The organism is Pseudomonas brassicacearum, assembly GCF_000585995.1.
GTDB classification, from domain to species: Bacteria; Pseudomonadota; Gammaproteobacteria; order Pseudomonadales; family Pseudomonadaceae; genus Aquipseudomonas; species Aquipseudomonas brassicacearum_A.
On sequence record NZ_CP007410.1, the window covers coordinates 2623375 to 2681045 of the forward strand.

Below are 57671 nucleotides of genomic sequence, written 5' to 3' on the forward strand. Positions count from 1 at the left end.
TGCCGCGTCTGGCGCGTACTTTCCGCTGAGGACCCCTCGGGCGAGGGGGCTGAAGGGCACCACGCCGAGGCCATAGTTCTGCGCAGCGGTGATCTGCTCGGTTTCGGCCTGGCGGTTGACGATGTTGTACAGCGGCTGGCTGATCACCGGTCGGTCGATGCCCAGGCTGTCGGCGATCCGAATCACCTCGGCGATGCGCCAGCCACGGTAGTTCGACAGGCCCCAGTAACGGATCTTGCCTTGGCGAATCAAATCGCCAATGGCCGACACCGTGACATGCAGCGGCGTGTTGTGGTCTTCGCGGTGCAGGTAATAAATGTCCAGGTAATCGGTGCCCAGGCGCGTCAGGCTGGCCTCGATGCCGTTGAACAGGTGCTTGCGGCTCAGGCCGCTGCGGTTGGGCACGCCGTCCGCCGGGCCGAAACCGACCTTGGTGGCCAGCACCCATTCCTGGCGGCGACTGGCAATCGCTTCGCCGACGATCTCTTCGGAGCGACCGTTGGTATAGACGTCCGCCGTGTCGATGAAGTTGATGCCCTGGTCCCAGGCCTTGTCGATGATCCGCAGCGAGTCCTCGGTGCTGGTCTGTTCGCCGAACATCATGGTGCCCAGGGTCAAGGTCGAGACTTGCAACCCGGATTGGCCTAGCGTGCGGTAGCTCATGACAAGATCCTTTCATCCATGGGAAAGGCCCAATCAAACCCCAGAACCACCGCACGGATCAAACAGAATTCTCAAACACCCCCAAATCCTCTGTGGGAGCGAGCTTGCTCGCGATAGCGGTGGGTCAGTCAATATCAATGTTGGCTGATTTGACGCTATCGCGAGCAAGCTCGCTCCCACAGGGAAAAAAGAGCGTCAGGCGCGCAGGGTGCGGGTCATGCGCAACGCCAACAGGCTGCCGCAGACAATCACGCCGGCTAGCAGGTACAACGCCGCGTCGGTCGAGCCGGTGGCGTCCTTGACCCAGCCCACCAGGTACGGACTCAGGAAGCCGGCCATCTGGCCCATGGAGTTGATCAATGCGAGCCCACCGGCGGCCGCGCCGGCGCTGAGCAGGGCGGTGGGCACCGGCCAGAACATCGGCAGGCCGGTGAGGGCGCCCATGGTGGCGATGGACAAGCCAATGATGGCAATGGCCGGGGTGGTCGCGAAGTTGACGGCGATCAGCAGCCCGGCCGCGCCCATCAGCATGGGCACCACCAGATGCCAGCGACGCTCCTTGTGCAGGTCCGCCGAGCGGCCTACCAGCAACATGAACACCGCCGCCAGCAGATAGGGAATCGCACTCAACCAACCGATGACCAGGTTATCGCTGAAACCCAGGCTCTTGATGATCGACGGCAACCAGAAATTGATCGCGTACACGCCGCTCTGGATACAGAAGTACACCAGGCCAAAGGCCCAGATCGCCGGGTTCTTGAACACCGCCAGCAGCGAATCGGTGGTGGTCTGCGGTTTGTTCGCCAGGTCTTCGGCGTGGTCGGCGCTGAGCACGGCGCGTTCCTGGTCGGTCAGCCACGTGGCGTTGGCGAAGGTGTCGCTGAGCAGGAAAAACGCCAGTGCCCCGAGGATCACCGTCGGGATGCCTTGCAGCAAGAACATCCACTGCCAACCCGCCAGGCCGCCCTGGCCCGCGGCGAAGTGGTTGAGGATCCAGCCGGAGAACGGGCTGCCCAAAAGACCGGACACCGGAATGGCGGACATGAACAACGCCATGATCCGGCCACGTCGGAACGTCGGGAACCATTGCGAAAGGTACAGCACCACGCCAGGGAAGAACCCGGCTTCAGCCGCGCCGGTGAACAGCCGTAAGGTGTAGAACTCGGTGGGGGTGGTGACGAACAGCAGGCAGGTCGACAGCGTGCCCCAGGTGATCATCATCAGCGCGATCCAGCGTCGCGGGCCGAATTTGCTCAGGGCCAGGTTGCTGGGTACGCCGCACAGCACGTAGCCGATGAAAAAGATCCCGGCGCCGAGGCCGTACACGGTTTCGCTGAACTTCAACGCGTCGAGCATCTGCAACTTGGCGAAGCCAACGTTGACCCGGTCGAGGTAGTTGAACAGGTAGCAGATGAAGATGAACGGAATCAAACGCAGGGTAATGCGTTTGTAGACGGTACTTTTTTCGTCGGGGGTAGCCAGGATTGCAGCTGCGCTCTGGGACATGGCGGGTCTCTCTTTATTATGATTTTTTGCGGGCCAAGGGGTAACGTTGACCGCCCCTTGAGTCTCGGCCAGCCTAAGGGGTCGTGTCTTTGTGCTCGAGCACAGGGTTTGATCGCAGGTGCTGTGCGCCTGACCAATCGCGCTGACGTTTACACTCAAGACAATTCACCCACGCCGCTTGCAAGGAACACCGCCCATGTTCGAACTCGATCACGACTTGGCCCAGGACATCGTCGACCGGGCGATGGCGATCCTGCCGTATAACGTCAACGTCATGGACAACCAGGGCCTGATCCTCGGCAGCGGCGAACGCGAGCGGGTCAATACGCGTCACGAGGGGGCGCAGTTGGTCTTGGCCAATGGCCGGGTGGTGGAAATCGACGAGCGCACGGCGCTGCATCTCAAAGGCGTGCAGCCGGGGATCAACCTGCCGCTGATGCTCGACCAGCGATTGATTGGCGTACTGGGCATCACCGGTGAGCCAGAACAGTTGCGCACCTACGCCGAACTGGTGCGCATGACCGCCGAAATGCTGGTGGGCCAGCGTAACCAGCAGGCCGAGCAACAATGGCGCCGTCAGCGTTGCGATGACTTGCTGGCGTTGCTGCTGGGGGACGCCGGGGATTCGCCGCGTTTATTGGACGAAGCGCGACAGATGGGCCTCAAGCCGCAATTATCGCGGGTGCCCTATCTGTTCGAACTGGGCCTGGAGCACGGCCCCGGGCAGACCGTCGAGGCGCTGAGTGCCTGGCTGATGTCCCGTTACCCGGACAGCTGGTGCCTGACCTCGTCCAAATCTTCCTTGCTCTGGTGCCGACCGGCCACGGCCTCGGTGGAGAACGAGCGGCTATTGGCCAAGCTCGACGGGCTGGGCTGGAACATTTTGCGCGTGGCGGTGGGCGGCCAGGCCGAAGGGCTGACAGGCCTGCGTCGCTGCTACCGGCGGGTGGCGGACCTGCTGGCCTACGGACGCGAGGTGTTGCCGCAATCGCGGCTGCTGGACCTCAGCCGCTATCGCCTGCCGGTACTGCTCTGGCGCCACCGCAGCGACGATGGCCTGGACGAGTTGCTGACACCGTTGCGCAAGGTCATCGCCAAGGACAGCAACGGCCAGTTGCTCGCGACCCTGCGCAGCTGGTGTGAACACGATGGCCAGAACCAGGCCTGTGCCGAGGCCCTGGGCATCCACCGCAACAGCCTGCGCTACCGAATGGAGCGCATTGCCGAACTGAGCGGCGTGGACCCGTTGCGCCTGGACGGGATGCTGGCGTTGTACCTGGGGGTTCAGTTGTTGCCGCAGACCGAGAGCACACCGATATAAAACTGTGGGAGCGGGCTTGCTCGCGAAGGCGTCGTGTCAGTCACCATTGATGTCGATTGATGCATCGTCTTCGCGAGCAAGCCCGCTCCCACAGTTGATCTCTGTTGTACGCAGCTCTTGAGTTCATAACAGGCCCCTGTGGGAGCGAGCTTGCTCGCGATGAGGCCATATCATTCAACAACTATCACCCCGCCAAACCGGTGTTTGTGAAATTGAACAATAATGCCCGGTGTCTTTTGTGCGGCTGACCGGCGTCATGGCGCCGGTCAGCTGGCAGCATGCAGTGCATCGGAACCGGAGAATAATATGAAAATAGTCATCGCCCCCGACTCGTTCAAGGACAGCCTCAGCGCCCAGGGCGTTGCCGATGCCATTGCCCAAGGGCTATCCCAGGTCTGGCCGGATGCCCAGTTGATCAAGTGCCCGATGGCCGATGGCGGGGAAGGGACGGTGGAGTCGGTGCTGGCCGCCTGCAACGGTGAGTGGCGCTGCATTCGGGTCCGCGGCCCTCTGGGCGCGCCCGTCGAGGCGCGCTGGGGTTGGTTGGCCGACAGCCGCACCGCGATCATCGAGATGGCCGAAGCCAGCGGTCTGCAATTGGTGCCTCCCGGGCAACGCGATGCCTGTTCCAGCAGCACCTATGGCACCGGCGAGTTGATTCGCGCCGCCCTCGATGAAGGCGCCGGGCGGGTGATCCTGGCGATCGGCGGCAGTGCCACCAACGATGCCGGTGCCGGTGCGATGCAGGCCCTGGGCGTGGTCTTGCTGGATGAGCACGGCCAACCCCTCCCACCCGGCGGCCTGGCCCTGGCGAACCTGTCGCGCATTGACTTGGCCGACCTGGATCCGCGCCTGGCCCAGGTCAGTTTCGAGATCGCCGCCGATGTCGATAACCCGCTGTGCGGGCCCCATGGCGCGTCGGCGGTTTTCGGTCCGCAGAAGGGCGCCTCGGCCCAGCAGGTGCAGGCACTGGACCGGGCCCTGGGGCACTTCGCCGAACACTGCGCCCAAGCCTTGAACAAGGATGTCCGCGACGAGCCAGGCAGTGGCGCCGCCGGTGGCCTGGGGTTCGCGGCCAAGGCATTTCTGGGGGCACAGTTTCGTACCGGTGTGGACGTCGTCGCCCAATTGACCGGGCTGGCCGATGCGGTTCGTGGCGCCGACCTGGTGATCACCGGCGAAGGCCGTTTCGATGCCCAGACCCTGCGCGGCAAAACCCCCTTTGGCGTGGCCCGCATCGCCCGCGAGCGAGGCGTACCGGTGGTGGTCATCGCCGGCACGTTGGGGGAGGGCTACCAGGCGCTGTATGAACACGGCATCGACGCCGCCTTTGCCCTGGCCAGCGGGCCGATGACCTTGCAAGAGGCCTGTACCGATGCCCCGCGCCTGCTGAGCGAGCGAGCCCAGGACATTGCGCGGCTTTGGCGGGCGGCGCACCCTCGCCATGGGGAAGTGACAGGCGCGGCTAGGACGCAGTGATCGTTCCCACGCTGGGAACGATCAAGCAATGGCCAGCGCCGCCGGTGTGGCGCTGGAGCAAAGCGGCCCACGAACTGTCGCGCCTGGCGGTGGGGTTGAATGCGATGGTGGCATGTAGCAATGCGCTTTCAGATACGCCTTGGTAACCCCTGCGCCATAGGTCAATTCCTCATCGATCACGGCTTTGACCGGTGTCTGGCTATGGCTGCTCAGGGCATGAAAGACCTTCAACGGCGATAACCTCCCGACATCCGCTGCGCGATTCGTCATTGGTGGTGTGCGGATAGTTGCCTCTCGATTAAATGTCCGGTTGCGAGCCAGCGCTACTGTCAGACCTGACAGGTCATACCGATGTGTGGGTGCGACTGGCATAAGTGATCGATTGATATAAGGTTGAGTCAGCCATATACCTGACAGGAGAACGGGATGCGCTTTTCAGCCTTGACCCAAAGGATTACCGGCGACGGTGCCGCTGCCTGGCAGATTCACGACCGGGCGCTGGCCCTGCGCGAGCAGGGCATGGATGTACTGCTGTTGTCAGTGGGCGATCCGGACTTCGACACGCCGCGCTCCATCGTTGACGCCGCCGTCGCCAGCCTGCGGGCCGGCGAGACTCATTATTCAGACGTCCGTGGCTTGTACACCTTGCGTGCCAGCATCGCCCGGCGTCATCGCCAGCGCTGCGGCCAGTCGGTGGGTGCCGAGCATGTGACCGTGCTGCCGGGGGCGCAGTGCGCGGTGTATGCGGTCGCGCAATGCCTGCTCAATCCCGGGGATGAAGTCATCATCGCCGAGCCGATGTATGTCACCTATGAAGCGGTGTTCGGCGCCTGCGGGGCGACAGTGGTGCCAGTGGCGGTGCGCCCGGAAAACGCTTTTCGGGTCGAACCGGCCGATGTGGCTCGACTGATTACCCCGCGGACCCGTGCGATGCTACTCAACAGCCCGAACAACCCGTCTGGCGCGAGCCTGCCGATGTCGACCTGGCAAGGCTTGGCGCGGCTGTGCATTGAACATGACTTGTGGCTGATCAGTGACGAGGTCTACAGCGATCTGCTGTACGAAGGCGAGCACATCAGCCCAGCCAGCCTGCCGGGCATGGCCGAGCGCACAGCGACGATCAACAGCTTGTCCAAGTCCCACGCCATGACCGGTTGGCGCATTGGTTGGGCCATCGGGCCTGAACCCTTGGCCGAACATCTGGCGAACCTGTCGTTGTGCATGCTGTTCGGCCTGCCGGACTTCGTGCAGCGCGCCGCCCAGGTGGCGCTGGAGCAGGATTTGCCTGAGGTGGCGCAGATGCACGAGGAATATCGCCAGCGCCGGGACCTGGTCTGCGCCATGCTCGATGACTGCCCGGGCCTCAAGCCGGTGCGGCCCGACGGTGGCATGTTCGTGATGGTCGACGTGCGCCAGACCGGCCTCGACGCCCAGGGGTTTGCCGAGCGACTGCTGGTCGGCTACGGCGTGTCGGTGCTGGCCGGCGAGGCATTCGGGCCCAGTGCGGCGGGGCATATCCGGATTGGATTGGTGGTCGATCAGGTGAAGCTGGCGGATGCATGCAGGCGGATTGCCTCGTGTGCCGCTGAGTCCTTACAACGGCGCTGAAGTTTTACAAATTCAATACACGCTCTTGTAGCGTATTCAAAAAGAGCCCCCATCCAGCAAGGGCGATGTCCGCATGCAAAGTGCGTTCATTTACAAGAGCTGAGATATTGCCGTTCGGTGCCTACTAAGGCGACGAACGGTATCCGCACCTGTCAACTCTGACAGTATTCAATCGGCCGGATAAAGAGTCGAATAGATTTTACTTGGGTTCTGCCATGTAGACCCGAGATGAACTACGCATCCTCAGTGCGGCGCCGATAATCTCATTCATCGCGAGTTGGAGTGGCAGGTGAGCGAATCGAAAGAGAGCAAAGACTCGGGTGAAAGAGAAAGGCCTCTGATGCGCAAAAGAAGCCCGATATTGGCTGACCTGAAGAAATTATCGATTCCCTTGATTATTGACGACAGTGATCCAGAAGGGCTCCTTCCCACAGGATCGCAGAATCAATCGTTACCTGTCGACGTGCCCGAGCGATGGCCAGAATTTGCGATTGCCGGTGAAGAAGACATTATCGAACTGTACTGGGAACGTCCCAATAATAGGACTGGCGTGCCCGTGCATACAGTTACACTTCCAGGTCCCATTACAGAGGATATGTTTCCCTATCCTCTGGAAGTACCGAAAAACAATCTTCAACCCGATGGTCGCTTCGAGATCTGGTACGAAGTTGTCATTACTGGTGGTGGCCCGGGGGCGCCTTCCGAACATCGATTCGTGACGGTGGATAGCCAACCGCCCAGTTACGATAAACAACTTGAGGCATTACTGTTCCCCAGTAATCTGCCGGGGAACGTTATCACCGCCGAGTATCTTCAGAACAATAATGACAAGGTCGAGTTTCGCCTTCCTTTGCCCATCTACACCGGCGCGGCGGATCGTGATGTGATTGAGTTGTACTGGTCGCCAACGAACCCACCCACAGAGAGTTTTGTCACCACGAAGACGGTTCTTCAGGCAGAGATCGATGCCGGAGACATTCGTGTGGATTTAGAGGGCGACGACATTCGTGCGCCGAACCAGAATGGCACCTTCCATGCCTTTTACAAAGTTCGGGATCGTGCCGGAAACGAAACGCTGACCTATTCGAAGCCTGCCACTGGGACCGTGTCCCTCATACCTTGGCCTAGCCGGCTCCCGCCGCCCACCGTGCCTCTGCACGACGATGATAACCTCGTGCACCGGGCCGATGCGCGGGCGCAGGTGCAGGCGGTCGTTGATAATATTCCCCCTCCGTTGCAACCCGATGATCAGATCGAACTGCTATGGGACGGGGTTGCGCTGCCCCGGCGCGACGCTGTTCTTCCGTTGCACATACCGGTGCCCTGGAGTGTATTGATCGCTAATGGGCCAGGGCCTTCGGTGGTCAAGGTGGGGTACAACTTCATTCGTAATGGTGGTTCGCGTCCCTCGGAAGAAGCCGATATCAACATCAATTTCACGGTTGCGGGTCAGGACCATCCCAATGCACCGGCGTTGCTTAACTCCCTTTTACCGCTCATCGATATAGTGGGCGGTTCGGGCGTGCCCAATGTGCTGTTGCCCACTGACCGGGCTTCTCCGGTGATCCCGAAGCTGAAACTTTATCAGGCGCCGAATCCAGGGGAGCTGCTTGAACTCTACTGGGGCCAATACAATGGAGCCGTCGCCACTTATACCGTGCAGGCAGGGGATGTCGAAGGCGCGGAAGTTTCGTTCTCCGCCGTATCCTGGGACGTAATCGACACAGAACCCAATAACACGAGATTGCCGGTTTACTACACCACCAGTAACGGGGTGAATGAACAGCAATCCGAAAATACTTATGTGCGAGTTCAAGTCACCACCATCGATGATTTGCCTGCACCGATTTTTGAAGATGCCGATGGTTTTGGTTATATCGGTTGCGAAGATAAACCGTGGGAAGGGATTCGGGTTCGCATCAAATTCGACAGCGGTCATTTTGCAACAGGCGACCAGATCCTGGTGTTCTGGCAAGGCTATCGAGCATTCAATTCCACCGATCCAATTGCGGAAACCTACGGCGAGTTTCCGCAAGAGATAAGGCCTGAGCATATTCGTGACGGTTTTGTCGACGTCTGGATCCGGCCCTTCGATCCTTACATAAAACTGGTGTCGCGAGGATCGTGGGGCGCCTATTACACACTGACCAAAACGGATGGACAGTTTGGCACTTCTCCGGCACCCGAAAATTTAAAGATCGTTGAAACCGTTACGGAAGAACTGTGTGCCGCTTCTAGACATGAGGATTGAAAATCTACGAGCTTCTTGATGTCGGGCTCGTTGGAAAGGCAATGGGTAGTCAGTATTTTAGCTATTCATGGATATATCTGATTGATATCTACCGGAGCTGAAAAAATGAATGACCAGACCAAAAGCAAGTTGACTGCTGCGCAGGCTCGCCAGGCCTACAATACGTGGTATTTGCATGAACGATCCAAGCAACTAGCAGATAAGTTGGATCCGATAATTATTCCGGACTATTTTCCTGGATTCCCCGAATACACAGGGTATGTACCTCGGAGGCTGCAGGAAAAAGATCTTGAATTGCAGGTCGAGGAATGGCCAGAGCCAGCCGGAAATAACGAGACAGATGTACTCAGGATTTACGTCAGGCCCAAAGGGAGCGAAGAGTGGGGAGAGCCTACGGATACGCATGACGCTGTCGGGCCATTTCTTCCTGGCGACTTTCCCTATGATACCACCGTCGATGCTTCCGCTTTTGCAGAGGAAGGGACTTACGAGCTGATGTACACCGTATCGATCGAGTCGGGAGACACTTCGGAATCTGATATAGCGGAGCTCCATATCGATAAGACTCCGCCCAATGACAATCAATCAGCTGTTGCTTTGGAGTTCCGAGATCAGGAGGCTAAAGACAGCGGGTTGACCAGGGCCTACCTGGACAGTGTCCGTACGACAGGCGTGCCTATGATCGTACCTGGTTATACAGGCCGACGTAATCAGGATCAGATCGAAGTTTACATTAAGGTAGAAGAGGACATTGTTCCGAAACTGATATTTGATGAGGTGATTCCTAATAATCGGATAATTTGGATCCCGGTTATAGTCTTCATGGGTAAAGAAGATGGACTGCTGGCTATAAGGTTCAAGCTGAAAGATATCGTGGGTAATGTCGGTCCGGAATCGGTGCCTCTCGAAACTCATCTGCTGCTGCTTGATCCTCCTGTTGGGCCGTTCCGTCCCTTGAGAGTGCCGCTAGCGGAAGACGCCAAGACATTGATTGATCTGGCCGACGTTCGAGCGGGCGTCCGGGCCTTGGTGCCGCTCTATACAAACCACGGAAAGAACGATCGTATTTACCTGACGTGGGGCACGCATACGGCCCGTTTTCCCCACAGGGTAGGAATTAGTCCATCAGACCCAATCATTATTGACGTAAGCGATACTGAACTGATCGAACCGGATTACGGTGCCGCGACTGGCGAAAAACCGACGGCCGTTACCTATCAGATAGTACGGGGCTACGACACGTACGATGCTGACAGCGCGCGGAACATCAACGTCGATTTATCTCAGGTCATCGACCCTAGCATTCTGCCAATGGTGGTTGTCCAGGGAGGTGGCCCAGCGCCAGAAGATAATAAGTTGTTGGTGTCCGACATCGGATTTAATGCAACGGCGACTTTCACAGTGCCTGCGGGTCTGGTCGGCGTTGACTGGGCGAGGCTGTACTGGGGCGATCTACCCAATTACGTAGCTGAAGTAACACCCGTGCCGGCTGTAGGCGCTGATGTCATATTCGATGTGCCTTGGACCGAGATCGAGAAGGTACCGGGTATTGAGATTGGCGTGTGGTATGAGGTAGGTGTGACCGATGATAACAACCCTGCCTCTTCTCCCAAGACGCCAGTGAATGTAGAGGCGGCAGTGCCCATCAGGCTGGAAAATCCGGAGTTTCCTGATGCTCGATTCGTAAACAACCTTTGGTGGATCAATTGCTCGTCCTGGCTCGGTCCGGACGCTAACTTGCGGTTGCATATTCCACCGAATCCAAGGTTGACGGCAGGTCTGCAAATGGACATTACCGTACAGGGTTATTCCGATTTTCCACCTGTCACCCCAGTGGGAACGCCTTGGACAATGTCGATTCCTTCACTGAGCCAATCACAAGTGGAGGATGGCTTTGTAGAAACGGTTGGGCCCAGGACCACTTATTTTGACGATCTGCTAGGGCGCAGGGGGGCGTTGAAGGTCGACTATACGGTGGTGGTCGGCACGTCGACCTTGTCAGGCACGCTTTCGATACGTGCCGCTTCGAAGGATGCGGCAGGTCTGTGTCCAATAAACCCTGATATTCCTTAGGTCCTGAAAAAGTTAGGAAGCGGAAAGAAAAAACGCGGATTTTTTCTTTCCGTTGTTATTTCTCCAAAGGGTCGAGAAGTTCCGTTGATGAATTTGGGATTTTTCTTGGTTGTATTTGGGATTTTTCCTACACGCCGTGGGTAGTTGTTTAAGTATCCTGCCGCCGCCTTGCACTTTGATTGCCGCTGAGTCGTGAGGAAGTGCACGTTTACTCTTACTTCAGGTCCATCACTATGTATTCCTCGAATTCCACACGATTGCTTTTGTCCGGTATAGCGCCGGTGTCTTGTTCCCTTGTTTTATCGATGTTGGTCAACACATCGGCGCAGGCCGACTTGGTAGGAAATGGCGAAGTCAGGGATGTTGCCCCAGGTACCCCGAGTGATCGCTACGAAGTTATCACCGGTTCCACGCTCAATGTGAATGGCGCCAATATCATGGATGTCATTTCAAGAAGCTCCACAATCAATGTCCGCCCGGGTAGTACGACCCAGCAGATATGGGCAAGTGAAGGTTCGCGAGTGAATCTTGATGGTGCCACGGTGACGGCCACGGGTACCGGAGGCATCGCTGGGGTGCGACTGGAAGCCAGTGAAGCAACGATCAACAACAGCACCGTGACCAATGCCAACGGGATTGGCCTCCACTTGTTGCAAAGCCTCGGAGTGGGATCGTCGGCGACGGTATCCAACAGCGTTATCAAAGGATCGGAAGGCGGCGCCTTCGCTTCGGCGTTGAGCACCTTGGATATCCGCAACTCGCATATCGAAGGTACGGGCGCCAATAGCTACGGCGTCAGGTTGTTCAGTGCCGACGCGACATTCACCGACAGCACGATTATCGGCGGCCTGAATGGACTCGATCTGCGGGGCAATCGGCCACTTCCCCGCGAAGGCAACGTGTTGCTCGATGGCACGACCGTCGAAGGAAAAACCGGTGCCGCCATCCGTGTCGTGCCTGCCGGCGCCGCCTCCACGGTATTCAATATCAATCTGACCAATGGCTCGAATCTCATCGCAGGCAATGGCAATTTGCTTGAAGTTGTCGGCGGCGCCACGGCGAACATGGATGTGAGCAACAGTGGCGGTGTCGTGCTGAAAGGCAATATTGATGTCTCCGAAAACAGCACTGTCAATCTGAGTTTCGATCAGGGCCGTATGGAAGGTGATTTCATTGTCGAGTCCGGAAGTACCGGCACCCTGAGGCTCGCCAACGGTTCGTTCTTCAAAGGTAATCTGACCAACGTTTCCGGCGTGACGATCAACAGCGCTTCCGACTGGGAAATGGCTGGCGACAATACGGTTGGCGCCTTGGCCATGGACGGGGGAAGGGTGGTCTTCGGCGGTGCTGGTGAGTTCTATCAGTTGAATGTGGGCACCCTGACGGGCGATGGAACCTTCAAGATGGATGTCGACTGGGCCACCAATGAACACGATGTGCTCAATGTCACCGGCGTTGCCAGCGGGGCTCACGAGTTGCAGGTGAACGGTTCCGGCGTCGATCCGGCGTCTCCACAAGCGCTGACCCTGGTGCACACGGCGGCGGGCGACGCTACCTTTGGCCTGGTCGGTGATCAAGTGGATGTCGGGACCTACTCGTATAAATTGGTTTCCGCCGCGAATGGTTCAGGGGGAACTGATTGGTTCCTCGACCCTGAGACGGCGACGATCAGTCCCGGTACCCGTACGGTCATGGCCCTGTTCAATACCGCTCCAACAGTCTGGCTGGGTGAGCTGACCAGCCTGCGCAGCCGCATGGGTGAGTTGCGTTTCAACGCAGGCAAAACGGGTGCGTGGGGCCGTACCTATGGCAACAAGTACAATGTGGATGCGGCTTCCGGTACCGGCTACAAGCAGACTCAGCAAGGCTTCTCCCTCGGTGCCGACGCGCCGCTGCCCGTGGGCGATGGACAATGGCTCATTGGCGCGATGGCGGGTCACAGCAACTCTGACCTGGATTTGAGCCGCGGCAGTTCAGGCACCGTGAAAAGTTACTATGTGGGGGCTTATACGACGTGGTTGGACGCGGACACGGGCTACTACTTCGACGGTGTGCTCAAGCTGAACCGTTTTCATAATGAGGCGAAAGTCTCAATGAGTGACAGCCGCCGTGCCAAGGGTTCCTACAACACCACGGGCCTGGGCGGCTCGGCGGAGTTCGGACGGCATATCAAGCTGGACAACAACTACTTCATTGAACCCTATACCCAGTTCTCCACGGTGGTGATCCAGGGTCAGGATTATGGTTTGGATAATGGTATGCAGGCCGAAGGCGACCGCACCTATTCTTTCCTCGGCAAGGTCGGCATGACCGGCGGGCGTAATTTTACGCTGGACGACGGCACGGTGCTGCAGCCTTATGTCCGGCTGGCGATGGCCCATGAGTTCGCCAAAAACAACGAGGTGAAAGTCAATAACAACGTATTCAATAACGACCTTTCGGGTTCGCGCGGTGAACTCGGAGCGGGTATAGCCGCGCAGCTCAGCGAGCGTTTGCAACTGCATGCCGATTTCGACTATGCCAATGGCAAGAATATCGAAATGCCGTTCGGCGCGAACGTGGGGCTACGCTACAGCTGGTAAACGCTGGAACTGACTGGAAATAACCCAAAGAACCCTGCCGCAGTGCAGGGTTCTTTGCGTTTGAAGTGCTCATCTTACCTCCCGATGCCCAGGCCCGTGCCGCTCGGGTTAAGGTCCCATAACCCCCATGTAGCGCCATTGGACATGGTCAGCGCATACATATACACCGGTGGTAATGGATACTTGACGCTGCTGGACCATGTGTAGGCGCCCCCCCAAGGCCAGCGGCCCCGGTAGGCGGCGCTGATTGCATTCAGCGTACCGAGATCCGGAACGCTCAAGCCACGTGAAGCGGCTACGTTGCGAATCGTCTGGTAATGCCCGCCTCCGAGGTTATGACATAGCCAGACACCAGTCACCGTAACGGTGTAGCTTTTCGACTGCGTTGGAGTGGCCGAGTCGGTCACGGTGATGGTCGTGCCGCCATTGCGGCGCACGGTCACCAGCCCGGATTGATCAATCTCGGCGGCTGCCGGGTTGCTGGAACTGTACCAATAGGGGGGTATGCCGCCGGTGGCGGTGTGGCGTACCGACGTGCCGCCGCCGAAATTGGGCAGCGCGGCGCTGCCGACGAGCATGTAGGCCGCTCCACTCAATGTGACGGGGCTTTGATTGAAGTTCAACGGTGGCGTTGGCGCGCGTACGCTAAAAGTCCGCGGCTGTGAAATGGGTACGTTGTCGCCATACAAGGCTTTGGCGGTCAGGCTGTAGTCTGCCGGGGTCACCGCCAGCTGTGGCAGGTGCCAGATACCCCCGGCATCCGCTGTGATTTCGGGGGCTGTCGTCGTGGTGCCAAGGATCTGCACGACCTGATAGGCACTGGCATTACCGCTCAAGGCCACTCGATTGTCGGTCGTGGTGGCACCGTTATTGAGTTCGCCGCGGGAGTCTCGAACGCTGCTGATACTCGGATTGACAACGCCCGTCACCGTGAATGACCGCGGTGCGGACGGCGGAACGCCTTGGCCATACAGCGCCTCGACCACAACGTTGTAACGCTGAAGGGCCAAGGCGCTGAAGGTGGTACTCCAGACACCGTCGCCATCAGTCGGCTCTTCTGGAGCCGGCGTTGTAATCCCCGTGATTCTTACGTTCTGCCTGGCATTGGCTTGGCCTGTCACCGTGACTTGCCGATTGGCGGTGTAGCCTTCATGGATAATCTCACGCCAGACATCCCTGATACTGGTGATGGAAGGGGCGTTGGCGGCTTCTACGGAAAAAGTCCGTGGCGATGAAACAAAGCCGCTGCCGTCCAGGGCATGGGCGGTGAGCCGGTAAGATTTCACGCTCAGCGGGGACATGATATGAAACCAGGATCCATCGATGTCTACCGGTACGGTCGCTCCTGGCGAGCTGCCGTCGTAGAGCTGGATACTGGAGTCCGGCGTTGCCGTGCCACTCAATCTCACACTGGTGTCGAGGGTGTTTTCGCCTTCACCCACTTCGCCCCAGGAGTCCCTGACACTGGTGATCTCTGGAACGACCCAGTCATGATGGGTCTTGAAGGTGTAGCGGGTGAGGGGAAAGGTAAGCCCATAGATTTCTTCTGTTTCAGCGCCGAAGCCCACCTTGCACACCACGGTTAACGGTGTGTTGTGGCCGAGTCGTTCCAGCTCGGTTCGCAACGCCACTTCACTCAGGCCATTGGCGACCTGGCTGTCGTTCAGTTCATGGCTGTCCAGCAATGCAATGGTGTAGCGCGTTCCAGTCTCAGTGTTGCCCTCAAGTCGAAACCAGATGCGCTGCTTGGCGGCAATGAACGGCCATTTTCCAAGGGTGACGTTGGCATTTGCGGTAAAGGTTGCCAGGTTCAACACCATCGTCGTGTCGTTTGCCTGGGTAATCCGTGGTTTGGGCAACTGGTGTTCCGGATCCTGGAAGGCCAATACTTTCAGCGCCAGGGTTTTGGAAGGAAAGATGAAGCCTTTGTACGTCACCTCATAGCCGAGCATCACGTTACGGTTGATATTGGCGCCGACCACCGAGGCCGGGACGTTGAAACGAACGCTGCCGGTGGTACTGCCGGGCAATTCCAAATCATCGGAGGTACCCGCTCCGGGGGTACCCAGCCAATTCAAATGAACCCCGTGTGGCTCATCCATGCTTGCGTATCGCACCTCTACCGTGGCGCCGGCGAGTGCATTCATCGGATCCAGCTCATCGGCGGGCGAGGCTTCGATCACCTCCGGCACGGGCAATTCGCCCAGCAGGTCACCGATGACCAGCTCAAGCAAGCCCGAATAGCGATACCGGCCGGTGAGTTTTTCAAGGACAACATAACGAATCCGGACGATGTCGTTGATGTTCGGTTCGATGTACTTGCGCAGGATAGTAAAGTCCAGTGCCTTGCCGGCGCTGACCTGGGATATCGATACCCAATCGCTGGTGCTGCCATCTCCAGGATTGCCATGCCAGTAGTAGGTGAGAATGTCGCCTTGGGCGGTGCCGAGGTAGCCGATACGCAGTGTCACGCTGCCGGTATGAATGTACGGGTCGAGTTTATTATCCGGCGCTTCAACGACCCGGGGCGCAGGGATGTCGGCACGGATGACCTGGACCAGGGCGTCGAGGACGTCGGACTCCCTGACGTCATACACGACGGCGTTGTCGTTGGAGACCCAGTAGTTCAGTTTCAGGCTGCCTCCCCGCAGGACCTCGATGTGTTCACCGGGGACGAACATCACAATGTCCGTGCCGACTTCATTGTTGCTGACAATGTGCTCGTCTTCATGCAGGTATGGGCCTGCGTTGTTGGCCTTTTCACCCAACCAGACCAGTTTGAGATGGTCGCCATCCTGCATTCCCGGATAAGCGTGGATGATCACTGTGGCGAAGGGCTGGTCCGGTTCGAGTGTGTCCCCAATCAGTTCTATAAGGGTCGGCGCGGGTAGGACGGACACCTGCCCCTGGACGTTTGCAAAGGCGTGTTTGGATGACAGCGGAGGATCACCGTTGGCTTTTTCCAGGATATAGAATGCGTCGCCAGACCCGCCCGCCAGGGCACGGATTTCAGCGTTGGGAATCTCGAACTCATAGACGTAGGGCAGGTTGTCGATGACTTTGGATTGGCGGTTTTCCAAGGGCAGGCCGACCACTGGAGTACCGATCCAGGTCATGTTCAACGTGTCGTTCAGGGCAAAGTCGGGTGCGAGCGCGAAAATCTGGATCGTTACGGGCCGTTTGCCCAGCGTCGGCAAATCGATAACACCATTGGAAGCGCCCTTGATGATGGGTGCGGACAGTCGCGCGGCGCCGGCATCTACTTGCACATAAGTGCGCGAAGAATATTTTTCGGCATAATTCCAAACCAGATCGAACACCATGTAGTGCACTAGCAGTCGAGCACTGTCTCCGCCGGCCAGGATGGTCTGCTGGTCGATCCTGATGAAGATCGAATCGGTAGTCGCCGCCTCTTGCGCGGTTATTTCGCGGTATACAAAGGCGCTACCCCAGGCCAACTGAATGGTGTCGTGGGCCGCACGACCGGGGTAATGCATGATCTCAAGGTCGAACCCGTCCTTTGCGGAGCCGGCGTCCACCCCGTTATCGATCACATCCTGAGGGGGCAGCGGAGCCTTCAGTTCCGAATGACCGGGGTTATGAGGTTCTCTATCCTTGCCGCCTGGTCGATCCAGCTTGATACGCAAACGCCAGGGTGTCGACCCGTCGCTGGGCGCGGTTTCGCCTACGCGGGTCAACTTGAAGTGGAAGTTCTCGCCCCAGGTGGGGGCGATTTTTTCGTGTGGCAGTGGCAAAAACAGGCGCTTGCTAAGCCCTCCGCGCGGAACAGTCTCCTGGGCGACGATTTCATCGTTCAGGTAGACATCGACATGGTCGCCTTCTTTCTGTTCGTTCCAAGGATCGATAACGCAAAGTGCGTCCTTGGGAGGGTCTTCGGTCTGGGGCGGGATGGCGAGGTCGAAGACAATGCTGCGGTTGATTCCGAAGTCAGCATCGATTACCGGACTGGTCCAACCTGCAATGAACAGCCCCCGGAGTTCCAACGGTGCTTGGGAAGGGTCCAGTGGAGGAAGCAGCCAGGGCATGAACCGGGTCATGGGGAACGTCCATTGGTAGGGGGCTGAACCCTAATCTGCTAGTCGGGTGAGGATTTGCCAACTGTCAGGATTGACAGGTTGAGTCGCCGTTGGTCGGTTATGGCCTGGTTTGCGTATATCCGGTCAGCGGCCACGCTCCCTACGACTTACTGTCAACTCTGACAGTAGGCACATCTCCCTTTCAGGCATTGAATAAACCCAGACCTCATCCGACTGGGAGCCTGCCATGGACACTGCCGACAACACCCCTCTGGATTACGAACCTCTGGATATTCCCGACGGCGGTCCGGCGCATCTGCCGGCTCCAGTCGACAGCGTCGGCATCAACATCGCCGCCGCCAAGCTCGTCTTTCCCCACCAGGGGTTGCGCCTGCTTCTACCGCCCTGGGGCGACCGCATGGGCCGGGGCGATTCCTACAGGATCAAGTTGGGCCCTGTCCCCGTGCTGACGGGCTCTATCGATGAAGAGAGTCAGGTGGGCCAGTGGGTCGAGCGGTTTATCCCGGTAGGCGGGCTGGTCGATGGGGACTTCGACCTGAGCTACGACGTGAAAATACTCGGGGACCCCGACTACAGGCCTTCGGAGGTGACGAAGATCCACGTCAAGATCGACTTCGCCCCGCCCGGTGGCCCCGATCAGAACGGCGATACGCCCGGTCACTCCGCACTGAAACTGACGATCCCACCCGAGTTCCTGCCGCCCGGCGCGGTGGACCAGGAGGCCGCCAAGCGAGGTGTCCCGGTAACCATCGAGCCTTACCCGATCATGGCCGAAGGGGACCGGATCAAGCTGTTCTGGGGCGGCGAACACGTCTGGGGCCGTGTAGAGAAAGAGCACCTGCCGCCACAGAACACGCCTTTGGTGATCACCGTCGATGAAGCCACCATTATCGAGGCCAAGGACACCGATGCCAACGGCCTGGCGGTGGTCTTTGAAGTCTATGACGTGGTGGACAACAAATCCGACGACTTCAGTGCCGAAGTGCGGGTGATCGTGGACACCGGCAACTCGCGCTTGACGGCGCCGCTGGTCAAGGAGGTGTTCAATCTGGAGCTGGACGTGGACCAGCTCGGCGAGGCGGACCTGACCTTTCAAGTGGTCGCGATAGATGCCAATTTCGAGGTGGGTGATGAAATCGAGATGCATTTGACGGGCATAACGGCGGAGGGGGAAAAGATCGACGAAGTCATCTTCGCGCTGGAGAAAATTCTCAGTGTCCCGAGTATTCCCGAGTTCAAACGTCCGAGCGCCGAGGTGCGACAGCTGGCCGGCGGTCTCCATGCGGCTTTCTTCTACCGGCTGATCAAGGCGGATGGGAGCCCCGACCTTTTTTCGAAAGTGTTTGCCCCGCGGATCGTGGGCCGGGCCAATCCCCTGGCGGCCCCGATCCCCCTGGACGAGATCGCCGGCACACTCGATCCACAACTGCCCAGTACGACCATCGAGATCCCGCTGGACCCGGCCATGGAAGAGGGCAATGCCATTGCGTTGATCTGGGACGGTATCACCGAGAGCGGCAGCCCTTACGAGCCCGACTTGCCCCTGCATCCGCTTAGCCAGAACGAAGCGGAGGGTCGCGTGCCGATCGAAATCGTCGTGACCGGCGAGCACCTCACCGTCATTGAAGGCGGCACGCTCGATCTGTACTACAAGCTGTTGCGCGATGTGGTGAGCCGGGAAGTCATCGCAGAAGAGTCACTGCACGCTGACCTGCTGAGCATCGGTATTCCCCTGGCTGAATTGCCGCTGCCGGTAGTCGAAGGCGAGAACGACGGCGTGCTGGACCCGGCGGACAAACCGAACGGCACGCGCTTGATCGTTCGCCAATACAGCGGGCAAAAGGCCGGAGACCGGGTGCATAGCTTGTGGTGGGGGTCGAAAACCGGGCGGTATCGGGACTCGATTCGGGTGACTGAATTTACCGAGAACCAAGACCTCCCGTTCCCCATCACCGCCGCGTTGATCGAGGGGAATCGGGATGGCACGGTGCGGGCGATGTATTGGGTCAAGCGGGTTGCGGGCGGGACCAGTCCGTCAGAAATCTTGCAGATGAGCATTGGCTCGGCCTTGGACTTGACTGCACCTTCGATAAAAGAAGCCAACGGCGCCACCCTGAACCCAGTCAATGCCAAGGACGAGTTGACAGTCGTCGTGCCGGCCAACGCCGCGCTGCGTCCCGACGACAAACTGAAAGTCACTTGGACCGGCGCACCGGGCACGCCCGCCGAGGGTTCGCACACCTCGGGCGAATGGCCGGTCAGGGATGGGTGGAATGTTCCGATTCCGAACAGCGTGGTGGCTTTCAGCTTGGGTAAAGCGGTGATGGTGACCTACACGGTGATCCAGAACGGGGTGGAGTCACCGCGCTCGGATCCGTTTACGTTGAATGTGCAGGCGATGCCTGTGGCTAGCCTGCCGATGCCGCTGATTCCGGAGGCGGCGCAGGGTGGGATTGGTACTGAGTTGGATTTGAGTACATTTACCGGACATGCTCGCGTCACTGTCGCCCCCTGGCCGTTGATTGCCGTTGATCAACGAGTCTGGCTGAAGTGTGAGGGGACTGCGAGCGATGGCTCGGATTACACGATTCCGCTTTATATCGGCTCAGAGATCACCTCAGGCCAAGTGGCCGGCGGGCTCTCCACGACGCTATCACGGAGCGAGCTGGAGAAGCTTCGCGATGGTTCTGAGCTCAAGGTTGTGCTACTGGTGACGTTCAATCGCACTAATAATCAGAGCGAGGCCATTCCCTTCCCGTTGCGCACCTATGTCTTGGTTTCTTTCGATCACTACACCCCGTTCACGAATGGAGACATGAACGGCTGGGAGAAATCGAACGGAGTCGTTACGATCAAAAATGAGAGCGGTAATGACTATTGCCAGCTTGGATTCGGGACTATGCAAGTATCGACCATAATTGCGAACATAGGAGGGCTGCGTCCCGGGGGCAGATATGAGTTCAGCATACGTGCCCGTAAAGCGTCTCCGGCAGGTGCTTTGCACTGTAGGGTGCAACAGGTATTACATGCTAAGTCGCTCGCTCCAGAGTGGAGAACGTTCTCAATCACATTCGAACCAATTAATACAGTGGTGCGGATAGAAATTCATAATGGAACGCAGCCTGGACAAGACTATGTGACCGACATCGACGACATCCGGATTCGTTCGCTTTGACAGGGGTCAAGCAGATAATTTGATCGTTTCCCCAAGAAAAGGGGACGCATTTATTATCCGCTTGGCGAACGGTTTGGAAGTGGATAACAGAACAGCGGCGAGACCCTACAGGACAATCCCGAGGAGTGCCTACTGTCAACTCTGACAGTAGGCACATCCTCCTTTCAGGCATTGAATAAACCCAGACCTCATCCGACTGGGACCCTGCCATGGACACTGCCGACAACACCCCCCTGGATTACGACGCGCTGGTCATTCCCGACGGCGGCCCTGCGCATCCGCCGGCTCCAGTCGACAGCGTCGGCATCAACATTGCTGCCGCCAAGCTCGTCTTTCCCCACCAAGGGTTGCGCCTGCTTCTACCGCCCTGGGGGGACCGCATGGGCCGGGGCGATTCCTACAGGATCAAGTTGGGCCTTGTCCCCGTGTTGACGGGCTCTATCGATGAAGAGAGTCAGGTGGGCCAGTGGGTCGAGCGGTTTATCCCGGTAGGCGGGCTGGTCGATGGGGACTTCGACCTGAGCTACGACGTGAAAATACTCGGGGACCCCGACTTCAGGCCTTCAGTGGTGACGAAGATCCACGTCAAGATTGACTTCGCCCCGCCCGGTGGCCCGGATCGGGATAGCGATACGCCCGGTCACTCCGCACTGATACTGAAGATCCCGGCAGAGTTCCTGCCACCCGGTGCGGTGGATCAAGAAGCTGCGAAACAAGGCGTTCCAGTGACCATCGAGCCTTACCCGATCATGGCCGAAGGGGATCGGATCAAGTTGTTCTGGGGTCGTGAACACGTCTGGGGAACGGTAGAAAAAGAACATTTGCCGCCACAGAACACCCCCCTGGTGATCACCGTCGATGAAACCACCATTGTCGAGGACACCGATGCCAACGGGCTGGCGGTGGTCTTCGAAGTCTATGACGTGGTGGACAACAAATCCGACGACTTCAGTGCCGAAGTGCGGGTGATCGTGGACACCGGCAACTCGCGCTTGACGGCGCCGCTGGTCAAGGAGGTGTTCAAACTGGAACTGGACGTGGACCAGCTCGGCGAGGCGGACCTGACTTTTCAGGTGATCGCGGTGGATGCCAACTTCGAGGTGGGCGATGAAGTCGAGATGCATTTGACGGGCATAACGGCGGAGGGGGAAAAGATCGAAGAAGTCATCTTCGCGCCGGAAAAAATTATCGATGTCCCGAGTATTCCTGAGTTCAAACGCCCCAGCGCTGCGGTGCGACAGCTGGCCGGCGGTCTCCATGCGGCTTTCTTCTACCGGCTGATCAAAGCGGATGGAAGCGATGACTTGATCTCCAAAATATTCTCCCCACGGATCGTGGGCCGGGCCAATCCCTTGGCAGCCCCGATTCCCCTGGACGAAATCGCCGGCACACTCGATCCACAACTGCCCAGTACGACCATCGAGATCCCGCTGGACCCGGCCATGGAAGAGGGCAATGCCATTGCGTTGATCTGGGACGGTATCACCGAGAGCGGCAGCCCTTACGAGCCCGACTTGCCCCTGCATCCGCTTAGCCAGAACGAAGCGGAGGGTCGCGTGCCGATCGAAATCGTCGTGACCGGCGAGCACCTCACCGTCATTGAAGGCGGCACGCTCGATCTGTACTACAAGCTGTTGCGCGATGTGGTGAGCCGGGAAGTCATCGCAGAAGAGTCACTGCACGCTGACCTGCTGAGCATCGGTATTCCCCTGGCTGAATTGCCGCTGCCGGTAGTCGAAGGCGAGAACGACGGCGTGCTGGACCCGGCGGACAAACCGAACGGCACGCGCTTGATCGTTCGCCAATACAGCGGGCAAAAGGCCGGAGACCGGGTGCATAGCTTGTGGTGGGGGTCGAAAACCGGGCGGTATCGGGACTCGATTCGGGTGACTGAATTTACCGAGAACCAAGACCTCCCGTTCCCCATCACCGCCGCGTTGATCGAGGGGAATCGGGATGGCACGGTGCGGGCGATGTATTGGGTCAAGCGGGTTGCGGGTGGTACTTCTGCCTCAGAAATATTGCACATCAGCATCGGCGTGCAGGCGATGCCGACCCTCGATAACGTCAAGGATGACAAGGGTGCAGAAATTCCGGAATGCACTGAAACGGTCACGGCTACCGTTTCGGTAAACGGAACGGCCAGCAAGGGACGTGATGTCGAGATCTACGATGGCAGCGGGCCAACGGCTGAATTGAAAGGTACCGCAACAGCTGACGCTGTGACGGGTATCTGGTCGCTCGCGGACATCGCGGTTGCTGAAGGAGGGCATCGGTTTTATGCCAAGGCGCTGTATAACACGGGTGGATCACCTTACTCGAATGTTCGGTTATTTACGGTGGGTTCGGTCCTGAACCCTGACGCCCCTTCAGTAAAGGAGGCTATCGGAGATCAGATCAACCTCATTGATGTGCCCAACGGCGCCACTGTGCAGATCCCGATTGAGGCTGCTCTCAAGGATGGCGACTCCGGCATGGTGCGTTGGGTTGGTCTGGCTGGCGTTGGCAGTATTGAGGTGCCCTTCAACGTCGTGGCCGGCGATGAGGGAAAGATCAAGGAGGTAACTGTTCCGCGTTCGGTGGTGGAGGCAAACGTCGATCGATCCATTACGTTGGACTATCTATTACAGCGCCGCGGTAGCGAGTCTGCGGTGCCTTCCGAGTCGGCGGTCTACGATGTAAGACAACAGGCAGGCTCCGGCCAGTTATTGGTCATGGGGGCGCGCGCTAACTCGTTTGGGTATTGGACGCGCCGCAGGGGGCCCATCTACCTGGTAGCGCTGGATGCAACGACGCGTCAGCCGCTCGAGGCGCTTTGGCAATATGAGGGGGAGGTGGAGGAGGTCAGAGCAAGCCGTTTCAGGGATACTCAACCCTGGCGGCTGTTGCGGGTACACACTACCAACGATCAGCTTCGACTAAACCCTGCCAATGTTTTTGCCAATGGGGACGCTTCCCTATTAGGACAACAAGCAGCTGCGTTTGCGGCTCGGCGCGATTGCGGGAACTTGGTGGGGTGGGGAATTGCCGGTTACGGCGGTTCGATTCCCGAGCCCATCGCTGCATTGAACGACATCCTTGAAGTAACAGGCGGCCTCGCTGTGTTTGTCGCACGAAGAGCCAATGGCCAAGTGGTGGCCTGGGGCGACAGGAATCATGGCGGCGTGGTACCTGAGCCGATCAGCGAATTACGTGACATCGTCGAGGTAACCAGCTCTCAATGGGCTTTTGTTGCACGGCGCGCCACTGGCCAAGTGATAGCTTGGGGCGACCGTGCATATGGTGGTAGTGTCCCCGAACCGATCGCCAACCTGAGCGACATTGTCGAGGTGACGGGTGCTCTACGTGCCTTTGCAGCTAGGCGCATCACCGGTCAGGTCGTGGCCTGGGGCTACCCTGGGGGGCCGGAAAGCAATCCACCAGGGGCTATCACCGATCTAGTGGACATCGTAGACGTAGCGGGCGCTAGCGCTGCTTTTGCTGTCCGCCGTGCCAACGGTCAGGTGGCGGCTTGGGGGGCAATGGCGGCGATGTCCCGGAGGCAATCTCCATGCTGGAGGACATCATCGAGGTGGTGGGTTCCAATCTGGCTTTTGCAGCGCGCCGTGCCAATGGTTGCGTGGTGGGCTGGGGCAGTGTGAATTCTGGCGGCTCAATTCCAGAGCCTATCGCCGCATTGGATGACATCGTCGAGGTGACTGGCAGTAGAGGTGCTTTTGTCGCACTGCGTGCCAGTGGCCATGTCGTGGGCTGGGGCGATATCACCTATGGCGGCGGAATCCCATTATTGATCCGCGAATTGAACGATATCGTCAAGGTGACCAGCAATTATGGTGCTTTTGCCGCTCTGCGTTCCAACGGTACAGTGGTTACCTGGGGGCATTCAGAATGGGGCGGTGAATCCAGTGCAGTGATCGATCAATTGGTCGATGTAAGGGCTATCTATAGCAATGCCGTGGCTTTCGTAGCGTTGACCGCAGACGGACGCGTTGTCACCTGGGGCAGGGCGGAATCGGGCGGCGACAGCGAAGCCGTCCAGGGCGAGTTACGCGGACAACTGTCCTACTACGCCACTGCGGCATCGCGCGGTGCTGTGCTCAAGAGGCAGGCTCGCGGTGGCTACTCATAGCCGGATGGAGAAATAAATCAACCAACCTGTGAGACGCATCTCGCGTCTTAATCCCGATCACGAATCCGCCAACAATCCAGATTTTGAAGATAAAGGGGGCGCATCTATTATCCGCTTGGCGAACGGTTTGGAAGTGGATAACAGAACAGCGGCGAGACCCTACAGGACGATCCCGAGGAGTGCCTACTGTCAACTCTGACAGTAGGCACATCCTCCTTTCAGGCATTGAATAAACCCAGACCTCATCCGACTGGGACCCCGCCATGGACACTGCCGACAACACCCCTCTGGATTACGACGCGCTGGTCATTCCCGACGGCGGCCCTGCGCATCTGCCGGCTCCGGTGGGCAGCGTCGGCATCAACATCGCTGCCGCCAAGCTCGTCTTTCCCCACCAAGGGTTGCGCCTGCTTCTACCGCCCTGGGGCGACCGCATGGGCCGGGGGGATTCCTACAGGATCAAGTTGGGCCCTGTCCCCGTGTTGACGGGCTCTATCGATGAAGAGAGTCAGGTGGGCCAGTGGGTCGAGCGGTTTATCCCGGTAGGCGGGCTGGTCGATGGGGACTTCGACCTGAGCTACGACGTGAAAATACTCGGGGACCCCGACTTCAGGCCTTCAGTGGTGACGAAGATCCACGTCAAGATCGACTTCGCCCCGCCCGGTGGCCCCGATCAGAACGGCGATACGCCCGGTCATTCCGCACTGAAACTGACGATCCCCCCCGAGTTCCTGCCACCCGGCGCGGTGGACCAGGAAGCTGCGAAACAAGGCGTTCCAGTGACCATCGAGCCTTACCCGATCATGGCCGAAGGGGATCGGATCAAGTTGTTCTGGGGCCGTGAATTCGTTTGGAAAACGGTAGAAAAAGAACATTTGCCGCCACAGAACACCCCTCTGGTGATCACCGTCGATGAAACCACCATTGTCGAGGACACTGATGCCAACGGCCTGGCGGTGGTCTTCGAAGTCTATGACGTGGTGGACAACAAATCCGAAGACTTCAGTGCCGAAGTTCGAGTGATCGTGGACACCGGCAACTCGCGCTTGACGGCGCCGCTGGTCAAGGAGGTGTTCAATCTGGAGCTGGACGTGGACCAGCTCGGCGAGGCGGACCTGACCTTTCAAGTGGTCGCGATAGATGCCAACTTCGAGGTGGGCGATGAAGTCGAGATGCATTTGACGGGCATAACGGCGGAGGGGGAAAAGATCGACGAAGTCATCTTCGCGCTGGAGAAAATTCTCAGTGTCCCGAGTATTCCCGAGTTCAAACGCCCCAGCGCCGAGGTGCGACAGCTGGCCGGCGGTCTCCATGCGGCTTTCTTCTACCGGCTGATCAAGGCGGATGGGAGCCCCGACCTGTTCTCCAAAGTATTTGCGCCGAGGATCGTGGGCCGGGCCAATCCCTTGGCAGCCCCGATTCCCCTGGACGAGATCGCCGGCACACTCGACCCACAACTGCCCAGTACAACCATCGAGATCCCGCTGGACCCGGCCATGGAAGAGGGCAATGCCATTGCCTTGATTTGGAAGGGGGTCACCGAGACCAGCAGCCCTTACGAGCCCGACTTGCCCCTGCACCCGCTCAGCCAGAACGAGGCGGAGGGGCGCGTGCCGATCGAAATCGTCGTGACCGGCGAGCACCTCACCGCCATCGAAGGCGGCACGCTCGATCTGTACTACAGGCTGTTGCGCGATGTGGTGAGCCGGGAAGTCATCGAAGAGGAATCGCTGCACGCCGACCTGCTGAGCATCGGCATTCCCCAGGCTGAATTGCCGCTGCCGGTGGTCGAAGGCGAGAACGACGGCGTACTGGATCCGGCGGACAAGCCGAACGGCACACGCTTGATCGTTCGCCAATACAGCGGGCAAAAGGCCGGCGACCGGGTGCATAGCTTGTGGTGGGGGTCGAAAACCGGGCGGTATCGGGACTCGATCCGGGTGACCGAAATTACCGAGACCCAAGACCTTCCGTTCCCCATCACCGCCGCGTTGATCGAGGGGAATCGGGATGGCACGGTACGGGCGATGTATTGGGTCAAGCGGGTTGCAGGTGGGACCAGTCCGTCAGAAATTTTGCAGATGCGCATTGGCGTAGGCATGGATTTCATAGCGCCCAGCATCAAGCAGGCGACCGGCACTGCGCCCAACCAGCAACTGAATCCGGTGGCGGCCAAGGATGCCTTGACCGTGGTGATTCCAGATTACGGTATCCAGCCCGGCGATCAGGTCAGCGTCACCTGGACCGGCACTGCAGGCCCGGGTTCCTACACCAAGCCGACAGGTGATTTGCCTTCCAACCGAGAGATTGAACTGCCGGTCGAGGTAATCGCTTATAACTTGGCAAGGTCGGTGACAGTCACCTACACCGTGACCCGCGAGGGTAAGGAGTGGCCAGCGTCAGCACCACTGACCCTGAGCGTGCAGGCGTTCGCCGCGGGCGATCTGCCGACACCGCTGATTCGCGAAGCGGCACAGAGTGGCATTGGCAGTGAACTGGATCTGAACAGCTTCACCGGCAATGCCCGCGTCACGGAAGCGCCGTGGCCGCTGATTGCCGCAGGCCAGCGGGTCTGGTTGCGCTGCGAGGGCACCGCCAGCGATAACACCGATCACACGATCACCCTTTACACCAATTCAGCGGTAAGCGGAAGTGAAGTGGGCGCCGGCCTCTCCAAGGAAATCCCGCGGGCCGAGCTTGCGAAGTTGCGCGATGGCTCCGCGCTCAAGGTGGTGCTTGAGGTCACGTTTAACCGCAGTAGCAACCAGAGCGAGGTCGTTGCGTTCCCACTGCGTACTTATATCGTCAGGGCCGTGGCATGGCTTACACCGACCCTCACCGATATCCGTGACTCTAAAGGTACTGTCGTGGGCGGCAGTACCGTGGAGACCAGCGTCACCGTCACGGGTACCGGACACAGTGGTGAACGGATCCAGTTGATGGACGGTACGGCCAATATCGGCAATCCCGTGTCCATTTCTGCTGGTGGGACAACGTGGAGTACCCCACTCACGGGCCTGAGCGTCAAGGCCTACAGTATCAAGGCCAAGGCTCTCTATGGCTCGGGAATACCGGAGTCGGCCGCAAAAGCTTTCAATGTAGTGCCCCCTTTGAGCTTCGGGACGGCCTATAGGATGGTCACGCAAAATTACGTCATTGCGAAGGTCAAAATACCGAATAATCCATTGCCTGTTAATAACGCCAGCTATACCCGTGTTGCAACAGGAGGCATTCCACCCTACCGATATTCATCAGCGAATCCTGAGGTCGCCGTAGTAGACAGTAGTTCGGGTTATGTACGTGCCGCCGGCAACGGAGATGCAGTGATCACCGCCACCGATCAGGATAACGCCACCGCCTCCTATACCATCACTGTTTCCCACGTAATGCAGGTGGCACTTCTCGGGAGTGTCCAGTGGGGACAGGCGGGAGTACTCGATTACCCCGTGTATGAGCTTCTCATTGAAAATTACAGGCCTGAAGGCTATTTACCTTCAATCATCCCAGGGTGGCCGAATAGTTGGTACTGGGCGAGGACGGGGCATATAGATGCAAGGTATGGAATGGTAAAAAATATGAGAGGTGAAGGGGACTATGAAGAAAAAACAAAATTTTACCCTGCCCTGATGCATCTTCAGACCCGTGCCGAAATGCCCGAAGGCTGCGACTTTCTGGAAGAACATTCTGAAGAGGGCAAGGTGAATTCATCTTCCACTGGCGATGCTGACCTTCCCCCAATGGATGGCAATACGTAAGCCGCATATATTTACCAGAAATAAATCCTGTGAAAGCGAGCAAAACTCCCACAGTGTTTTTGGGTGTTCACAAAATCGGTGTTTCACCCAGACCCTGTGGGAGCGAGCTTGCTCGCGATAGCGGTGTAACAGCCAACATCAATCTCGACTGACCTGACGCCTTCGCGAACAAGCCCGCTCCCACGGATTCAGCGCTGTTTGCCAGACCTGCGCACGAGTCTCATCACCGCCACAAAAAACACCGGCACAAACACCACGGCCAATGTCGCGGTGATCATCCCGCCAATCACCCCGGTGCCGATGGCCTGCTGGCTCGCCGAGCTGGCGCCGGTGGCGATGGCCAGGGGCACCACGCCGAGGATGAAGGCCAGGGAGGTCATGATGATCGGGCGCAAACGCAGGCGTGCCGCCTGGAGCGTGGCGTCGACCAGGTCATGGCCTTCGTCGTACAGGCTCTTGGCGAACTCGATGATCAGGATGGCGTTCTTGGCCGACAGGCCGATGATGGTGACCAGTCCGACCTTGAAGAACACGTCGTTGGGCATGCCGCGCAACGACACCGCCAGCACCGCGCCGAGCACGCCCAGCGGCACCACCAGCAGCACCGAGGTGGGGATCGACCAGCTCTCGTAGAGCGCCGCCAGGCACAGGAACACCACCAGCAGCGACAGGCCCAGCAAGATCGGCGCCTGGCTGCCGGATAGGCGTTCCTGCAACGACAGCCCGGTCCATTCCTGGCCCAGTCCCGCCGGGCCTTGGGCCACCAGCCGTTCGATTTCCGCCATGGCCTCGCCGGTGCTGTGACCGGGCGCCGGCTCGCCGGAAATGCTGATGGCCGGGTAGCCGTTGTAACGGGTCAATTGAGTCGGGCCCTGGGTCCACTTGGCCTGGACAAAGGCCGACAGCGGCACCATTTTCCCGGTGTCGTTGCGCACATGGATCTTCAACAGATCGGCGACCTGGCTGCGTTGATCACCTTCCGCTTGGACCACCACCCGCTGCATGCGCCCCTGGTTGGGGAAGTCATTGATGTAGCTCGAGCCCACGGCAGTCGCCAGCACACTGCCGACATCGGCAAAGGACACGCCCAGGGCGTTGGCTTGCTTGCGGTCCACTTCCAATTGCACCTGCGGCGCTTCGGCCAGGGCGCTTTCGCGCACGCTCATCAGCACCGGGCTTTTTTCAGCGGCGGCGAGCAAAGCCGTGCGAGCCTGCATCAGCGTGGCATGGCCGAGGCCACCGCGATCCTGCAAGCGGAACTCGAAACCGCTGGAAGTCCCCAGGCCATCCACCGGCGGCGGGAGAACAGCGAAGGCCACGGCATCCTTGATCCGGCCGAAGGCCTGGTTGGCGCGCTCGGCAATGGAACTGGCCGAGTCATCGCTGCCACGGTCCGACCAGTCCTTGAGGGTGGTAAACGCCAACGCGGCGTTCTGCCCGCTGCCGGAAAAGCTGAAGCCCAGGATCACCGTGCTGTCGCCCACCCCGGGCTCGCTGGCGTTGTGGGCTTCGATCTGCTCGACCACCTGCACCGTGCGGTTCTTGCTCGCGCCGGGCGGCAATTGAATGTCGGTGATGGTGTAGCCCTGGTCTTCCACCGGCAGGAAGGAGGAGGGCAAGCGGCTGAACAGCAGCCCCAGGCCCACCAACAGCACGCCGTAGATCAGCAGATAGCGTCCGGTGCGCTTCAATGCATAGGCCACCCAACCTTGATAACGATCACCCAATTGATCGAAACGCCGATTGAACCAGCCGAAGAATCCGCCTTTGGCGTGGTGATCGTCCTGGGCGATGGGTTTTAACAAGGTCGCGCAAAGCGCAGGGGTCAACGTCAAGGCGAGGAAGGCCGAGAACAGAATCGACGTGGCCATGGACAGCGAGAACTGCCGATAGATGACCCCCACCGAGCCTTGCATGAACGCCATCGGGATAAACACTGCCACCAGCACCAGGGTGATGCCGATGATCGCGCCGGTGATCTGCTGCATCGCCTTGCGCGTCGCTTCCTTGGGCGACAACCCTTCGCTGGCCATGATCCGCTCGACGTTTTCCACCACCACGATGGCATCGTCCACCAGGATGCCGATGGCCAGCACCATGCCGAACATGGTCAGCACGTTGATGGAAAAGCCCAGGGCAAACATCGTCGCGAAGGTGCCCATCAGGGCCACCGGCACCACCAGTGTCGGAATCAAGGTGTAGCGCACGTTCTGCAGGAACAGGAACATCACGGCGAACACCAGCAGCATCGCCTCGGCGAGGGTATAGACCACCTTGGTGATGGAGACTTTGACGAAGGGCGACGTGTCGTACGGGATCTTGTATTCCACACCGGCCGGGAAATAGCGCGCCAGTTCGTCCATCTTCTGGCGCACCCGGTCTGCCGTGCTCACGGCGTTGGCTCCCGGTGACAATTGCACGCTGACGGCGGTGGACGGCTTGCCGTTCAAGCGCGTGGAAAATTGATATTCCTGGCTGCCGACTTCGACCCGGGCCACATCGGCAATGCGCACGGTGGAGCCGTCGGGGTTGGCCTTGAGCACGATGTCGGCGAATTCTTCAGGCGTCGACAGTTGGCCCTTGACCAGGACGGTCGCGGTGATTTCCTGGGTCGTGCGGGTGGGCAAGTCACCGATGCTGCCCGCCGACACCTGGGCGTTCTGCGCCACGATGGCCGCGTTGACGTCGGCTGGGGTCAGGTTGAAACTCAGCAGCTTTTGCGGGTCGATCCAGATCCGCATCGCCCGCTCGGCGCCATACAGCTGGGCCTTGCCGACACCGTCCAGGCGCTTGATCTCGTTCATCACGTTGCGCGCCAGGTAATCGCTGAGGGCCACATCGTCGAGCTTGCCGTCACTGGAGGTCAGGGTGATGAGCAGCAGGAAGCCGGCCGAGACCTTGTCCACCTGCAGGCCTTGCTGGGTGACCGATTGGGGCAGGCGCGACTCCACGGCCTTGAGGCGATTCTGTACGTCGACCTGTGCCAGTTCGGGGTTGGTGCCGGGCTGGAACGTCGCGGTGATGGTGGCGCTGCCCAGGCTGCTCTGGGAACCGAAGTACAACAGGTTGTCGGCGCCGTTGAGTTCTTCCTCGATCAGGCTGACCACGCTTTCGTCCACGGTCTGCGCCGAGGCGCCCGGGTATACCGCATAGATCTCGATCTGCGGTGGCGCGACGTCGGGGTACTGCGCCACCGGCAGCTTCGGGATGGCCAGCGCACCGGCCAACAGGATGAACAACGCGACCACCCAGGCGAACACCGGGCGGTCGATAAAGAACTGCGGCATAAGAAACGTCCTGCTTACTGCCCAGGGACCTGGGCAAAGGGAAGAGGGGAGTCGTCGATCCGGACTTTTTCACCGGGGCGGGCGTGTTGCAGGCCTTGCACCACGATGCGGTCGCCGGGCTTCAGGCCGTGGGTGACGATCCAGCGGTCGTCTTGCACGGCGCCCAGTTCCACCGGTTGCAGGCTGACCTGTTGCTGCGCGTCGAGCAGCAACACCTGGGCCACGCCGACACTGTCTCGCTGGATGGCCTGTTGCGGCACACTGATGCCTTGCCGATCGAAGGCTTGCTCCAGGCGTACGCGCACGAAGCTGCCCGGCAGCAGGTCGAGGTCGGGGTTGGGAAATTCGCTGCGCAGGGTGATCTGGCCGGTGCCCGGGTCGACGGCGATGTCGGTGAACAGCAACTTGCCCGGCAACGGGTAGAGGCTGCCGTCGTCCTGGATCAGGGTGGCTTTGGCCTGACCCTGGCCGATCTGCTCCAACTGTCCGGAACGCAGGGCGCGGCGCAGTTCGTTGAGCTCGCGGGTCGATTGCGTGAGGTCGGCGTGGATCGGGTTCAGCTGCTGGATGAGGGCCAGGGGCGTGGTTTCGTTCTGCCCCACCAGCGCGCCTTCGGTGACCAACGCCCGGCCGATGCGCCCGGCAATTGGCGCGGTGACGGTGGCATAGCCCAGGTTCAGCCTGGCCCGTTCCACGGCGGCCTTGTTGGCGGCGACATCGGCGGCGGTCTGGCGGACGGCGGCGCGGGCATTGTCGTAGTCCTGGCCGCTGATGGCGTTGTCGTCGATCAACTGCGAGTAACGCTGCGCTTGCAGGCGAGCCTGGAACGCGTTGGCCTCGGCTTTGCGCAGCGCGGCTTCGGCGCTGTCCAGGTCGGCCTTGAGTGGCGCCGGGTCGATCCGGAACAACACGTCGCCTTTGTTCACGTCGCTGCCTTCGCGAAAGACCCGCTGCAACACCACGCCGGGTACGCGTGCGCGGACTTCGGCGGTCCGCGGCGCCGCAATGCGCCCGCTCAGTTCGCTGCTGATGGACAGTGGCCGGGCTTGGAGGGTCTCGACGGTCACGGTGGCCAACGGCGCTTCATCGGCGGGGGGCGAGGAGGTGTCGCAGGCGCTCAACAGCAGTGCCCCGAGCAATAGGCCCAGGGTGGCGAAGGTGTTCGTTGACATGGTGCTTCCCCAATAATGAACGTTGCCATGCTACGAGGCGCGACCGCGGGCAACGGTAAAGCTTTGTAGGGGGTGTGTGAAATTGTGTAAGGGGTTTGCTCGGGAGTGGGCGAGGGCGTATATCCTTGGCAGCTTGAGATTTTCCGCGCTTGTCCTATCGCCATCGCGAGCAAGCTCGCTCCCACAATGATCACGCGAACCCTGTGGGAGCGAGCCTGCTCGCGATGAGGCCCTGCCAGGCGCCACAGCACTTTCTGGAAACACCATGCCCAACATCCTCCTGGTCGAAGACGACACCGCCCTCTCCGAGCTGATCGCCAGTTACCTGGAGCGCAACGGCTACCAGGTCAGCGTGCTCAGCCGTGGCGACCATGTCCGCGAGCGGGCCCGCGTCGATCCGCCGGACCTGGTGATCCTCGACCTGATGTTGCCGGGGCTGGACGGCTTGCAGGTCTGCCGCTTGCTGCGGGCCGATTCGGCGACCTTGCCGATCCTGATGCTCACCGCCCGGGATGACAGCCATGACCAAGTGCTGGGCCTGGAAATGGGCGCCGACGACTACGTCACCAAACCCTGCGAGCCCCGGGTGTTGCTGGCGCGGGTGCGTACCTTGTTGCGTCGCAGCAGCCTCACCGAACCGCAGACCGTCAACGATCGCATCCTCATGGGTAACCTGTGCATCGACCTGTCCGAGCGCACCGTGACCTGGCGCGGGCAAGCGGTGGAGTTGTCCAGCGGCGAATACAACCTGCTGGTGGTGCTGGCCCGTCATTCCGGGGAAGTGCTGAGCCGCGACCAGATCCTGCAACGCCTGCGGGGCATCGAGTTCAATGGCACCGACCGCTCGGTGGACGTGGCGATTTCCAAGCTGCGGCGCAAGTTCGACGACAACGCCGGTGAGGCGCGCAAGATCAAGACCGTGTGGGGCAAGGGTTATCTGTTCAGTCGTTCCGAGTGGGAATGCTGACCGATGTGGAAGCTGCTGATTCGTCTGTACCTGGTCACCATCGTCTCCTACAGCGCGGCGATCTACCTGATGCCTGAGCTGGTGATCCGCTTGTTCCATGAGCGTTTCCTGACCTACAACCTCGATCATTCCCGGGGGCTGCAAAGCTTGATGGCCAAGCAGTTTCGCGCTGTGCCCAGCGCGCAATGGCCGGCGTTGGCGGCGCAGATGGACAAGGAGTTCGAGCCGTTGCGCATCGAACTGGCGGCTATCGACGATCAAGGCTTCAGCGCCAATGAGCAGGCGCGTCTCAAGCGCGGCGAGAACGTGGTGCGCCTCGGCGACTGGGCCTGGCGCACCCTGGCGGTTGCGCCGTTGGATGAGCACACGGCGGTCAAGATGATCGTGCCGCCGGACCCGGCGGATGTGAGTTGGTTGTATTGGAGCATCAACGTGCTGATCGGCGCGACGATGCTCGCCTGCCTGCTGCTCTGGCTGCGGCCGCACTGGCGTGATCTGGAGCGTCTCAAGCGCACCGCCGAGCGCTTCGGTAAAGGTCACCTGGGCGAGCGTACGCACATCGCCTCACGGTCGAACATCGGCAGCCTCGCCCATGTGTTCGACACCATGGCCGGCGACATCGAGAACCTGCTCAACCAGCAGCGGGATCTGCTCAACGCCGTGTCCCACGAACTGCGCACGCCGCTGACCCGGCTGGATTTCGGCCTGGCCCTGGCGCTGTCCGACGACCTGCCATCGGCCAGTCGTGAACGCTTGCAAGGGTTGGTGGCACACATTCGTGAGTTGGATGAGCTGGTGTTGGAGTTGCTGTCCTACAGCCGTTTGCAGAACCCCGAGCGTTTGCCCGAGCGGGTCGAAGTACCGCTGGATGAGTTCATCGACAGCATCCTGGGCAGTGTCGACGAGGATCTGGCGGCGCCGGACGTGGTGATCGATGTGCTGTTGCACGGGACGTTGGAGCGCTTCGTGCTGGACCCGCGCCTGACCGCCCGGGCCTTGCAGAACCTGCTACGCAATGCCATGCGTTATTGCGAGAGGCGGATCCAGGTGGGTGTGCGGGTCAGCGACCGAGGTTGCGAAATCTGGGTCGACGACGACGGTATCGGAATTCCCGATAGCGAACGCGAGCGTGTGTTCGAGCCGTTCTATCGCCTGGACCGCAGCCGCGACCGCGCCACGGGCGGCTTCGGCCTCGGCCTGGCCATCAGCCGCCGCGCCCTGGAAGCCCAGGGCGGCACCCTGACGGCCGAAGCCTCGCCCCTGGGCGGAGCGCGCTTCAGGCTATGGCTGCCCACACCGTCCTGAATCCTGTGGCGAGGGAGCTTGCTCCCGCTGGACCGCGAAGCGGTCCCAATGGCCCCTTACCCAAACAACCCCGCCGCAATATTGATCGAAAACCCAAGAATCGCCGTGTTGAACACAAATCCGATCAACGACTGCGCCAGCACGATCTTGCGCAGTTGCCGGGTGGCAACCCCCACGTCCGACGTCTGCACCGCGACCCCGATGGTGAACGAGAAATACAGGAAGTCCCAGTAGTTGGGCGTGGTCAGCCCTTCGGCAAACCGCAGGGCCGGCTCCTTGCCCTCCCAGGTGTAATACAACCGCGCATAGTGAACACTGAAAATCACCCCGATCAGCAACCACGAACCGATCACGGTCATGGCCGTGAAACCGTAGTGCAACAGCTTGCCGGCGGTTTGCAGGTCGCGGCTGCCGGCCAGTTCAAAGGTGATGGTCGCCAGGCTGGCCAACGCGGCGATGCAGACCACCAGCAGGACCAGCCCGGCATTTTCATCTTCGATTTCGGCGATGCGTTTGACGTCGGGCGCCTTGGCCCGCACGGTCAGCCAGGACATCAGTATCAGGTAGGTCCAGACCCCGGCGTTCCAGCCGATGAGGATTTTGCTGATGATGGAATCCATTGGCGCCAGAAGGCCCACCGCCAGGCCAAGGACCGTGGCGCTGGAAAGACGCGGGTGAGTGCGGGCGAGGAAGGGCATGGAGGCTCACTGTTCGAGAAAGGTGCGCTGAGTATGAGCCATCAGGCGATCATTGGAGGAGTCGGCCGGCTATCGCCGTCGATTGAATCAATTCCACCCCTGCGGTCTGCATCCTCCGGATCGCGCTGTCCATCGAGCCGTCGATATCAATGCCGCGGCAGGCGTCGAGCACCACAAAGGCGTTGAATCCCGCCGTCCGCGCGTCCAGCGCCGTGAACATCACGCAGAAGTCCAGGGCCAGGCCCACCACGTACACCGTGTCGATGCCGCGCTCTTTCAGGTAACCCGCCAATCCGGTCGGGGTCTGGCGGTCGGCTTCCATGAAGGCCGAATAACTGTCGATGTCCGGGTTGCAACCCTTGCGAATGATCAGTTGGGCGTGGGGCAATTCCAGCGCCGGGTGCAGTGCGGCGCCTTGACTGCCCTGTATGCAGTGGTCGGGCCAGAGTTTCTGCTCGCCGTACGGCAGCTGAATGATGTCGAAAGGTTGCTTGCCAGGATGGCTGGAGGCAAACGACGCATGTCCGGCCGGGTGCCAGTCCTGGGCGAGGATGACGTGCCTGAATGAGCGCCCCAACTGATTGATCAACGGCACAATCTCGTCGCCTTCCGGCACGGCCAATTGACCGCCAGGGATGAAGTCGTTTTGTACGTCTATCACCAGTAAGGCAGCGGTCGTGGTTCGGGTGACGGGAACTGTCATGAATAAATCCTCCTGGAAGTGGTTCTTCGATATTAGCCGAGCCGCTTGGGGCTCAGGTTTTTGTCGCCAACTTCCTCGCTGGCTGATACACCGCCTTCGCGAGCAAGCCCGCTCCCACAGGGGGCTGGTGGTGGGCAGGATTGCTGAGAACTCCCCGTAAAACTGTGGGAGCGGGCTTGCCCGCGAAGGCGGCGGCACATTCAATATCTTTGCAAGCTGACCCACCGCCTTCGCGAGCAAGCTCGCTCCCACAGGGGGCTGGTGGTGGGCAGGATTGCTGAGAACTCCCCGTAAAACTGTGGGAGCGGGCTTGCCCGCGAAGGCGGCGGCACATCCAATAACTTTGCAAGCTGAACCACCGCTTTCGCGAGCGAGCCCGCTCCCACAAGGGATTGGTGGTGGGCAGGATTCCAGAGAACACTCCGTAAAAACTGTGGGAGCGGGCTTGCCCGCGAAGGCGGCGGCACATCCAATAACTTTGCAAGCTGAACCACCGCTTTCGCGAGCGAGCCCGCTCCCACAAGGGATTGGTGGTGGGCAGGATTCCAGAGAACACTCCGTAAAAACTGTGGGAGCGGGCTTGCCCGCGAAGGCGGCGGCACATTCAATATCTTTGCAAGCTGACCCACCGCCTTCGCGAGCGAGCCGGCTCCCACAAGGGATTGGTGGTGGGCAGGATTCCAGAGAACACTCCGTAAAAACTGTGGGAGCGGGCTTGCCCGCGAAGGCGGCGGCACATTCAATATCTTTGCAAGCTGAACCACCGCTTTCGCGAGCGAGCCGGCTCCCACAAGGGATTGGTGGTGGGCAGGATTCCAGAGAACACTCCGTAAAAACTGTGGGAGCGGGCTTGCCCGCGAAGGCGGCGGCACATTCAATATCTTTGCAAGCTGAACCACCGCTTTCGCGAGCGAGCCGGCTCCCACAAGGGATTGGTGGTGGGCAGGATTCCAGAGAACACTCCGTAAAAACTGTGGGAGCGGGCTTGCCCGCGAAGGCGGCGGCACATTCAATATATTTGCAAGCTGAACCACCGCTTTCGCGAGCGAGCCCGCTTCCACAGCGGGATTGCGGCGGGGGTGTGGATCCAAGATTGTCTCGAAAGGGTAAGCAAAATGTCTTTCGTCGAAAACATTCCAGGTTTGATGGCTTTTTGATATTTGGATGATGCGTCGGCGATCCGATTGCGTACAATCGCCAGCCTCCAATCGGGCATGGAAGCAGTTCGGCTTTGCAGTCACGAGAAAAAAACCATGCTCATCGGTAGTTACTCCCCTGCCTTAGTTTCGATTTCCCTGTTTGTTGCCGTATTAGCCTCCTATACCGCGCTGGACCTGACGGGACGTATCGCCACCACCCAGGGGCGTGCGGCCCATCTGTGGATGGCGGGGGGCGCTTTGGCCATGGGCGTGGGCGTCTGGTCCATGCATTTCATCGGCATGCTCGCGTTCACTTTGCCGATTGAGCTTGGCTACGATGTAGCGATCACCGCGCTGTCACTGCTGATCGCCATTCTTTCCTGCGGTTTTGCCCTGTGGCTGGTCAGCCAGCCGAAGTTGCCGGTGTGGCAGCTGGCCTTCGGCGCGCTGATCATGGGCGCCGGCATCAGCGCCATGCATTACACCGGCATGGCCGCCCTGCAAATACAACCGGGCATCGATTACGCCCCGACGTTGTTCGGGGCTTCGCTGGTCATTGCCGTCGGGGCTTGCGCGGTAGCGCTGTGGATTGCCTTTCGCCTGCGCCAGAACTCTCCTCACGTGCGCCTGGCCCGTGCCGGGGCTGCGGTGGTGATGGGCGTCGCCATTGTGGGTATGCATTACACCGGCATGGCCAGCGCACAGTTCAGCGAGGGCAGTTTTTGCGGGTCCTTGGACGGCTTGAGCGGCAAGGGCCTGGACAATCTGGTGCTGATCACCACCCTGGCGGTGTTGGCCATTGCCTTGCTGACGTCGATTCTCGACGCGCGCCTGGAAGCCCGTACCGCGGAACTGGCCCAATCGCTGACCCTGGCCAACCGGGAACTGACCCAATTGGCCCTGCACGACCCCCTCACCGCACTGCCCAACCGGGTGCTGCTGGCTGATCGTATTGACCAGGCCATGCATCGGGTGCAGGAGCAGGGTGGTTGTTTCGCCTTGATGTTCATCGACCTGGATGGCTTCAAACCGGTCAACGATGCCTTTGGTCACCACATGGGTGATTTGCTGTTGCGGGACGTGGCCCTGCGCTTGCGCGAAGACTTGCGTAGCCAGGACACCTTGGCGCGGATCGGCGGTGATGAATTCGTGCTGCTGGTGCAACTGGCCGAGCCCGACGATGCCTTGCGCCTGGCGGCGCGCCAGGTCGGATTGATCGCGCGTACCTTCCGGGTGGCCGAACACGACTTGCAGATCTCCGCCAGCGTCGGCATTGCGCTTTATCCCGGTAACGGCCAAGGCGCTGAGGAACTGTTGATGAATGCCGACGCGGCGATGTACCACGCCAAAGGCGCCGGCAAAAACGGCTACAGTTTTTTCGATGCGTCGATGAACAGCAACGCCCGCAAGCAATTGCAGTTGCTGCAAGACCTGCGCATCGCCGTCGAACAGCGGCAATTCAGCCTGTACTACCAACCGAAGTTCGACGCCGCCAACGGCCGGCCGGTCGGCGCCGAGGCGTTGTTACGCTGGACCCACCCGACCCAGGGCCTGCTGATGCCCGACACCTTCATCGACCTGGCGGAAAAGACCGGGTTGATCATCCCCATCGGTGAATGGGTGCTGAACGAAGCCTGTCGCCAGATGCGCGAATGGTACGTGCTCGGTTACACCGACTGGCGCATCGCGGTGAACCTGTCGGCCTTACAGTTTTGCCACACGGGTTTGGTGCAGAGTGTGGCCAAGGCGCTGGAGACCCATAAACTGCCGGCCAACAGCCTGACCCTGGAAATCACTGAAACCACCGCCATGAGTGATGCGGATGCGAGCATGACCGTGCTGCAGCAGCTCTCGGACATGGGCGTGGACCTGTCCATCGATGACTTTGGCACCGGCTATTCGAGCCTGATGTACCTCAAGCGCCTGCCGGCCAACGAGCTGAAGATCGATCGTGGCTTCGTCCGCGACCTGGAGCATGACAGCGATGACGCGGCGATCGTCTCCGCCATCGTTGCCCTCGGCCAGGCCCTGGGCCTGCGGATCGTTGCCGAAGGGGTGGAAACCAATGTGCAGCAGAGCTTCCTGACGAAGTTGGGTTGCGATTCGTTGCAGGGCTACCTCCTGGGCCATCCGCTGCCGGCCGAACGTTTCATCCATGACATCCGTCAGGCGCAACGCGTGGCGACCGCCTGAGCGGCTTCAAGGCAGGATCTCGAATGCCGTGCTGCCCAGGCGCTCGCCATTGACCAACAGATGCACCGCATGCCGGCCTGCATAGTGCCGGCGGGTGGTCAGTTCGCGAATGTGTTGGGCGCGGCTGAGGGTGACGCAACCCTGGGCGGGCAGGTCGAAGGTCTTGAGCTTGAAGACTTTGGCCGACGTACCGCCCGAGGCTTTCACGTAATCGATGGCGTAATCGATCACCAGGCGCTGGTTCTGCCCAAGGGTTGACTGCACCTTGAAGGACAGCGTGATCGGGTCCCCCAGGCGAATGACCGCCGGCGTCACCTTCAGCTCCAGGACTTCGACCTCGGCCTTGCCACCCACCCCGATCACGGCCAGCGCCCGAGGGTTGCCTTGTTTGATCAGGCTGCGCAACGCATGCCGGGCGATCCATGCAGTGTGGCGCTCTTGCAAGGGCCAGCTTTCGATCCGCTCCAGCACCCAGTCGGGATGCTGCTTGGTAATGTCGTTGAGGTGATTGGCCACGGACTTGCGCACATAGAGGCTGTTGTCGGCCTTGAGGGCGTCGAGAATCGCGGCGGCGAGGTCGGGGTTGGCCTGGATCGGCTCCAAGTGAAACGACCACGGCAAGCGCGGTCGGCTGCCTTCGCTGGCCAGGCGGCGGACGTGCTCGTTGGTATCCCGTGCCCAGGTGTGCATGACCTTGAGGGTGCGCGCCAGGTCGTCACGCAGGAAGTGCCGTACCGCGAACTCCGAAGAGCCAAATTGGGTGAAGTACTTGAGCGCGTCCATGGACAGGTCGAAGCGGTGCCGGCCGTAAGCCGCCACGTAGTGCGGCAGGAACATGCTGACGAACATGCTGTTCAGGCGCGGGGCCAGGTCGCGCAGCACCTCCAATGAGGCTTCATAGCTCAAGGGCAGCACGGCATGCAGGCACTCGCTGACCCGCGCCATGCGCTGCATCACCGACAACTCGGCCAGCCCGTCGTTGGCCATGTTCAGGAATGCCCGGGCGTCGAATGCCGGATACACCGCGCTCATTTCGCTGGCGATATGCTCCAGGCGCGCGGCGTTGAAAATTTCCTTCAGGGCAGGGGAGGCAGTGGTCGGGGTCGTCATGGTGGGGTCCGTCGTCCAAGGTTCGTCACTATATCCCGTGGCGAGGGAGCTTGCTCCCGCTCGGCTGCGCAGCAGTCGTAGACCCGGTGAATGCCGTATCACTGAAGGACCGCGTCGCCTGGATTGGGGCTGCTGCGCAGCCCAGCGGGAGCAAGCTCCCTCGCCTCGGGGGGATGGGAGGCTTTCCGCTCCAGTCGCTGCTGTGAAGGGAATGATTCGCCGCCCGCGAAGTCCCAGTTTCAGTCCCTCGAATAACTGGAGTTTTTTCTATGCGCAAACCCACCCTGATCGCCAGCCTGGTCCTGATCTCCGGTCTCACAGCCCTTGGGCCTGCCGCGCAAGCCGTCGAGAAAACCGGGGATGCCTTGGAGCATTCGCCAAGCAATGGCCGCAGGCTGGTGGAGAACGACCGGGTACCGGCGGATTACCAGCGCGCGGACAGGGCCATGAAAGACTGGAAACAGAAGCAGCTCGAGCAGCCGACAAGCGAGCAGCAATGGGTGCATATCGACGACAAATACTTGTTGATCGAAACCGTGTCCGGCGCAATCGTCAAGATCGTTCCGGCCACGCGTTAGTCCCTCAGAGCACTTCGCCTTTGTCCCACAGGTGCACCAGTTCACCGGGTGCCTGGTCCTCAGGCACCTGCAGCACCATCTCGTCATCGTGGTCGTCGGTGCGATAGCGCACCTCGATCTGAAAAAAACGCTGATCGCCCCGGCCTGGGGTGGACGAAGTCAGCGGCAGGCAGCCTTCCAATACCGAGCAGATGCGCGTGCGCTGGTCGAGGTCGCACTGGGCGAACTCGATTTCCCGGGGGCGGGTCAAGGCATGGATAGCCGCCACGCCGCCCTGGCGTGACAGCCGTACCACGGCGTTATCGTCGAGGTTTGGAAGGGTTTTCATCAGCTTTCCTCTGTCAGGTCGACGCCGACCTGGGCCCAGCCATCCTGCACCGCTTGCACCTCCCGTGCGCCGAAGCGCTGGCGGGCGTGCTCGACGGTCAGGCGGGCGAAAGCGCTGAAGGACGCGTCGTTGGCCAGTTTGCGGTCGCACAAGGTGTCATACCAGATCCGGCCGGCCTTTTCCCAGGCAAATCCGCCCAGCGCGGTGGCCACCAGATAAAAGGCTCGGTTGGGAATGCCGGAATTGATGTGCACGCCACCGTTGTCTTCGCGCGTGATGACGAATTCGCGCATGTGGGCCGGTTGCGGATCCTTGCCCAGCATCGGGTCATCGTAGGCCGTGCCGGGGTTGGACATGCTGCGCAGGCCGTCGCCGTTGATCTTGTCGGTGAGCAGGTCGGCGCCGATCAGCCAGTCGGCCTGGTCGGCGGTCTGTTCGAGCACGAACTGCTTGACCAGCACGCCGAACACATCGGAGATGGACTCGTTCAACGCCCCGGACTGATTGGCATAGATCAGCCCGGCTTCGCTTTCGGTGACGCCGTGGGCCAACTCATGGGCCACGACGTCCAGAGAGCGGGTGAAACGCTGGAAAATTTCACCGTCACCGTCGCCGAACACCATTTGCGCGCCGTTCCAGAACGCGTTTTCGTAGCCCTGGCCATAATGCACGCTGCCTACCAGGGCGAAGCCTTTATTGTCGATGGAATCGCGGCCCAGGATTTTCCAGAAAAAATCATAGGTGGCGCCGAGGGCATCGTAGGCTTCGTCCACAGCCGGGTCACCGCTGGCCGGTTGGCCTTCCAGGCGTATCGGCTGGCCGGGCAGTTCCATGGTGTTTTGGGCGTCATGCACACTGCGCTGCGGCTGCCCGGCCTTGCCTGGCTTGGGCAGCTTCGCGGCGGCGGGCGGGTTGTGCGGCGGACCGGGATTGTGCCGCAGGCTGCGCACGTGGGTCAGGGTGCCCAGGGCCCTGGAGCGTTGCTGTTCGGAGCCGTGGGCGATGATGCGGTTGAGAATGTACGGAGGAATGAAACTGTGAAGCGGGCGAAAATCAGTCATCAGAAAATCCTTATCTGAAATGCAGGGCCGATACCCATGTGAACCGAAGTGGCTGCTGCGGTTCCCTAGGGGCGGGTTTGTGTGACCGACCCAGGCGCTCAGCCATGCACGAAACCGTGGCGAGGGAGCTTGCTCCCGCTGGGCTGCGAAGCAGCCCCAAAACCTCGCCCCTCAATGTGCCAGGCAGATCGCACCCAACCTGTCGGGATTGCTGCGCAACCCGGCGGGAGCAAGCTCCCTCGTCACAAAAATTTGCCAGGTTCGCCTATTTCTGAGAAAACCCGCGCCTTGGATCACTCGGGAACGCCCTCATGAACGAAGAACTGCAAATCATCGACCTGGAACAGGGTGACGGCAAAAGCGTAGTCAAAGGTGCGCTGATCACCACCCAATATCGCGGCACACTTGAAGACGGTACTGAATTCGATTCCTCCTACAGCCGCGGCAAACCCTTCCAGTGTGTGATCGGCACCGGTCGCGTTATCAAGGGCTGGGACCTGGGGCTGATGGGCATGAAGGTCGGCGGCAAGCGCAAGCTGCTGGTGCCGGCCCACCTGGCCTACGGTGAACGGTCCATGGGCGCGCACATCAAGCCCAACGCCAACCTCATCTTTGAAATCGAGTTGCTGGAAGTGCTGACCCGGGACGATTGAAGGGCGCAGGCGCGGGCCCGCAGGTTCGTGTAGTCGGGTAGGGATCAGGTCCATGAAGCGCTGTCTTGTTCGCGAGGGAGAAAGTGTTGCTACTCTCTCCAGTCGAGACATGGCTTTGTTCGTCCGGGAGCGAAATATGAACGCAGAACATCATGATGCAGGCGTGTCCCAGGTGGCCGCCGCCATTGCCGAACCGGCTCGTACCCGGATGCTGTGTGCCTTGATGGACGGCCATGCCCGCACCAGCACCGAATTGGCGAGCATCGCCGAGGTCAGCGCCTCCACCGCCAGTGCCCACCTGGCCAAGCTCAAGGACCTGGCCTTGGTACGCCTGCACGTCCAGGGCCGGCATCGCTACTACAGCCTGGCGGACCCGCGCGTCGCCCAGGCCCTCGAAGCGCTGATGGTGATCGGTCAGAATGCCGCACCGACCTTCACGCCGCGCACCCCGGATCGCCTGCAATTCGCCCGTACCTGCTACGACCACATGGCCGGCACCCTGGCGGTGCGGCTGCATGATCGGATGATCGAGGCCGGGTGGCTGGTGGAGGTACAAGGACAGGGTTATCGGTTGAGTGAACCCGGCGCGGCGTTGTTCGAGGGGTTGGGCATCGACGTCCAGTTACTCGCCGCGCAACGGCGCCGATTCGCCTGCCCCTGCCTGGACTGGAGCATGCGCCGTCCGCACCTGGGCGGGGCCCTGGGGGCGGCGTTGCTGCAAGTGGCGATCAAGCGCAAGTGGGTGATCCAGGACCTGGATAGCCGGGCGCTGGGATTGACGGCCAGTGGTCGTCGGGAGATGGCGGGGCGGTTTGGGATCAGTGCCGAAATTGACGTCAACCCCACTGGCGCTATCGCGAGCAAGCTCGCTCCCACAGTGGGCCTGCGCTGAACACAGGGTTGATGTCCGCCGACAGACCCTGTGGGAGCGAGCTTGCTCGCGATAGCCGTTTCAGCACCACCCCCATTATCAAGCCATATGCCTGCGTCGATACTCATCCGGCGTAGTCCCCATCATTTTGCGAAACATGCTGATGAATGCCGAGGCGCTGCTGTAGCCCAGGTCCAGGCCGATGGTTTCCACGGTCTGGCCACGTGCGAGCAAGGCCAGGGCTTCGATGACTTTCACACGCTGGCGCCATTCCACCAATGACATGCCCAGGTCCCGCTGGGCCCGACGCATCAGCGTGCGTTCGGTGGTGTTGGCGGCGCGGGCCAATTCCGGCAGTGAGCGCGGATCGCCTGGATTGGCCTCCAAGGCCCGCAGCACAGGGCCCAGAAGCGGGTCATCGGAAGAGGGCAGGTAGCTGCCGACATGAGGCGCTTCGGTCAGTTTGTCCACCAGCACCTGCAACAGGCGTTCCTGCTGAGGCGTCTGTGGTTGGCTGGGCGGGTCGCTGCGCAGCTCTTCCAGGAGGGCGCGGATCAACGGGCTCAAGGTCAGCGCACAGGGCTCGGCAGGCAGCGCACTGCACAGTTCGGCCGCCAGGTACAACGAACAGTGGCAAGCCTCATGCCGATTGAACCCAACGTGCTCCATGTCCGGCGGCAGCCAGATGCCGTACTGCGGTGGCGCCAGGTAATGGTGCTGGGCGATCTCGATTTCCATCACTCCACTGTAGGAGTAGACGAACTCACCCCAGGCATGCCGATGCCGGGGATAAGTGGCGTGGGCCGGCATGCAGGCGCTGCGAAAGAAAATCGGCGAGGGCAGGTCCGCGTCGAACGGAGGCATTTTCAGATGTTGGGCTGGAGGCTGCATATCGACCGCAATGGCGGATTACCGGGATGGCTTGTCGGGTAATCACTATATCCAGCAAAGGTGTCAGGCAGACAATCCTTTCATCCATTTCTGCCCAAGGACCTTTCCCATGACCACCCGCCGCGCCCTGGATGGCCAGGTCAGTGCCCTTATGACTGGACTCTGTGCCATCTGGGGTTTCCAGCAAGTCGCGATCAAGGCCAGCGCCGCTGACATGGCACCGATGCTGCAACTGGGCGTGCGCTCGGCCATCGCCGCGGTACTGGTCTGGCTGTTGGTGCTGGCGCGGGGTGAACGCCTGTCCCTGGCCGACGGCAGTTGGCGGCCGGGCCTGCTGGTGGGCCTGCTGTTTGCCCTGGAGTTCGTGATGGTGGGCGAAGGCCTGCGGCATACGACGGCTTCGCACATGGTGATTTTCCTGTACACCGCACCGATGTTCGCTGCCCTCGGCTTGCACTGGAGGCTGCCGAGCGAACGCCTCAAGCCGGCGCAATGGCTGGGTATCGCCGTCGCATTCGCCGGGATCGTGGTGGCCTTCAGTGGTGGCTCGGGAGCGCCGAACGGCAGTTCATTGCTCGGCGACTGCATGGGGTTGTTGGCCGGTGCGCTGTGGGGCGCGACCACGGTGACGGTCCGTTGTTCGCGATTGACGGACCTGCCCGCCAGCCAGACGCTGTTGTATCAATTAGTCGGCGCCGGGGTGCTGCTGATCGGGATGTCGGTGGCCTTGGCACAGACCACGATCAACCCCACGCCGCAACTCATTGCCAGCCTGGCGTTCCAGGTGTTGCTGGTGTCCTTCGCCAGTTTTCTGATCTGGTTCTCGCTGCTGCGTCACTACCTGGCTTCGCAGTTGGGCGTGCTGTCGTTCATGACACCGTTGTTCGGCATTGGCTTTGGTGTCTGGCTGCTGGACGAACCGTTGGAGCCGAACTTCATCCTCGGCGCGGTCCTGGTGCTGGGTGGGATTCTGCTGGTCAGTGGCTACGGTTGGTTTCACCAGCGCTGGGGACGATGGCTGGTATTGCGTCGGGGGTAGCCGAAGCAGCCAGTAAAAAGCCCACCCTTGCCGAGGCAGGGGTGGGCTTTTTCATGCAGGCTGAACAGGCAGTTGCTTAGGTCAAACCTTGACGATCCAACCCGCTGGCGCTTCCACGTCGCCGGTCTGCACGCCGGTCAGCTCTTTGTAGAGCTTCTGGGTGATCGGACCGACTTCGGTTTCGCTGTGGAACACGTGCAGCTTGTCTTTGTAGCTGATGCCGCCAATCGGGGTGATCACCGCGGCGGTACCGCAGGCCCCGGCTTCCTTGAAGTCCGACAGCTTGTCGATGAACACGTCGCCTTCGATCACTTCCAGCCCCAGGCGCGATTTGGCCAGTTCGATCAGCGACAGGCGGGTGATGCCCGGCAGGACCGAAGGGGATTTGGGGGTGACGAATTTGTTGTCGTGGGTGATGCCGAAGAAGTTCGCCGAGCCGACTTCCTCGATTTTCGAGTGGGTCATCGGGTCCAGGTAGATGCAGTCGGCGAAGCTGGCTTTCTTGGCCTGGGAGCCGGGCATCAGGCTGGCGGCATAGTTGCCACCGACCTTGGCCGCGCCGGTGCCTTGTGGGGCGGCGCGGTCGAAGCTGGAGATCAGGAAGTTGTGCGGGGTCAGGCCGCCCTTGAAGTAGGCGCCGACCGGGATGCAGAAAATCGAGAAGATGAACTCGGGTGCGGTGCGCACGCCGATGTTGTCACCCACGCCGATCACGAACGGACGCAGGTACAGCGCGCCGCCAGTGCCGTAGGGCGGGATGAAGCGCTCGTTGGCGCGGACCACTTGCTTGCAGGCTTCGATGAACTGCTCGGTCTCGACGTGCGGCATCAGCAGGCGGGCGCAGCTGCGTTGCATGCGGGCGGCGTTCTGGTCCGGGCGGAACAGGTTGATCGAACCGTCCTTGCAGCGATAGGCCTTCAGGCCTTCGAAGCACTGCTGGCCATAGTGCAGGGCGGTGGAGCCCTCGCTGATGTGCAGTACGTTGTCGTCGGTCAGGGTGCCGGCGTCCCAGGCGCCATCGCGCCAGTGCGACAGGTAGCGCTTGTCGGTCTTGATGTAGTCAAAGCCCAGTTTGTCCCAATTGATGCTCTCGTTACCCATGACACCCTCTATTACTTAACAACCGTCGAAACGGTTCAAGGCTTCTGACGTTTTGTGGATGGGGACAACAATACTTCATTCCGGGGCTGTTTCGCAGCCTGCACGATAGGTGACAGGCAGATTTCTGCAGACTCCCCCGTGGCGAGGGAGCTTGCTCCCGCTCGGCTGCGAAGCAGTCGTAACCCGGTCAACGCGGTGTGACTGAACGATCCCGGTGCTCGGCTTGGGGCTGCTTCGCAGCCCAGCGGGAGCAAGCTCCCTCGCCACAGGTGAAACTCATGCCTTCAGATGCACTGCACGGCTATAGATGCAACGCATGCCCCAACGCCCGCAACGCCGCTTCCTGCACGGCCTCGCCCAGCGTCGGATGGGCGTGGATGGTGCCGGCGATGTCTTCCAGGCGCGCGCCCATTTCCAGGGACTGACCAAACGCGGTGGACAGCTCCGACACGCCGACGCCGACCGCCTGCCAGCCAACGATCAAGTGGTTGTCCCGGCGCGCCACCACCCGTACGAAACCGCTTTTCGATTCCAGGGTCATGGCCCGGCCGTTGGCGGCGAACGGGAAGCTCGACACGATGCAATCGAGCCCGGCCGCCTGGGCTTCGTCCGGCGTCTTGCCGACCACCACAAGCTCCGGGTCGGTGAAGCACACAGCGGCGATAGCCGTTGGATTGAACTCCCGGTGCTGGCCGGCGATCAGCTCGGCGACCATTTCCCCCTGGGCCATGGCCCGGTGGGCGAGCATCGGTTCGCCGCTCAGGTCGCCGATGGCCCAGACGTTGCGCATGCTGGTCTGGCAGCGGTGGTCGATTTTCACCGCCGCACCGTTCATCGCCAAGTCCAACGCTTCGAGATTCCAGCCTTGGCTATTGGGCTTGCGCCCGACCGCCACCAGCACCCGGTCGGTGGCCAGGTTCAGCGTGTCGCCAGCGGGGTCACGCACTTGCAAGGTGCTGGCCTGGGCATCGAACCCTTCGACGCTGTGCTTGAGGTAGAGCTTCACCCCCAACTGCTTGAGCGCCTCGTGCACCGGTTGGGTCAGTTCGCCATCGTAGGCCGGCAGGATCCGCTCCTGGGCCTCGACCACGCTGACCTCGGCGCCAAGCTTGCGGTAGGCGATGCCCAGCTCCAGGCCAATGTAGCCACCGCCGACCACCACCAGGTGCTTGGGCACCGAAGTGGGAGCGAGGGCTTCGGTGGAGGAGATGATCGGCCCGCCCACCGGCAGCATCGGCAAGTTGACGCTTTTCGAACCGGTGGCGAGCAGCAGGTGCTCGCACTGGATGCGGGTGTCGCCGACGTCAACGGTCTTGCCATCGACCACCTTGGCCCAGCCGTGGATGACCTGGACCTTGTGCTTCTTCAACAGCGCGGCGACCCCGGTGGTCAGGCGATCGACGATGCCGTCCTTCCATTCCACGCTCTTGCCGATGTCCAGGGTCGGCGCCGACACCGTGATGCCCAAGGCTGAGCCTTGGCTGTGGTGCCGCGTCTGGTGAAATTGCTCGGCCACGTGGATCAACGCCTTGGACGGAATACAGCCGATGTTCAGGCAGGTCCCGCCCAACGCCTGGCCTTCCACCAGGATGGTCGGGATGCCCAACTGGCCGGCGCGGATTGCCGCCACATAGCCGCCGGGGCCGCCGCCGATGATCAGCAGCGTGGTGCTCAAAGTCTGTTGCATTCGTTACTCCACGAACAGCGTTGCGGGTTGTTCGAGCAGGCCGCGCAGGGCCTGGATGAATTGCGCCGCGTCCATGCCGTCGACCACCCGGTGATCGAAGGAGCTGGAGAGGTTCATCATCTTGCGAATCACGATCTGGCCCTTGATCATCATGGGCCGCTCGACGATTTTGTTCACGCCGACGATCGCCACTTCCGGCAGGTTCAGCACCGGGGTGCTGACGATGCCGCCGAGGGCGCCGAGGCTGGTCAGGGTGATGGTCGAACCGGACAACTCGTCGCGGCTGGCCTTGCCCGTGCGCGCAGCTGTTGCCAGGCGCGAAATTTCCGCCGCGCTGTCCCACAAGCTGCGGGCTTCGGCGTGACGCACCACCGGTACCATCAGGCCGACGTCGCTCTGGGTGGCGACACCCACATGCACCGCGCCTGCGCGGTGGATGACCTGGGCTTCGTCGTCGTAGCGCGCGTTCATCTGCGGGAAGTCCCGCAGGGCCACGACCAGGGCCCGCACCAGAAATGGCAGCAGGGTCAGCTTGCCCCGACTGGCACCGTGTTTTTCATTCAGGTGAACCCGCAGTTCTTCCAGGGCGGTGACGTCGATTTCCTCGACGTAGCTGAAATGCGCGGCGCGTTGGGTCGCCTCCTGCATGCGCTGGGCGATCTTGCGGCGCATGCCGATCACCGGGATTTGCTGCTCGTCGTGGCGCTCGGCGTAGCCCGAACCGCCCTTGGCCTGGATCGACGGACCTTGGGCCAGATAGGCCTCGAGGTCTTCGTGCAGGACACGCCCGGCCGGGCCGCTGCCCTGGACCAGGCGCAACTGAATGCCCAGGTCCAACGCGTGTTTACGCACGGCCGGGGAGGCCAATGGGCGTTCTTCGGGGGCGCGGGCGACCGGGGCTTGCGCAACCGTTCTTGGCGCGGCCGTTTTTTCCACGACCGGTTCAGGGGCAGCCACTGGCTCGGACTTCGGTGCTGGTACAGCCGCAGCCGGTTGCACCGATTCCTTCGGGCCTTCCTTCAGGTTGCCCGCGCCTTCCACTTCAATGCGGATCAGTTCGCTGCCCACCGCCATGACTTCACCGGGTTCGCCGCCCAAGGCGATGACCCGGCCATGCACCGGCGAGGGGATGTCGACCATGGCCTTGTCAGTCATGACATCGGCCAGCACCTGGTCTTCGACCACCATGTCGCCGACCTTGACGTGCCACACCGACAGTTCAACTTCGGCGATGCCTTCGCCAATGTCCGGCATCTTGATAACGTGCGTGCCCATTCAGACCTCCATGACCCGTTTCAACGCCGCGCCCACACGGGACGGCCCTGGGAAATACGCCCACTCCTGCGCATGCGGGTAGGGGGTGTCCCAACCGGTGACACGCTCGATGGGCGCTTCCAGGTGGTGGAAGCAGTGTTCCTGGACCAGCGATACCAGTTCGGCGCCAAAACCGCAGGTGCGGGTGGCTTCATGGACGATCACGCAGCGGCCGGTCTTCTTCACGGACTTGACGATGGTGTCCAGGTCCAGTGGCCACAGGCTGCGCAGGTCGATGACTTCGGCGTCGATGCCGGTTTCCTCGGCGGCGGCCTGGGACACATACACTGTGGTGCCATAGGTGAGGATGGTCACGTCCTTGCCTGGGCGGGTGATGGCGGCCACGTCCAACGGCACGGTGTAGTAGCCGTCCGGCACTTGCGCCGAAGGGTGTTTCGACCACGGGGTTACCGGGCGGTCGTGGTGGCCGTCGAACGGGCCGTTATACAGGCGCTTGGGTTCGAGGAAAATCACCGGGTCATCGTTTTCGATGGAGGCGATCAACAGGCCCTTGGCGTCGTAGGGGTTCGAAGGCATCACGGTACGCAGGCCGCAGACCTGGGTGAACATCGCCTCGATGCTCTGGCTGTGGGTCTGGCCGCCATAGATGCCGCCGCCGCAAGGCATGCGCAGGGTCATCGGCGCGGTGAACTCGCCGGCCGAGCGATAGCGCAGGCGCGCCGCTTCGGAAATGATCTGGTCCGAGGCCGGGTAGACGTAGTCGGCGAACTGGATCTCGGCCACCGGCCGCAATCCGTAGGCGCCCATGCCGACAGCCACGCCAACGATGCCGCTTTCGGAAATCGGTGCGTCGAACACCCGCGAAGTGCCGTATTTGTTCTGCAAGCCTTCGGTGCAGCGGAACACGCCGCCGAAGTAGCCCACGTCCTGGCCGAATACCACGACGTTGTCATCGCGTTCGAGCATCACGTCCATGGCCGAGCGCAGGGCCTGGATCATGGTCATGGTGGTAGTGGTCATGGCGGTATCCAACGCAATATTGGTGTTGTGATCGTTCATGTCAGATCCCCAACTGCTGACGCTGGCGCTTCAAGTGCTCCGGCATCTCTTTGTAGACGTCTTCGAACATCGTGGCAGCGCTCGGCACCTGGCCCCCGGCGAGGGTGCCGTACTGCTCGGCTTCTTTCTGGGCGGCGATGATCTCGGCCTCCAGTTCGGCGCTGACAGCCTGGTGCTCTTCTTCCGACCACTGGCCGATGCGGATCATGTGCTGCTTGAGACGGGCAATCGGGTCGCCCAGCGGGAAGTGGCTCCAGTCATCGGCGGGGCGATACTTCGATGGGTCGTCGGAGGTGGAGTGCGGGCCGGCGCGGTAGGTAACCCATTCGATCAGCGCCGGGCCGAGGTTGCGTCGGGCGCGTTCGGCGGCCCAGCGCGAGGCGGCGTAGACCGCCATGAAGTCGTTGCCATCCACCCGCAGCGAGGCGATGCCGCAACCGACACCGCGTCCGGCGAAGGTGGTGGCTTCACCGCCGGCAATGGCCTGGAAGGTGGAGATCGCCCACTGGTTGTTGACTACGTTGAGGATCACCGGCGCCCGGTAGACGTGGGCGAAGGTCAGGGCGGTGTGGAAATCCGATTCGGCGGTGGCGCCGTCACCGATCCAGGCCGAGGCGATCTTGGTGTCGCCCTTGATCGCCGAGGCCATGCCCCAACCCACGCCCTGGATGAACTGGGTGGCGAGGTTGCCGGAAATGGTGAAGAAACCGGCTTCCTTGACCGAGTACATGATCGGCAACTGCCGGCCCTTGAGCGGATCACGCTCGTTGGACAGCAGTTGGCATATCAGGTCCACCAGCGGCACGTCGCGGGCCATCAGGATGCTTTGCTGGCGGTAGGTGGGGAAGCACATGTCGTCGATGTTCAGCGCCAGGGCCTGGGCGCTGCCGATGGCTTCTTCGCCCAGGCTCTGCATGTAGAACGACATCTTTTTCTGGCGCTGGGCGACCACCATGCGGTTGTCGTAGATCCGCGTCTTGAGCATGGCGCGCATGCCCTTGCGCAGGATCTCGACGGGAATGTTCTCGGCCCACTCGCCCAAGGCATTGCCCTGGTCGTCGAGCACGCGGATCAGGCCTCGGGCCAGGTCGGCGGTCTCGGCGGGTTCAACGTCGATGGGAGGTTTGCGCACCGTGCCAGCATCGGTCAGGCGCAGGTAGGAAAAGTCGGTCTTGCAGCCGGGACGGCCCGAGGGTTCGGGGACGTGCAGGCGTAGCGGTTCGTACGCTGGGTTCATGGCTTTCTACGCTCGATCTTGTGAATTTCTTGTAGTGGGCGCGCTAGCTGACGAATGTCCCCGGGTAGGGGAAATTGTCCTACAACAATCATAGGCTCGACGAAGAAGAATATTTTTCTCTGTTAGCTTGCTGTTCAGATCATTTGCAGATAAAAAATCTGCACAACGATAAAAAACAGGATTATTTGTCTCATGCGTAAATTGGATCGCACTGACATCGGGATTCTGAATAGCCTTCAGGAAAACGCCCGCATCACCAACGCCGATCTTGCCCGCTCGGTCAACCTGTCGCCGACGCCGTGCTTCAACCGGGTCCGGGCCATGGAGGAGCTGGGCGTGATCCGCGAGCAGGTCACCTTGCTCAACGCCGATATGCTGGGTTTGCACGTGAACGTGTTCATCCACGTCAGCCTGGAGAAACAGGTGGAAGAGGCGTTGCAGCACTTCGAAGAGGCGATCTCCGACCGGCCGGAGGTGATGGAGTGCTACCTGATGGCCGGCGATCCGGATTACCTGATCCGCGTGCTGGTGCCGACCATCCAGTCGTTGGAGCGGTTCATGATGGACTTCCTGACCAAAGTCCCGGGGGTGGCGAATATCCGCTCCAGCTTTGCCCTCAAGCAGGTGCGCTACAAGACCGCGTTGCCGTTGCCGGCCAATGGGTTGACCTTGGGGACCTAGTACCTGTGAGGTGAGGCCCCATCCTGGTCTCACGTTCCCTTAGCGCGTAGTGGCCTCGACAGCCTCGTGAGCGGTCCATTTCTTGTAGCATCCGGATTTCAAGTTGGCGTAACCCGAAGCCTTGTTCCCGCTACTCTTGTCAGTCGCCGTTATCTCTCGATCCACCAGCCAGTGACAGCACAGTTCCGCGCGGGTAATCCCGACATAGGCCAGGCGCAACGCTTCCTCGGCCTGGGCCTTGTCGTAAGGCATCGGGCTGCCATCGCCCAGAGCGGCCAATTGGTATAGCTCGTTTCGCTTGGACTTCGTCGGTGTGTAAAAACAATCACCAATAACGAATACCGTCTGGGCTTGCAGCCCTTTGGACTTATGGAATGTCATCAGTTTCACATTTCGTTCCTCTTTCCTGGCATCGCTCAATAAATCGCTCAGCACCTTGCGATAGGCTTTTTCCACAATGCCCACGCGGAACACCATGAGGATGCTGTCACCTTCGTCATAGGCTTGCCTGACCAGGCCGAGGATGGTTTCGTCGGGTGTGGTGATTTTTGAGTTTTGTGCCACGTAATGCAGATACACCGGCGAAACCCGGTCGATCACGTTGGGATTCGCTGCGACACCGTGCTTGGCCGGGTCAGCAGAGGTAGAGCGAACGACTTGCTCCGCCGCGTCGATGATCGCCTGGTGAGACCGGTAGTTGTTTTGCATATACAGGGTTTGTCGCGTATGGGCGGCAAAATGCTGGTGAAACTCCATCAAGTACTGCGGTGAGCTTCCGCGCCAGCCATAGATGCTTTGCCAGTCGTCGCCAACCGCCATCAAGGTGTTGCCCATGTCGGGCTTGCCCTGGTTGCGTCGACGAATTTCCTTGCAGCACTGGCGGATCCAGGAAATGTTCAGGCCGGACACGTCTTGGAATTCATCAATCATCAAGTGCCGCATGCCATCGAGTTCGGAGGTGGGAATGCGTTTTATGTTCTCGGGATTCTGCTCGCCGAACAGGGCGAACGCTTGATTGAAGGTGATGAGTGGTTTGGGCGACATGCTTTTCAGATACCCGTGGAACCCTCTCCAGAATAACTTCAAGGCCAGGTAAAACAGTTGGCGTGGATCACCAGGCGCAAAAGTCATGGCGCCTATGGCCTTGTCCACATCAAGCCCCAGGTTCTCGATGTAGTTGCCTTCGCTGAAAAAGACTTCGATCAGGTCCGCCTCTTTGAGCGTTGTACCAGGCAGGTGATACGCAAACTTTGGGGCCTGGACGACCATGTGCCTGGCGTTGTCCAGCAAGGTTTGCGCCGCCGTCACATTATTGAGGAGCAAGAACTTCTTGGGGTAGCACTCGCCAATTACAGCTTGGCGGCTCCAGCTTTCCTGTTTCAGGTTGTAGCGCTCGCCCTCTCGTGTGGGCACGTCGGCGTTTCGTTCACCGGTATCCGGCCAGCCAAGAATCAACGCGGCGTCATACTCCGGCAAATAGCCATTGGCGATGAACGGCTGCCCTTCAATGATCAGTACCTGTCGCTCGCCCACGCCTGGAATAGGCCATAAACCCAGGGCTGCCCAAGCGTTCTCGATTTCGTCGCACACCGCCAGGTCTTTTTGCGATATGGATTTAATGATGTGTTTTTTCTTTTTACGCATCTCCTCCGTCATGGGCTCGGCAGGAGCGAAAGCCACGGACTTGTAGAGTTCGAGAATGTGTTTCTTGAAAGCCTCATCCTGCTCGTAAAGGGTATTGAACACTTTATAAAGCACGACGCGTTGTTCGGTGTTGATAGTGGAAGAAAACGGATTTTCGACTTCTTCTTCGTCATCGTTCGAGTTCGGTCCGAGAAAATCGAAATACCCCACCGGGCCGTCCGAGAATGCCCTCATGAATCCGAACACCTTGCTGTGGAAGGTTCGGACCAGGCTTTTAATTTGTTCTTCGCTCAGGTGGATATCCCACAATGCAAAGATCTTGACGATTTTCTTCATCAAGTCTTTTTTGGATTCGGTCGTAAACGTGGTGACTTGCAGGTGATTGAGCGCAATGCCTAGATGAACGTGCTTGAGCAGCACGCGTAAAGCCAGTGTGGTCGACTTACCTGAACCGGCACCGGCAATGACCGAGGTGCAGGTGGTGTCTGCGAAGATCATCGCCCACTGCTCAGGGCTCGGTTGCTCATGGGCCGGTAAATTGTCCAGCACCTCGGCGCGCATTTTCTGTCGGATGGCGTCGGTAATCGGCAGTAATTCGTTATCGAACAGGCAGTGATCCTCTCCGGGTAACGGTGCAATGGTTCTCAGGTCGTTGAACTCGAGCACCGCGTGTCCAGCTGCATATCCCTCTTCATATCCACTGAGTTTTCCCTCGGCCAGGCCGGTTTCTTTGCCTTGTGCCTGTCCTTCTTTCTGCCCTTTTCTAAATGAAGCGGCATCTGTGGCACCTAATGCTTTGAGGGCTTGGGAAAATAAATAGGCGAAGGCGCGTCTTAAGAGCGACAGATGTTGATTGAGCCCCGGCTGGACGGCGTCCTTGGTCTTCTCTTGGGGGGATATCTTGTTCATGGCGTCCTTACAAAAAAGTCCTGTCGTCGAGGTCTGTCTTCGACGATTACCGTGTGGATGGCCGACCCGAGCAAACATTTGAGCGTCGGATCGGCGCTGGAATTATTTCTTTTCCAGATACTACACGGTGCTGGCTTTTTGGCTAAGGCTTGGTTTAGAGCGGCTGGGTCGATGCCGCGTTAGGAGGCCTATGCGCCAGGGGCTCCCATCCGGTAAGTGGAATCTTCAAATAGATCACACCATTTTCTTCCGCGGGCGGCAGGGGTCTACAGCAACTTGCACTGCATCGAAAACCCGAGCGTCACCGACTGGCCTTGTTCGAGCAAGCGCAACCCCGGCTGCCCCGGCAGGTGATGGGCGTTGACCGGATGGCTGACCGGTTCGATGCAAAAGAAGTCCAGGCCCACGGGGCAGTAGAGCAGGAAATAGTCGCTGCCGCTGGCCCAGCATTGCAGTTCATAACCCAGGTCTGGTTGCTGGATCAGGCACTGCCCGTCCCAACCGCCGAAGCCGTTGTCGACAAGCGTGTCCGGCAGTAAACGGAGCGCCTGGAAATCCCAGTGTTCAGGAATGTCGGTCAGTTCCGTGGGCAGTTTCGTGGCATCGCACATCCATACCTCGCTGGCGCGGGTTTGCAGGCGCGTGGCGGCAGTGCGTGGAAAGTACGGATGCAAGCCCAGCCCATGCCACGCGGGCTGTTCGGCCATGTGGGTGACGTGCATTGCGATTTGCAACTGGCCGCCATTCAAGCGGATCCGCAGGCTGGCGCAATAGGCGAATGGCTGCTGGCTGTCGAGTTGCAACAACACTTGCTGGGCACTCTGCTCGACCACCTGCCACGCTTGTTGCCAGGCGCTGCCATGGATCGGAAACGGATCGTTGGGGCTGTTGGCGTCCAGGGCCAGCCAGCCGCCAGGGCAATCGAAGCCGCCGTTGGCGATCCGGTTCGACCAGGGAATCAACGGGAAACCGCCGAGCTTGCCGGGCAGGCCGTTTTCCAGGGCTTGGGGCGCTGGCGGACGTAGCAGCGGGGCGCCGTTACTGCGCAAGGTCCAGTCGACCAGGCTGGCGCCCAGGTGTGGGGCGAGGGTGAGGCGGGTCAGTTCGTCTTCGAGGTGGAGAAGGGGTGGCGTCATGGTGGTTGTCTGCTGGATTGAAAAGCAGTGAGGGGAATGCAGATTCTGTGTGGACGCTGTTGTGGCGAGGGAGCTTGCTCCCGCTGGACTGCGAAGCAGGCCCAAGTTCTTCGTTTTAGCACAAATTTTTGGGGCGGCTTCGCCACCCAGCGGGAGCAAGCTCCCTCGCCACAAGGGGGCTTGCTGGCTGATGGGGTTACAACACCAGATGCGGCAACCACAGCGACAGGGCTGGCACGTAGGTCACGAGCATCAGCACCAGGAACAGCACGGCGTAGAACGGCAGCAGCGCCTTGACTGTGCTTTCGATACTGACCTTGCCGATGGCCGAGCCGACGAACAGCACC

37 protein-coding genes (2 of these 37 only partly in view) are annotated in these 57671 nt (G+C 60.4%); 18 read left to right on the forward strand and 19 right to left on the reverse strand.

The features are described from left to right. On the reverse strand, window positions 1-663 hold the 5' portion of the coding sequence (locus CD58_RS11540; RefSeq protein ID WP_025213154.1) for an aldo/keto reductase. It extends 351 nt beyond the left edge of the window; only the first 663 of its 1014 coding nucleotides appear in the window; it begins with the start codon at window positions 661-663; its stop codon lies off the left edge, out of view. Window positions 664-858: 195 nt separating this feature from the next. After that, entirely contained in the window at window positions 859-2169 is a 1311-nt protein-coding gene (locus CD58_RS11545; RefSeq protein WP_025213155.1) for an MFS transporter, read from the reverse strand. Between the two features lie 196 nt (window positions 2170-2365). Between CD58_RS11545 and CD58_RS11550 the strand changes: the two genes are divergently transcribed. The 6 genes from CD58_RS11550 to CD58_RS11575 all read left to right on the forward strand — a co-directional run bounded on the left by CD58_RS11550 (window position 2366) and on the right by CD58_RS11575 (window position 13483). Continuing rightward, window positions 2366-3490 carry a sugar diacid recognition domain-containing protein gene (locus tag CD58_RS11550; RefSeq protein WP_025213156.1) on the forward strand — a complete coding sequence of 375 codons (1125 nt, stop codon included), beginning with the start codon at window positions 2366-2368 and terminating at the stop codon, window positions 3488-3490. 306 nt (window positions 3491-3796) lie between these two features. Beyond that, entirely contained in the window at window positions 3797-4969 is a 1173-nt protein-coding gene (locus CD58_RS11555; protein ID WP_025213157.1) for a glycerate kinase, read from the forward strand. Window positions 4970-5395: 426 nt separating this feature from the next. Further along, entirely contained in the window at window positions 5396-6577 is a 1182-nt protein-coding gene (locus tag CD58_RS11560) for a pyridoxal phosphate-dependent aminotransferase (protein ID WP_025213158.1), read from the forward strand. Window positions 6578-6866: 289 nt separating this feature from the next. Further along, on the forward strand, window positions 6867-8828 hold the full coding sequence (locus CD58_RS11565) for a hypothetical protein (RefSeq protein WP_144238548.1): 1962 nt from the start codon (window positions 6867-6869) through the stop codon (window positions 8826-8828). A gap of 105 nt (window positions 8829-8933) precedes the next feature. Continuing rightward, on the forward strand, window positions 8934-10901 hold the full coding sequence (locus CD58_RS11570; protein WP_025213160.1) for a hypothetical protein: 1968 nt from the start codon (window positions 8934-8936) through the stop codon (window positions 10899-10901). A 305-nt stretch (window positions 10902-11206) separates the two neighbouring features. Beyond that, complete coding sequence (locus CD58_RS11575; RefSeq protein WP_025213161.1) at window positions 11207-13483, forward strand: autotransporter outer membrane beta-barrel domain-containing protein; 2277 nt, start codon at window positions 11207-11209, stop codon at window positions 13481-13483. 74 nt (window positions 13484-13557) lie between these two features. Here the strand turns inward: CD58_RS11575 and CD58_RS28755 are convergent, their stop codons facing one another. Next, a complete protein-coding gene (locus CD58_RS28755; protein WP_025213162.1) occupies window positions 13558-17541 on the reverse strand; it encodes an Ig-like domain-containing protein in 3984 nt (1327 codons plus the stop codon). A gap of 226 nt (window positions 17542-17767) precedes the next feature. On the opposite strand from CD58_RS28755, the gene CD58_RS28760 reads away from it, so the two are divergent. The 4 genes from CD58_RS28760 (at window position 17768) to CD58_RS28765 (ending at window position 28600) form a co-directional block, all read left to right on the forward strand. Beyond that, window positions 17768-20716, forward strand: coding sequence for a hypothetical protein (locus CD58_RS28760; protein ID WP_025213163.1), 2949 nt, complete (start codon window positions 17768-17770; stop codon window positions 20714-20716). A 209-nt stretch (window positions 20717-20925) separates the two neighbouring features. Beyond that, window positions 20926-24357, forward strand: a complete 3432-nt coding sequence (locus CD58_RS11590; RefSeq protein WP_038436616.1) for a hypothetical protein — start codon at window positions 20926-20928, stop codon at window positions 24355-24357. Next, window positions 24267-24845: a hypothetical protein gene (locus CD58_RS11595; protein WP_038436618.1), complete on the forward strand. Its 579-nt coding sequence runs from the start codon at window positions 24267-24269 to the stop codon at window positions 24843-24845. The genes CD58_RS11590 and CD58_RS11595 overlap by 91 nt, the downstream gene beginning before the upstream one ends. Window positions 24846-25108: 263 nt before the next feature. Then, window positions 25109-28600: an Ig-like domain-containing protein gene (locus CD58_RS28765; protein ID WP_025213164.1), complete on the forward strand. Its 3492-nt coding sequence runs from the start codon at window positions 25109-25111 to the stop codon at window positions 28598-28600. A 188-nt stretch (window positions 28601-28788) separates the two neighbouring features. Here CD58_RS28765 and CD58_RS11605 read toward each other — a convergent pair whose 3' ends face one another. Both CD58_RS11605 and CD58_RS11610 read right to left on the reverse strand, forming a co-directional pair. Continuing rightward, window positions 28789-31887 carry an efflux RND transporter permease subunit gene (locus CD58_RS11605; RefSeq protein WP_025213165.1) on the reverse strand — a complete coding sequence of 1033 codons (3099 nt, stop codon included), beginning with the start codon at window positions 31885-31887 and terminating at the stop codon, window positions 28789-28791. A gap of 14 nt (window positions 31888-31901) precedes the next feature. Further along, window positions 31902-33059: an efflux RND transporter periplasmic adaptor subunit gene (locus CD58_RS11610; protein ID WP_025213166.1), complete on the reverse strand. Its 1158-nt coding sequence runs from the start codon at window positions 33057-33059 to the stop codon at window positions 31902-31904. Between the two features lie 265 nt (window positions 33060-33324). On the opposite strand from CD58_RS11610, the gene CD58_RS11615 reads away from it, so the two are divergent. Next, window positions 33325-34026, forward strand: coding sequence for a response regulator transcription factor (locus CD58_RS11615; RefSeq protein ID WP_025213167.1), 702 nt, complete (start codon window positions 33325-33327; stop codon window positions 34024-34026). A gap of 3 nt (window positions 34027-34029) precedes the next feature. After that, a complete protein-coding gene (locus CD58_RS11620) occupies window positions 34030-35331 on the forward strand; it encodes an ATP-binding protein (protein WP_025213168.1) in 1302 nt (433 codons plus the stop codon). Window positions 35332-35387: 56 nt separating this feature from the next. Here CD58_RS11620 and CD58_RS11625 read toward each other — a convergent pair whose 3' ends face one another. Together CD58_RS11625 and pncA are read right to left on the reverse strand one after the other, a co-directional pair. Further along, window positions 35388-36029 carry a DUF1345 domain-containing protein gene (locus CD58_RS11625; RefSeq protein ID WP_025213169.1) on the reverse strand — a complete coding sequence of 214 codons (642 nt, stop codon included), beginning with the start codon at window positions 36027-36029 and terminating at the stop codon, window positions 35388-35390. A gap of 49 nt (window positions 36030-36078) precedes the next feature. Beyond that, window positions 36079-36732, reverse strand: a complete 654-nt coding sequence (pncA, locus tag CD58_RS11630) for a bifunctional nicotinamidase/pyrazinamidase (RefSeq protein WP_025213170.1) — start codon at window positions 36730-36732, stop codon at window positions 36079-36081. A 1253-nt stretch (window positions 36733-37985) separates the two neighbouring features. Between pncA and CD58_RS11635 the strand changes: the two genes are divergently transcribed. Continuing rightward, window positions 37986-40064, forward strand: coding sequence for a putative bifunctional diguanylate cyclase/phosphodiesterase (locus CD58_RS11635; RefSeq protein WP_025213171.1), 2079 nt, complete (start codon window positions 37986-37988; stop codon window positions 40062-40064). Window positions 40065-40070: 6 nt separating this feature from the next. Here the strand turns inward: CD58_RS11635 and CD58_RS11640 are convergent, their stop codons facing one another. Beyond that, on the reverse strand, window positions 40071-41174 hold the full coding sequence (locus tag CD58_RS11640; RefSeq protein ID WP_025213172.1) for a DNA alkylation repair protein: 1104 nt from the start codon (window positions 41172-41174) through the stop codon (window positions 40071-40073). 269 nt (window positions 41175-41443) lie between these two features. Here CD58_RS11640 and CD58_RS11645 point away from each other — a divergent pair, with 269 nt between their 5' ends. Then, window positions 41444-41752: an RcnB family protein gene (locus CD58_RS11645; protein ID WP_025213173.1), complete on the forward strand. Its 309-nt coding sequence runs from the start codon at window positions 41444-41446 to the stop codon at window positions 41750-41752. A 4-nt stretch (window positions 41753-41756) separates the two neighbouring features. Here the strand turns inward: CD58_RS11645 and CD58_RS11650 are convergent, their stop codons facing one another. Both CD58_RS11650 and CD58_RS11655 read right to left on the reverse strand, forming a co-directional pair. Continuing rightward, a complete protein-coding gene (locus CD58_RS11650; RefSeq protein ID WP_025213174.1) occupies window positions 41757-42080 on the reverse strand; it encodes a protealysin inhibitor emfourin in 324 nt (107 codons plus the stop codon). After that, entirely contained in the window at window positions 42080-43141 is a 1062-nt protein-coding gene (locus tag CD58_RS11655) for a M4 family metallopeptidase (RefSeq protein ID WP_025213175.1), read from the reverse strand. The genes CD58_RS11650 and CD58_RS11655 overlap by 1 nt, the downstream gene beginning before the upstream one ends. Window positions 43142-43452: 311 nt before the next feature. Between CD58_RS11655 and CD58_RS11660 the strand changes: the two genes are divergently transcribed. Together CD58_RS11660 and CD58_RS11665 are read left to right on the forward strand one after the other, a co-directional pair. Continuing rightward, window positions 43453-43794: an FKBP-type peptidyl-prolyl cis-trans isomerase gene (locus CD58_RS11660; protein ID WP_003182897.1), complete on the forward strand. Its 342-nt coding sequence runs from the start codon at window positions 43453-43455 to the stop codon at window positions 43792-43794. Window positions 43795-43930: 136 nt separating this feature from the next. Then, window positions 43931-44686 carry an ArsR/SmtB family transcription factor gene (locus CD58_RS11665; RefSeq protein WP_025213176.1) on the forward strand — a complete coding sequence of 252 codons (756 nt, stop codon included), beginning with the start codon at window positions 43931-43933 and terminating at the stop codon, window positions 44684-44686. Window positions 44687-44764: 78 nt separating this feature from the next. Here the strand turns inward: CD58_RS11665 and CD58_RS11670 are convergent, their stop codons facing one another. Further along, window positions 44765-45556, reverse strand: a complete 792-nt coding sequence (locus tag CD58_RS11670; protein WP_025213177.1) for an AraC family transcriptional regulator — start codon at window positions 45554-45556, stop codon at window positions 44765-44767. Between the two features lie 109 nt (window positions 45557-45665). Between CD58_RS11670 and CD58_RS11675 the strand changes: the two genes are divergently transcribed. After that, window positions 45666-46595 (forward strand): DMT family transporter, encoded by a 930-nt coding sequence (locus CD58_RS11675; protein ID WP_025213178.1) that lies wholly within the window; start codon window positions 45666-45668, stop codon window positions 46593-46595. A gap of 81 nt (window positions 46596-46676) precedes the next feature. Here the strand turns inward: CD58_RS11675 and CD58_RS11680 are convergent, their stop codons facing one another. From CD58_RS11680 to CD58_RS11700, 5 genes are all read right to left on the reverse strand, one after another. Then, entirely contained in the window at window positions 46677-47696 is a 1020-nt protein-coding gene (locus CD58_RS11680; protein WP_025213179.1) for a branched-chain amino acid aminotransferase, read from the reverse strand. Between the two features lie 301 nt (window positions 47697-47997). Continuing rightward, a complete protein-coding gene (gene lpdA, locus CD58_RS11685) occupies window positions 47998-49383 on the reverse strand; it encodes a dihydrolipoyl dehydrogenase (RefSeq protein WP_025213180.1) in 1386 nt (461 codons plus the stop codon). 3 nt (window positions 49384-49386) lie between these two features. Then, on the reverse strand, window positions 49387-50658 hold the full coding sequence (locus CD58_RS11690; protein WP_025213181.1) for a dihydrolipoamide acetyltransferase family protein: 1272 nt from the start codon (window positions 50656-50658) through the stop codon (window positions 49387-49389). After that, window positions 50659-51717: an alpha-ketoacid dehydrogenase subunit beta gene (locus tag CD58_RS11695; protein ID WP_025213182.1), complete on the reverse strand. Its 1059-nt coding sequence runs from the start codon at window positions 51715-51717 to the stop codon at window positions 50659-50661. Between the two features lies 1 nt (window position 51718). Continuing rightward, entirely contained in the window at window positions 51719-52954 is a 1236-nt protein-coding gene (locus CD58_RS11700; RefSeq protein ID WP_025213183.1) for a 3-methyl-2-oxobutanoate dehydrogenase (2-methylpropanoyl-transferring) subunit alpha, read from the reverse strand. 192 nt (window positions 52955-53146) lie between these two features. Between CD58_RS11700 and bkdR the strand changes: the two genes are divergently transcribed. Next, entirely contained in the window at window positions 53147-53635 is a 489-nt protein-coding gene (gene bkdR, locus CD58_RS11705; protein ID WP_025213184.1) for a Bkd operon transcriptional regulator BkdR, read from the forward strand. Window positions 53636-53674: 39 nt separating this feature from the next. On the opposite strand, the gene CD58_RS11710 is transcribed toward bkdR, so the two are convergent. The 3 genes from CD58_RS11710 to CD58_RS11725 all read right to left on the reverse strand — a co-directional run. Continuing rightward, complete coding sequence (locus CD58_RS11710) at window positions 53675-56188, reverse strand: UvrD-helicase domain-containing protein (protein ID WP_158482155.1); 2514 nt, start codon at window positions 56186-56188, stop codon at window positions 53675-53677. Between the two features lie 266 nt (window positions 56189-56454). After that, window positions 56455-57324 (reverse strand): aldose 1-epimerase, encoded by an 870-nt coding sequence (locus CD58_RS11720; protein ID WP_025213187.1) that lies wholly within the window; start codon window positions 57322-57324, stop codon window positions 56455-56457. Between the two features lie 196 nt (window positions 57325-57520). Beyond that, window positions 57521-57671: the final stretch of a TRAP transporter large permease gene (locus CD58_RS11725; protein WP_025213188.1), read on the reverse strand. It continues 1130 nt past the right edge of the window; the window shows 151 of its 1281 coding nt (coding positions 1131-1281); its start codon lies beyond the right edge, outside the window; its stop codon occupies window positions 57521-57523.

What these genes read in the sequence shown, in the direction of transcription:
- CD58_RS11545 (WP_025213155.1), bottom strand. Translation starts at nt 2,169, where the DNA reads ATGTCCCAGAGCGCAGCTGCAATCCTGGCTACCCCCGACGAAAAAAGT.
- CD58_RS11550 (WP_025213156.1), top strand. Translation starts at nt 2,366, where the DNA reads ATGTTCGAACTCGATCACGACTTGGCCCAGGACATCGTCGACCGGGCG.
- CD58_RS11555 (WP_025213157.1), top strand. Translation starts at nt 3,797, where the DNA reads ATGAAAATAGTCATCGCCCCCGACTCGTTCAAGGACAGCCTCAGCGCC.
- CD58_RS11560 (WP_025213158.1), top strand. Translation starts at nt 5,396, where the DNA reads ATGCGCTTTTCAGCCTTGACCCAAAGGATTACCGGCGACGGTGCCGCT.
- CD58_RS11570 (WP_025213160.1), top strand. Translation starts at nt 8,934, where the DNA reads ATGAATGACCAGACCAAAAGCAAGTTGACTGCTGCGCAGGCTCGCCAG.
- CD58_RS11575 (WP_025213161.1), top strand. Translation starts at nt 11,207, where the DNA reads ATGTTGGTCAACACATCGGCGCAGGCCGACTTGGTAGGAAATGGCGAA.
- CD58_RS28755 (WP_025213162.1), bottom strand. Translation starts at nt 17,541, where the DNA reads ATGACCCGGTTCATGCCCTGGCTGCTTCCTCCACTGGACCCTTCCCAA.
- CD58_RS28760 (WP_025213163.1), top strand. Translation starts at nt 17,768, where the DNA reads ATGGACACTGCCGACAACACCCCTCTGGATTACGAACCTCTGGATATT.
- CD58_RS11590 (WP_038436616.1), top strand. Translation starts at nt 20,926, where the DNA reads ATGGACACTGCCGACAACACCCCCCTGGATTACGACGCGCTGGTCATT.
- CD58_RS11595 (WP_038436618.1), top strand. Translation starts at nt 24,267, where the DNA reads ATGCTGGAGGACATCATCGAGGTGGTGGGTTCCAATCTGGCTTTTGCA.
- CD58_RS28765 (WP_025213164.1), top strand. Translation starts at nt 25,109, where the DNA reads ATGGACACTGCCGACAACACCCCTCTGGATTACGACGCGCTGGTCATT.
- CD58_RS11605 (WP_025213165.1), bottom strand. Translation starts at nt 31,887, where the DNA reads ATGCCGCAGTTCTTTATCGACCGCCCGGTGTTCGCCTGGGTGGTCGCG.
- CD58_RS11610 (WP_025213166.1), bottom strand. Translation starts at nt 33,059, where the DNA reads ATGTCAACGAACACCTTCGCCACCCTGGGCCTATTGCTCGGGGCACTG.
- CD58_RS11615 (WP_025213167.1), top strand. Translation starts at nt 33,325, where the DNA reads ATGCCCAACATCCTCCTGGTCGAAGACGACACCGCCCTCTCCGAGCTG.
- CD58_RS11620 (WP_025213168.1), top strand. Translation starts at nt 34,030, where the DNA reads ATGTGGAAGCTGCTGATTCGTCTGTACCTGGTCACCATCGTCTCCTAC.
- CD58_RS11625 (WP_025213169.1), bottom strand. Translation starts at nt 36,029, where the DNA reads ATGCCCTTCCTCGCCCGCACTCACCCGCGTCTTTCCAGCGCCACGGTC.
- pncA (WP_025213170.1), bottom strand. Translation starts at nt 36,732, where the DNA reads ATGACAGTTCCCGTCACCCGAACCACGACCGCTGCCTTACTGGTGATA.
- CD58_RS11635 (WP_025213171.1), top strand. Translation starts at nt 37,986, where the DNA reads ATGCTCATCGGTAGTTACTCCCCTGCCTTAGTTTCGATTTCCCTGTTT.
- CD58_RS11640 (WP_025213172.1), bottom strand. Translation starts at nt 41,174, where the DNA reads ATGACGACCCCGACCACTGCCTCCCCTGCCCTGAAGGAAATTTTCAAC.
- CD58_RS11645 (WP_025213173.1), top strand. Translation starts at nt 41,444, where the DNA reads ATGCGCAAACCCACCCTGATCGCCAGCCTGGTCCTGATCTCCGGTCTC.
- CD58_RS11650 (WP_025213174.1), bottom strand. Translation starts at nt 42,080, where the DNA reads ATGAAAACCCTTCCAAACCTCGACGATAACGCCGTGGTACGGCTGTCA.
- CD58_RS11655 (WP_025213175.1), bottom strand. Translation starts at nt 43,141, where the DNA reads ATGACTGATTTTCGCCCGCTTCACAGTTTCATTCCTCCGTACATTCTC.
- CD58_RS11660 (WP_003182897.1), top strand. Translation starts at nt 43,453, where the DNA reads ATGAACGAAGAACTGCAAATCATCGACCTGGAACAGGGTGACGGCAAA.
- CD58_RS11665 (WP_025213176.1), top strand. Translation starts at nt 43,931, where the DNA reads ATGAACGCAGAACATCATGATGCAGGCGTGTCCCAGGTGGCCGCCGCC.
- CD58_RS11670 (WP_025213177.1), bottom strand. Translation starts at nt 45,556, where the DNA reads ATGCAGCCTCCAGCCCAACATCTGAAAATGCCTCCGTTCGACGCGGAC.
- CD58_RS11675 (WP_025213178.1), top strand. Translation starts at nt 45,666, where the DNA reads ATGACCACCCGCCGCGCCCTGGATGGCCAGGTCAGTGCCCTTATGACT.
- CD58_RS11680 (WP_025213179.1), bottom strand. Translation starts at nt 47,696, where the DNA reads ATGGGTAACGAGAGCATCAATTGGGACAAACTGGGCTTTGACTACATC.
- lpdA (WP_025213180.1), bottom strand. Translation starts at nt 49,383, where the DNA reads ATGCAACAGACTTTGAGCACCACGCTGCTGATCATCGGCGGCGGCCCC.
- CD58_RS11690 (WP_025213181.1), bottom strand. Translation starts at nt 50,658, where the DNA reads ATGGGCACGCACGTTATCAAGATGCCGGACATTGGCGAAGGCATCGCC.
- CD58_RS11695 (WP_025213182.1), bottom strand. Translation starts at nt 51,717, where the DNA reads ATGAACGATCACAACACCAATATTGCGTTGGATACCGCCATGACCACT.
- CD58_RS11700 (WP_025213183.1), bottom strand. Translation starts at nt 52,954, where the DNA reads ATGAACCCAGCGTACGAACCGCTACGCCTGCACGTCCCCGAACCCTCG.
- bkdR (WP_025213184.1), top strand. Translation starts at nt 53,147, where the DNA reads ATGCGTAAATTGGATCGCACTGACATCGGGATTCTGAATAGCCTTCAG.
- CD58_RS11710 (WP_158482155.1), bottom strand. Translation starts at nt 56,188, where the DNA reads ATGAACAAGATATCCCCCCAAGAGAAGACCAAGGACGCCGTCCAGCCG.
- CD58_RS11720 (WP_025213187.1), bottom strand. Translation starts at nt 57,324, where the DNA reads ATGACGCCACCCCTTCTCCACCTCGAAGACGAACTGACCCGCCTCACC.